58 protein-coding genes (2 of these 58 running past the window's edge) are annotated in these 57,671 nt (G+C 44.7%); 26 read left to right on the top strand and 32 right to left on the bottom strand.

What is annotated here, in order from left to right:
- The 4 genes in view from der to R3D86_01335 are tightly spaced (at most 30 nt apart) and all read left to right on the top strand, a layout consistent with a single transcriptional unit that may run on beyond the window.
- Positions 1-336, top strand: partial view of a ribosome biogenesis GTPase Der gene (der, locus tag R3D86_01350; GenBank protein MEZ5756848.1) — the 3' portion only. The gene continues 1,080 nt to the left of window position 1, outside the view; only the last 336 of its 1,416 coding nucleotides appear in the window; the start codon falls outside the window, past its left edge; it ends in the stop codon at positions 334-336.
- A 30-nt stretch (positions 337-366) separates the two neighbouring features.
- Positions 367-741, top strand: coding sequence for a VOC family protein (locus R3D86_01345; GenBank protein ID MEZ5756847.1), 375 nt, complete (start codon positions 367-369; stop codon positions 739-741).
- A gap of 21 nt (positions 742-762) precedes the next feature.
- A complete protein-coding gene (locus R3D86_01340; GenBank protein ID MEZ5756846.1) occupies positions 763-1,146 on the top strand; it encodes a VOC family protein in 384 nt (127 codons plus the stop codon).
- Between the two features lie 26 nt (positions 1,147-1,172).
- Positions 1,173-1,559 (top strand): VOC family protein, encoded by a 387-nt coding sequence (locus R3D86_01335; GenBank protein MEZ5756845.1) that lies wholly within the window; start codon positions 1,173-1,175, stop codon positions 1,557-1,559.
- 9 nt (positions 1,560-1,568) lie between these two features.
- Here R3D86_01335 and R3D86_01330 read toward each other — a convergent pair whose 3' ends face one another.
- The 12 genes from R3D86_01330 to rpsF all read right to left on the bottom strand — a co-directional run bounded on the left by R3D86_01330 (position 1,569) and on the right by rpsF (position 13,013).
- The gene (locus R3D86_01330; protein ID MEZ5756844.1) at positions 1,569-2,306 is read right to left on the bottom strand and encodes an SDR family NAD(P)-dependent oxidoreductase; all 738 of its coding nucleotides are present in this window, start codon (positions 2,304-2,306) and stop codon (positions 1,569-1,571) included.
- Positions 2,303-3,805, bottom strand: a complete 1,503-nt coding sequence (purF, locus tag R3D86_01325; protein MEZ5756843.1) for an amidophosphoribosyltransferase — start codon at positions 3,803-3,805, stop codon at positions 2,303-2,305. Before purF ends, R3D86_01330 begins: the two co-directional genes overlap by 4 nt.
- 69 nt (positions 3,806-3,874) lie before the next feature.
- Entirely contained in the window at positions 3,875-4,498 is a 624-nt protein-coding gene (locus tag R3D86_01320) for a CvpA family protein (GenBank protein ID MEZ5756842.1), read from the bottom strand.
- Between the two features lie 44 nt (positions 4,499-4,542).
- Positions 4,543-5,913, bottom strand: coding sequence for a DNA repair protein RadA (gene radA / locus R3D86_01315; protein MEZ5756841.1), 1,371 nt, complete (start codon positions 5,911-5,913; stop codon positions 4,543-4,545).
- Entirely contained in the window at positions 5,913-6,692 is a 780-nt protein-coding gene (locus R3D86_01310) for an ATP-binding cassette domain-containing protein (protein ID MEZ5756840.1), read from the bottom strand. Before R3D86_01310 ends, radA begins: the two co-directional genes overlap by 1 nt.
- Positions 6,689-7,465 carry an ABC transporter permease gene (locus tag R3D86_01305; protein MEZ5756839.1) on the bottom strand — a complete coding sequence of 259 codons (777 nt, stop codon included), beginning with the start codon at positions 7,463-7,465 and terminating at the stop codon, positions 6,689-6,691. The genes R3D86_01310 and R3D86_01305 overlap by 4 nt, the downstream gene beginning before the upstream one ends.
- Positions 7,462-8,574: an alanine racemase gene (gene alr, locus R3D86_01300; GenBank protein MEZ5756838.1), complete on the bottom strand. Its 1,113-nt coding sequence runs from the start codon at positions 8,572-8,574 to the stop codon at positions 7,462-7,464. The genes R3D86_01305 and alr overlap by 4 nt, the downstream gene beginning before the upstream one ends.
- Positions 8,575-8,576: 2 nt before the next feature.
- Positions 8,577-10,103 carry a replicative DNA helicase gene (locus R3D86_01295; protein MEZ5756837.1) on the bottom strand — a complete coding sequence of 509 codons (1,527 nt, stop codon included), beginning with the start codon at positions 10,101-10,103 and terminating at the stop codon, positions 8,577-8,579.
- Positions 10,104-10,191: 88 nt separating this feature from the next.
- On the bottom strand, positions 10,192-11,610 hold the full coding sequence (locus tag R3D86_01290; protein MEZ5756836.1) for a serine hydrolase domain-containing protein: 1,419 nt from the start codon (positions 11,608-11,610) through the stop codon (positions 10,192-10,194).
- Positions 11,611-11,716: 106 nt separating this feature from the next.
- The gene (gene rplI / locus R3D86_01285) at positions 11,717-12,355 is read right to left on the bottom strand and encodes a 50S ribosomal protein L9 (protein ID MEZ5756835.1); all 639 of its coding nucleotides are present in this window, start codon (positions 12,353-12,355) and stop codon (positions 11,717-11,719) included.
- An 11-nt stretch (positions 12,356-12,366) separates the two neighbouring features.
- Positions 12,367-12,627, bottom strand: coding sequence for a 30S ribosomal protein S18 (rpsR, locus tag R3D86_01280; GenBank protein ID MEZ5756834.1), 261 nt, complete (start codon positions 12,625-12,627; stop codon positions 12,367-12,369).
- Positions 12,627-13,013, bottom strand: coding sequence for a 30S ribosomal protein S6 (gene rpsF / locus R3D86_01275; protein MEZ5756833.1), 387 nt, complete (start codon positions 13,011-13,013; stop codon positions 12,627-12,629). Before rpsF ends, rpsR begins: the two co-directional genes overlap by 1 nt.
- A gap of 251 nt (positions 13,014-13,264) precedes the next feature.
- Here rpsF and fabD point away from each other — a divergent pair, with 251 nt between their 5' ends.
- From fabD to mltG, 5 genes are all read left to right on the top strand, one after another.
- Complete coding sequence (fabD, locus tag R3D86_01270; GenBank protein ID MEZ5756832.1) at positions 13,265-14,209, top strand: ACP S-malonyltransferase; 945 nt, start codon at positions 13,265-13,267, stop codon at positions 14,207-14,209.
- Positions 14,210-14,225: 16 nt separating this feature from the next.
- Positions 14,226-14,963: a 3-oxoacyl-[acyl-carrier-protein] reductase gene (gene fabG, locus R3D86_01265; GenBank protein MEZ5756831.1), complete on the top strand. Its 738-nt coding sequence runs from the start codon at positions 14,226-14,228 to the stop codon at positions 14,961-14,963.
- Between the two features lie 112 nt (positions 14,964-15,075).
- Complete coding sequence (locus R3D86_01260; GenBank protein MEZ5756830.1) at positions 15,076-15,309, top strand: acyl carrier protein; 234 nt, start codon at positions 15,076-15,078, stop codon at positions 15,307-15,309.
- A gap of 141 nt (positions 15,310-15,450) precedes the next feature.
- Positions 15,451-16,716, top strand: coding sequence for a beta-ketoacyl-ACP synthase II (fabF, locus tag R3D86_01255; protein ID MEZ5756829.1), 1,266 nt, complete (start codon positions 15,451-15,453; stop codon positions 16,714-16,716).
- Between the two features lie 7 nt (positions 16,717-16,723).
- Entirely contained in the window at positions 16,724-17,704 is a 981-nt protein-coding gene (mltG, locus tag R3D86_01250; protein ID MEZ5756828.1) for an endolytic transglycosylase MltG, read from the top strand.
- Here the strand turns inward: mltG and R3D86_01245 are convergent, their stop codons facing one another.
- Together R3D86_01245 and R3D86_01240 are read right to left on the bottom strand one after the other, a co-directional pair.
- Complete coding sequence (locus tag R3D86_01245) at positions 17,705-18,460, bottom strand: hypothetical protein (protein MEZ5756827.1); 756 nt, start codon at positions 18,458-18,460, stop codon at positions 17,705-17,707.
- A gap of 81 nt (positions 18,461-18,541) precedes the next feature.
- Positions 18,542-19,303, bottom strand: coding sequence for an SDR family NAD(P)-dependent oxidoreductase (locus tag R3D86_01240; protein ID MEZ5756826.1), 762 nt, complete (start codon positions 19,301-19,303; stop codon positions 18,542-18,544).
- A gap of 52 nt (positions 19,304-19,355) precedes the next feature.
- On the opposite strand from R3D86_01240, the gene R3D86_01235 reads away from it, so the two are divergent.
- Positions 19,356-20,243 carry a YicC/YloC family endoribonuclease gene (locus R3D86_01235; GenBank protein MEZ5756825.1) on the top strand — a complete coding sequence of 296 codons (888 nt, stop codon included), beginning with the start codon at positions 19,356-19,358 and terminating at the stop codon, positions 20,241-20,243.
- Positions 20,233-20,874 carry a guanylate kinase gene (gene gmk / locus R3D86_01230; GenBank protein MEZ5756824.1) on the top strand — a complete coding sequence of 214 codons (642 nt, stop codon included), beginning with the start codon at positions 20,233-20,235 and terminating at the stop codon, positions 20,872-20,874. The genes R3D86_01235 and gmk overlap by 11 nt, the downstream gene beginning before the upstream one ends.
- Positions 20,875-20,881: 7 nt before the next feature.
- Here gmk and R3D86_01225 read toward each other — a convergent pair whose 3' ends face one another.
- From R3D86_01225 to lptD, 5 genes are all read right to left on the bottom strand, one after another.
- Positions 20,882-21,760: a Dyp-type peroxidase gene (locus R3D86_01225; GenBank protein MEZ5756823.1), complete on the bottom strand. Its 879-nt coding sequence runs from the start codon at positions 21,758-21,760 to the stop codon at positions 20,882-20,884.
- 12 nt (positions 21,761-21,772) lie between these two features.
- Entirely contained in the window at positions 21,773-22,627 is an 855-nt protein-coding gene (gene rsmA, locus R3D86_01220; protein MEZ5756822.1) for a 16S rRNA (adenine(1518)-N(6)/adenine(1519)-N(6))-dimethyltransferase RsmA, read from the bottom strand.
- Positions 22,617-23,669, bottom strand: a complete 1,053-nt coding sequence (gene pdxA, locus R3D86_01215; protein ID MEZ5756821.1) for a 4-hydroxythreonine-4-phosphate dehydrogenase PdxA — start codon at positions 23,667-23,669, stop codon at positions 22,617-22,619. The genes rsmA and pdxA overlap by 11 nt, the downstream gene beginning before the upstream one ends.
- A 13-nt stretch (positions 23,670-23,682) precedes the next feature.
- On the bottom strand, positions 23,683-24,978 hold the full coding sequence (locus R3D86_01210) for a peptidylprolyl isomerase (GenBank protein ID MEZ5756820.1): 1,296 nt from the start codon (positions 24,976-24,978) through the stop codon (positions 23,683-23,685).
- A gap of 129 nt (positions 24,979-25,107) precedes the next feature.
- Positions 25,108-27,297 (bottom strand): LPS assembly protein LptD, encoded by a 2,190-nt coding sequence (lptD, locus tag R3D86_01205; GenBank protein ID MEZ5756819.1) that lies wholly within the window; start codon positions 27,295-27,297, stop codon positions 25,108-25,110.
- A gap of 157 nt (positions 27,298-27,454) precedes the next feature.
- On the opposite strand from lptD, the gene R3D86_01200 reads away from it, so the two are divergent.
- From R3D86_01200 to R3D86_01190, 3 genes are read left to right on the top strand one after another with little or no spacing between them, the layout of a single operon-like run.
- Positions 27,455-28,165 (top strand): M17 family peptidase N-terminal domain-containing protein, encoded by a 711-nt coding sequence (locus tag R3D86_01200; GenBank protein MEZ5756818.1) that lies wholly within the window; start codon positions 27,455-27,457, stop codon positions 28,163-28,165.
- The gene (locus tag R3D86_01195; protein ID MEZ5756817.1) at positions 28,165-28,935 is read left to right on the top strand and encodes a leucyl aminopeptidase; all 771 of its coding nucleotides are present in this window, start codon (positions 28,165-28,167) and stop codon (positions 28,933-28,935) included. Before R3D86_01200 ends, R3D86_01195 begins: the two co-directional genes overlap by 1 nt.
- Positions 28,936-28,938: 3 nt before the next feature.
- Positions 28,939-29,385: a DNA polymerase III subunit chi gene (locus R3D86_01190; protein MEZ5756816.1), complete on the top strand. Its 447-nt coding sequence runs from the start codon at positions 28,939-28,941 to the stop codon at positions 29,383-29,385.
- Between the two features lie 4 nt (positions 29,386-29,389).
- Here the strand turns inward: R3D86_01190 and R3D86_01185 are convergent, their stop codons facing one another.
- The gene (locus tag R3D86_01185; protein MEZ5756815.1) at positions 29,390-31,258 is read right to left on the bottom strand and encodes an ABC-F family ATP-binding cassette domain-containing protein; all 1,869 of its coding nucleotides are present in this window, start codon (positions 31,256-31,258) and stop codon (positions 29,390-29,392) included.
- A gap of 119 nt (positions 31,259-31,377) precedes the next feature.
- On the opposite strand from R3D86_01185, the gene ndk reads away from it, so the two are divergent.
- The gene (gene ndk, locus R3D86_01180) at positions 31,378-31,800 is read left to right on the top strand and encodes a nucleoside-diphosphate kinase (GenBank protein ID MEZ5756814.1); all 423 of its coding nucleotides are present in this window, start codon (positions 31,378-31,380) and stop codon (positions 31,798-31,800) included.
- Between the two features lie 52 nt (positions 31,801-31,852).
- Here the strand turns inward: ndk and purN are convergent, their stop codons facing one another.
- Together purN and purM are read right to left on the bottom strand one after the other, a co-directional pair.
- Positions 31,853-32,500 carry a phosphoribosylglycinamide formyltransferase gene (gene purN, locus R3D86_01175; protein ID MEZ5756813.1) on the bottom strand — a complete coding sequence of 216 codons (648 nt, stop codon included), beginning with the start codon at positions 32,498-32,500 and terminating at the stop codon, positions 31,853-31,855.
- A gap of 15 nt (positions 32,501-32,515) precedes the next feature.
- A complete protein-coding gene (gene purM / locus R3D86_01170; GenBank protein MEZ5756812.1) occupies positions 32,516-33,622 on the bottom strand; it encodes a phosphoribosylformylglycinamidine cyclo-ligase in 1,107 nt (368 codons plus the stop codon).
- A gap of 242 nt (positions 33,623-33,864) precedes the next feature.
- Between purM and R3D86_01165 the strand changes: the two genes are divergently transcribed.
- The 4 genes from R3D86_01165 to R3D86_01150 are packed head-to-tail and all read left to right on the top strand — an operon-like array spanning position 33,865 to position 39,330.
- The gene (locus tag R3D86_01165; GenBank protein ID MEZ5756811.1) at positions 33,865-35,013 is read left to right on the top strand and encodes a DUF2066 domain-containing protein; all 1,149 of its coding nucleotides are present in this window, start codon (positions 33,865-33,867) and stop codon (positions 35,011-35,013) included.
- Positions 35,013-35,726 (top strand): DnaA/Hda family protein, encoded by a 714-nt coding sequence (locus tag R3D86_01160; protein MEZ5756810.1) that lies wholly within the window; start codon positions 35,013-35,015, stop codon positions 35,724-35,726. The genes R3D86_01165 and R3D86_01160 overlap by 1 nt, the downstream gene beginning before the upstream one ends.
- Before the next feature lie 9 nt (positions 35,727-35,735).
- Positions 35,736-37,847 (top strand): RNA degradosome polyphosphate kinase, encoded by a 2,112-nt coding sequence (locus tag R3D86_01155; GenBank protein MEZ5756809.1) that lies wholly within the window; start codon positions 35,736-35,738, stop codon positions 37,845-37,847.
- A 10-nt stretch (positions 37,848-37,857) separates the two neighbouring features.
- On the top strand, positions 37,858-39,330 hold the full coding sequence (locus R3D86_01150) for a Ppx/GppA family phosphatase (GenBank protein ID MEZ5756808.1): 1,473 nt from the start codon (positions 37,858-37,860) through the stop codon (positions 39,328-39,330).
- A gap of 4 nt (positions 39,331-39,334) precedes the next feature.
- Here R3D86_01150 and rnd read toward each other — a convergent pair whose 3' ends face one another.
- A complete protein-coding gene (rnd, locus tag R3D86_01145) occupies positions 39,335-40,495 on the bottom strand; it encodes a ribonuclease D (protein MEZ5756807.1) in 1,161 nt (386 codons plus the stop codon).
- A 105-nt stretch (positions 40,496-40,600) separates the two neighbouring features.
- Between rnd and aspS the strand changes: the two genes are divergently transcribed.
- Positions 40,601-42,406, top strand: a complete 1,806-nt coding sequence (aspS, locus tag R3D86_01140) for an aspartate--tRNA ligase (GenBank protein MEZ5756806.1) — start codon at positions 40,601-40,603, stop codon at positions 42,404-42,406.
- An 82-nt stretch (positions 42,407-42,488) separates the two neighbouring features.
- On the opposite strand, the gene R3D86_01135 is transcribed toward aspS, so the two are convergent.
- Complete coding sequence (locus R3D86_01135; GenBank protein ID MEZ5756805.1) at positions 42,489-42,683, bottom strand: hypothetical protein; 195 nt, start codon at positions 42,681-42,683, stop codon at positions 42,489-42,491.
- A gap of 213 nt (positions 42,684-42,896) precedes the next feature.
- Here R3D86_01135 and R3D86_01130 point away from each other — a divergent pair, with 213 nt between their 5' ends.
- Together R3D86_01130 and R3D86_01125 are read left to right on the top strand one after the other, a co-directional pair.
- Positions 42,897-44,246, top strand: a complete 1,350-nt coding sequence (locus R3D86_01130; GenBank protein MEZ5756804.1) for a tetratricopeptide repeat protein — start codon at positions 42,897-42,899, stop codon at positions 44,244-44,246.
- A gap of 64 nt (positions 44,247-44,310) precedes the next feature.
- The gene (locus tag R3D86_01125) at positions 44,311-44,655 is read left to right on the top strand and encodes a chorismate mutase (GenBank protein MEZ5756803.1); all 345 of its coding nucleotides are present in this window, start codon (positions 44,311-44,313) and stop codon (positions 44,653-44,655) included.
- Here R3D86_01125 and R3D86_01120 read toward each other — a convergent pair.
- Complete coding sequence (locus R3D86_01120) at positions 44,652-44,864, bottom strand: hypothetical protein (GenBank protein ID MEZ5756802.1); 213 nt, start codon at positions 44,862-44,864, stop codon at positions 44,652-44,654. The genes R3D86_01125 and R3D86_01120 overlap by 4 nt on opposite strands.
- Before the next feature lie 175 nt (positions 44,865-45,039).
- On the opposite strand from R3D86_01120, the gene R3D86_01115 reads away from it, so the two are divergent.
- Genes R3D86_01115 through R3D86_01105 form a run of 3 tightly spaced genes read left to right on the top strand, consistent with a single transcriptional unit; the run spans position 45,040 to position 47,315 of the window.
- The gene (locus tag R3D86_01115) at positions 45,040-45,612 is read left to right on the top strand and encodes a hypothetical protein (GenBank protein ID MEZ5756801.1); all 573 of its coding nucleotides are present in this window, start codon (positions 45,040-45,042) and stop codon (positions 45,610-45,612) included.
- 33 nt (positions 45,613-45,645) lie between these two features.
- On the top strand, positions 45,646-46,236 hold the full coding sequence (locus tag R3D86_01110; protein MEZ5756800.1) for a hypothetical protein: 591 nt from the start codon (positions 45,646-45,648) through the stop codon (positions 46,234-46,236).
- Positions 46,237-46,259: 23 nt separating this feature from the next.
- Positions 46,260-47,315, top strand: coding sequence for a dual specificity protein phosphatase family protein (locus R3D86_01105; GenBank protein ID MEZ5756799.1), 1,056 nt, complete (start codon positions 46,260-46,262; stop codon positions 47,313-47,315).
- A gap of 74 nt (positions 47,316-47,389) precedes the next feature.
- On the opposite strand, the gene R3D86_01100 is transcribed toward R3D86_01105, so the two are convergent.
- The 4 genes from R3D86_01100 to parE form a co-directional block, all read right to left on the bottom strand.
- Entirely contained in the window at positions 47,390-48,466 is a 1,077-nt protein-coding gene (locus R3D86_01100) for a GGDEF domain-containing protein (GenBank protein ID MEZ5756798.1), read from the bottom strand.
- A gap of 241 nt (positions 48,467-48,707) precedes the next feature.
- Positions 48,708-50,015 carry a DEAD/DEAH box helicase gene (locus tag R3D86_01095; protein MEZ5756797.1) on the bottom strand — a complete coding sequence of 436 codons (1,308 nt, stop codon included), beginning with the start codon at positions 50,013-50,015 and terminating at the stop codon, positions 48,708-48,710.
- Positions 50,016-50,142: 127 nt separating this feature from the next.
- On the bottom strand, positions 50,143-51,039 hold the full coding sequence (locus R3D86_01090) for a hypothetical protein (GenBank protein ID MEZ5756796.1): 897 nt from the start codon (positions 51,037-51,039) through the stop codon (positions 50,143-50,145).
- Positions 51,040-51,259: 220 nt separating this feature from the next.
- Positions 51,260-53,239, bottom strand: coding sequence for a DNA topoisomerase IV subunit B (gene parE / locus R3D86_01085; GenBank protein MEZ5756795.1), 1,980 nt, complete (start codon positions 53,237-53,239; stop codon positions 51,260-51,262).
- A 243-nt stretch (positions 53,240-53,482) separates the two neighbouring features.
- On the opposite strand from parE, the gene R3D86_01080 reads away from it, so the two are divergent.
- The gene (locus tag R3D86_01080; GenBank protein MEZ5756794.1) at positions 53,483-54,427 is read left to right on the top strand and encodes a divergent polysaccharide deacetylase family protein; all 945 of its coding nucleotides are present in this window, start codon (positions 53,483-53,485) and stop codon (positions 54,425-54,427) included.
- Here the strand turns inward: R3D86_01080 and gnd are convergent.
- The 3 genes in view from gnd to R3D86_01065 are tightly spaced (at most 26 nt apart) and all read right to left on the bottom strand, a layout consistent with a single transcriptional unit that may run on beyond the window.
- Positions 54,424-55,323, bottom strand: coding sequence for a decarboxylating 6-phosphogluconate dehydrogenase (gnd, locus tag R3D86_01075; GenBank protein ID MEZ5756793.1), 900 nt, complete (start codon positions 55,321-55,323; stop codon positions 54,424-54,426). The genes R3D86_01080 and gnd overlap by 4 nt on opposite strands.
- 26 nt (positions 55,324-55,349) lie before the next feature.
- Positions 55,350-56,873, bottom strand: a complete 1,524-nt coding sequence (gene trpE, locus R3D86_01070) for an anthranilate synthase component I (GenBank protein ID MEZ5756792.1) — start codon at positions 56,871-56,873, stop codon at positions 55,350-55,352.
- Positions 56,873-57,671, bottom strand: the 3' portion of a protein-coding gene (locus R3D86_01065) for a SurA N-terminal domain-containing protein (GenBank protein ID MEZ5756791.1). Its footprint extends 1,130 nt past the window's final position; 799 of the gene's 1,929 nt are visible here — the last part of the coding sequence; its start codon lies beyond the right edge, outside the window; it ends in the stop codon at positions 56,873-56,875. Before R3D86_01065 ends, trpE begins: the two co-directional genes overlap by 1 nt.

Raw genomic sequence — 57,671 nt, 5'->3', positions numbered from 1 at the left:
ACCGGGCGAGGGCTCGATAAATTGATGGAACAGATATTTACCACCTATAAGCTTTGGAACCGCCGGATCAGTACAGCAAAGCTGAATAAATGGCTGACACAGACATTACAGTATCATCCCGCGCCATCGGTAAAAGGCAGACGAACCAAAATGCGCTATATTACGCAGGTTAAAACCCGGCCGCCTACTTTTGCTATTTTTACCAACCGTCCGGCGGATGTGGCAGACAGTTATGTCAGGTATCTTTTAAATGAACTCAGGTGGGATTTTGATATGCCGGGTGTGCCCGTTCGTATCATGTTACGAAAAGGGGATAACCCATATAAAAAAAATTAAACTCATATAAACATTCAGGAGATAATAAAAATGATAAGTTATGCAATGGTCGGTACCAAAGATTTAAAAAAAGCAGGTGATTTTTTTGATAAAGTTCTGGGCGTTGTCGGCGCGAGCCGGATGATGGAAAGTGACAGGTCAATCATGTGGTCGGATGGAAATCCTGGCAGACCATTATTTGCAGCATGTCTGCCATATGATGGCAATGCCGCCACTGTCGGAAATGGAACCATGATCTCCTTTGGCGCCAAATCACAGGAAGATGTTGATAATATGTATAAAGTCGCTCTTGAGAACGGCGGAAGCTGTGAAGGCAAGCCCGGTCTTCGTGGGGAAAGCTATTATCTTGCCTATTTCCGCGATATGGATGGGAACAAATTTTCTGCCTTTTGTCCGGTGGGATAATTTTAAGAAGGGCAAATAACAATGATCGGTTATATCATGGTCGGCGTTAAGGACATGAAGCGTGCCGCAGCATTTTATGATGAAGTGCTCGGCATGCTGGGGGCTTCGCGAAAAATGGACTATGAAAAATTTATTCTATGGAATGATGCCGCCGACAAGCCGTCTTTTTCAATTTGTATTCCATATGATGGTAACCCGGCAACGGTAGGGAACGGTTCAATGATTGCCTTTCCTGTTGCGGGTGCTGAAGAAGTCCATAAAGTTTATGACTGTGCCATTAAAAATGGCGCATCGGATGAGGGGGCGCCGGGAATGCGCGATGGTGGTTATTATATCGGTTATTTCCGCGATCTTGATGGTAACAAGCTTGCCGTTTATCATTATGATAGCGATGAGCATCTTTAAAACAAATTATTTGGGAGAAATAAGTCATGATCGGTTATACAATGGTTGGGACAAAAGATATAAAAAATTCGGGGAGCTTTTTTGACAAGGTTCTGGGAATTCTTGGGGCAAAGCGAACTATGGATTATGAAAATTTTATCGTCTGGAATATTACACCGGATCAGCCGTCTTTTTCAGTGTGTCTGCCCTATGACGGTAAGGACGCCAGTGTGGGAAATGGTGTTATGACAGCATTTAATGCCATGTCCCCGGACCAGGTAAATGACGTTTATAATTGCGCCCTTGAAAATGGTGGCACCGACGAGGGGGCACCTGGCGAGCGTACTACACCTGGTTTTTATATCGCTTATTTCCGTGATCCGGACGGAAATAAATTTGCGGTTTTTAACTATAGCGGTAATTTTGAAAGTTAATTTTAGAAATTAAACAAAAATATTATCGTCGCCATTTTTAAATTTTCTGAAATCGGCAATTTTGCCATTCTCATCAAAATCAGGCGAGCAAAGTTTCAACATTAATGGCATCAGCGCTTCCGGTGGATCAACTAGACTTGGATCTTCACCCGGCATGGCGCGTGCCCTCATGGCTGTCCTGATCGGACCGGGATTTAAAATATTAACACGCAGATTTGATTTTTCAATTTCCGCAGCATAGGTTCTCACCATACATTCAAGAGCAGCTTTGCTGATAGCGTATCCGCCCCAGAACGGGCGAGGTTCCCTTACCAAAGTGGCAGAGCCGACAAAAACGGCACGCCCATATTCCGCAGCCCGCAGAAGCGGGTCTAGAGATCTGATCAGTCGGTAATTCGCGGTCACATTGACGTCCATTATCTGTTGCCAGACTTTCGGCTTTAAATGGCTTATCGGGGTAATATCACCAAGGGTACCGGCGTTGCCGACCAGAATATCAAGCTTTCCGTATTTTTTGGCAATAATCCCACCCATCCTGTCCAGCGCGTCATAATCTGTAATATCTAGTGGTACCAGTGTAGTTTCGCCGCCAAGCTTTTTGATGTCATCATCAAGGGCTTCCAGTGAACCAACAGTGCGGGCAATGGCAAATATATGCGCGCCTTCTTTGGCGAGTGCTTTTGCCGTGGCATAGCCGATCCCGCGTGAAGCGCCGGTCACGACAGCAATTTTATCTTTTAATATCATTTTCGGTAATCCGTCAGCAGCGAGAATTGTTTGTCATCATCTGAAGCGTTATTATCGGTCAGCGGTGTTGGATATTCACCACTGAAACAGGCATCACAATATTGCGGTTTATTATTATTTCTTTTTGCTTCACCGACGGCCCGGTAAAGACCGTCAATTGAAATGAATTTCAGACTGTCGGCACCGATATACCCGGCCATTTCCTCGATCGACATTCTGGACGCCAGCAATTTGTCCTTGTCCGGGGTATCCACCCCGTAAAAACAGGGATCGGTTGTTGGCGGGCTGGCAATATAAAGGTGAACTTCCTTTGCCCCGGCCTGTCTGACCATATCAACAATTTTAACTGATGTTGTACCACGGACAATACTGTCATCAACCAGCACAACAATTTTTCCGTCCAGCTCACCACGGTTTGCGTTATGTTTCAGCTTTACGCCAAGATGGCGAATATTGTCGGATGGCTCAATGAATGTGCGCCCGACATAATGATTTCGGATGATGCCAAGCTCAAATGGAATGCCCGCTTCCTGGGCATAGCCGATTGCGGCTGGAACACCGCTGTCAGGAACAGGAACCACAAGATCGGCATTGAGCTTACATTCTTTTGCCAGTTCCTTGCCTATATTTTTGCGGACCTTATAAATACTGGTGCCGTTGGTAAGGCTGTCGGGTCGTGAAAAATAAACATGTTCAAATATACAGGGGCGTGGGTGCGATACTGGGAAGGGTTTAATACTTGTCATGCCATTTTTATTGACGGTAATGACTTCGCCCGGTTCCACATCACGGATAAAATCGGCTCCGATAATATCCAGCGCGCAGGTTTCCGACGCGAAAATATAACCATCATTGGGTAACTTCCCAAGTACCAGCGGGCGCACCCCAAGCGGGTCACGCGCGCCGATCAGGCAGTCTTCACTTAGGGCCACAAAAGCAAATGCGCCTTCTATCCGGCGCATTGCATCAATAAATTTATCCTGTAGTGTTAAGTATGTACTGGTGGCAATAAGATGAATGACCACTTCAGAATCGGATGTCGACTGGAAAATCGCTCCCTTATCAACCAGATGCTTTCTAAGGGTGAGGGCATTGGTCAGATTGCCGTTATGAGCAACCGCAAAACCGCCACTGGCAAGATCAGCAAACAGCGGCTGGATATTTCGAAGACCTGATCCGCCGGCAGTTGAATAACGCACATGGCCGATAGCGCTGTTGCCGGGCAGCGACTCGATCACTGATTTTGTGTTAAAATTATCCGCTACATGGCCTGTTGATTTATGGGCATAAAACTGCCCGTCATAATAGCTTACAATACCAGCCGCTTCCTGACCGCGATGCTGCAATGAATGAAGTCCGAGCACTGTATGAGTTGACGCCTCCGGTGTATCAAAAACGCCAAAAACACCACACTCATCATGGAACTTGTCATCTTCAGTAAATGGAGTCGTGGTAAGGGGTGAGGGCGAAAAATTCGAGGAATTTATATGATCCGTCATTAATCCAACTCATTAGGGGTCTATTTGCACTTCTATATATTGTGGTTTGGCGTTTTTGTGAACCTTTTTTTACGATTTTGTCCCCTCGCGGATCAAATTATCCATTTCTTCTCTGGATTTATCGTCATATTGGGTTTCACTGTCCTTTTTTTTATCACTGGAAGGGAAGGAAGGGGCCACATTTTTAAGAATACCGAACCATTCAGTGCCAAAACGGCCTTCTTCAAATAGGGGCTCGTCCCTGTACGGGTTCATGGAATTAAGCATGCTGGCGCCATATTCAATCAGTGGTCTTGATTTTGCTTCCATAAACATTTCAGGATATTCATCGGCCGAGAAAAAAGGCGTGGTCAGAAGATAAGCAAAGCTGATCAGCAGCATGCCGCGCGCTATACCAAACAGAATGCCTAATCCACGGTCAAGTGCACCGATATGGCTTTCCTTTATTGCTCTGCCGATCATGCCGCCTATGAATTTAAAAATGATCAGGCTGAGTATACCTAAAACCGCATAGGTAATCATGCTGGCCATAAAATCGGGTTGTACAAAATTAACAATATGAGGAAAAAGGATTGGATGGCCCTGAAGGGTTACGAAAAGAGCCAACACCCATGCCACCAGACTCAGGGCTTCCGTGGTGAATCCCCTTGTAATTGCAATTAAAACGGACGCGCCGATAATCAGCAGGACTATAATATCAATTGCGTTAATGGCTTTATCCTTCCATAAAGAAAATATTATTCCAGATTTGGGGCTATAATATCAACAAGTTTTATCAGTTGATTGAGTTCCGCTCTTTTCATTTTTGCATTTTTATACTTCATTTTTGACGGAATAAAGGCTTTCGTAAAGCCGAGCTTCTCAGCTTCCTTAAGGCGGGCATCGGCCTGCCCGACGGGTCTTATTTCGCCGGAAAGGGCAATTTCACCGAAAATAATGGTTTCCCCGGCGATGGGATCCCCGGAAAGGGAGGAAATCAGAGCCGCAGCCACGGCTAGATCGGCAGCAGGCTCGGATATTTTAAGCCCACCGGCAACATTAAGGTAAATATCATAGGCCCCCAGTCCAAGGCCACAGCGTGCATCAAGCACAGCGATTACCATGGCAAGGCGGGCACTGTCCCAACCGACTACGGCCCGGCGCGGCGTGCCAAGCGAGGATGGCGCAACCAAAGCCTGTATCTCAACCAGCATGGGCCTTGATCCTTCCATTCCGGCAAAGACCGCAGAGCCGACAACATCCCCGTCACGATCGCCAAGAAACAGGGCAGACGGGTTTGGAACTTCTCTAAGACCAAGATCCGACATTTCAAAAACGCCAATTTCATCGGTGCCGCCGAAGCGGTTTTTCACGGCCCGGAGTATTCGAAACTGATGTCCGCGGTCCCCTTCGAAATAAAGCACCGTATCAACCATATGCTCAAGCACGCGTGGTCCGGCAATCTGGCCGTCTTTCGTGACATGCCCGACCAACAGCACGCAGACATTTCTTTTTTTTGCAAAACGGATCAGCTCCTGTGCGCTGGTTCTGACCTGGGAGACGGTGCCTGGCGCGCTTTCAATGGTGTCGGCATACATGGTCTGGATACTGTCTATGACCACCACATCGGGGCATTTTCCCTTGCTTAGGGTGGCAAGGATATCCCGCAGATTTGTTTCAGAAGCGAGCGAGACCGGGCTATCCGCCAGATCAAGCCGTTCAGCACGCATGCGGACCTGTGCCACCGATTCTTCTCCTGAAATATAAACTGTGCTGATCCCGTTACGGGCCAGATTGCTGACCGCCTGCAAAAGCAAGGTTGACTTTCCGATCCCGGGGTCGCCGCCGATCAATATGGCTGACCCTGGAACCAGCCCGCCACCGGTGACACGGTCAAATTCACCAATTTTTGATCCCATTCTGGGCAGGGGTTCATCTTCCCCTTTTAACGATGAAAGTTCAATAATTGCGCCCTTGGCAGAAGCCGATTTGCCAAGGCCGGTTGGCATATTTTCTGACGCTTCCTCGCTCAGGCTGTTCCATTCGCCGCAGGCTTCACACTGGCCCATCCATTTGCCATATGTGGTACCACAACTGTTACAGACATATATGCGTTTCTGCTTTGCCATTATCCTTTAAGGATTTCCATTTTAATCGGACCTTCGGCCTTACCGTTGATAAACTGATCAATATAGTCACTGCCACTATGGTCAATTTTATCCTTGGGGCCGGTCCAGATGATATTACCGTGATAAATCATCGCCACATTATCCGCTATTTTTCGCACACTCGACATATCATGGGTAATGGTGACGGCAGTGGCTCCCACGTCCTTCACGCATTCGACGATCAGTTCATTGATAACATCGGACATTATCGGGTCGAGCCCGGTGGTCGGTTCATCAAAAAAGATGATATCGGGGTTGGCGGCAATGGCGCGGGCCAGGCCGACACGCTTCTGCATTCCTCCTGAAAGCTCCGCTGGGCTTAAGCTGCCGACATCAGGGCTAAGGCCGACACGGCGCAATTTTTCAATGGCAATTTCCTTGGCATCTGCCCGGTTATAAAGCCGCTGTGCAAGAAGCCCGAAAGCCACATTTTCCCAGACGGGGAGACTGTCGAACAGGGCACCACCCTGAAAAAGCATACCGAATTTGGTCAGGATTTCCTTGCGGTCAGAATTTGATATGCCGATCATTTCCTGTCCGTCGATTTTAATGCTGCCGCCATCAGCAATAAGCAGGCCGAGAATACATTTAAGGGTTACTGATTTGCCGGAACCGGAACCGCCGATGATTACCATGCTTTCACCGGGCATAACTTCCAAATCAACGCTGTCCAGTACGACTTTGGGACCGAATGTTTTACGAAGGCCTTTCAGGCTTATTTTGGGAACTATATTTGTCATGACGAAAAGAACATCTCCGTTACAACATAGTTAGAAAGCAGGATCATAATGCAGGCGGAAACGACTGCATTTGTTGTTGAAATGCCAACTCCTTGAGCCCCGCCACGGGTGTTAAAGCCATGATAACAGCCCATCAGCGCGATGAAGAACCCAAAGACGGTGGCTTTGGTGAGGGATGCCATAACATCAATGGTTTCCAGAAAATCAATGGTTGATTTCATATAATTTCCACTGTTAAAACCAAGCTTGCTAGTGGCCAGAAGATAACCACCCAGTACACCGATGGTATCAGCAACCACCACCAGCATCAGCGGCATCATGATCAGGGTTGCCAGAATGCGCGGGGCAATCAGATATTTAAAAGGATCCGTAGAAAGCGTCACAAGCGCATCAATCTGCTCGGTAACCCGCATGGTCCCAAGCTCCGCCGCCATGGAGGCGCTGACCCGTCCCGCAACAATCAGCCCGCAGAGGGTGGGGCCCAGCTCTCGGACGATACCGATGACCACGATGGTCGGTAAGGTGCTTTCCGCATTAAAACGGGAGCTTCCCTCATAAATATTTACGGCAAGGGCGGCACCGGTAAATAATGTCGTCAGGCCGACAACAGGCAGCGAATAATAGCCTATATTGATCATCTGCCTTAAAAGTTCACGTGGATAATAGGGTGGGGTCAGCATATGGGTAATGCCACTAACAGCAAATAAGCCAATCCTTCCGGCAGCCTGTAAAAAGGAGATCGCAACCCGTCCGATAACGGCCAAAAAATTCATAAATTTTCCGCCCCTAATTTATTGTTTTTATCATACCGCCGCTGGTATCTGTGGCCAATGCCGGTCAAAAGTTCATATTGTCCTAAAGTAGACACTTCGCTCGCCATTTCAAGTGTTATATTTGGCCCGAGAATTTCGGCAAAGTCGGATACCTTTACTTTATCAAACTCAGGGGCAGAAATATTTACAGCAATCATATCCATTGAGACTTTGCCGATTACCGGTGCCAGATGACCATGAATGCTGACATGGCTTTTACGGTCGCTTACCTTTAATGTGCCATCGGCATAACCCACATTCAACAGCGCGACTCTCGTGGGTTCCTCCGCTGTCCAGGTTGCATTATAGCCCACCGACATACCGGGAAGGACGTCCCTGATCTGCAAAATCCTGGCTTTGATTTCGAAAGTGGGTTTAAGGCCGGCGGGAAGGGGCTTAAGCCCCGGATTGCCGCCATAAAGCATAATGCCCGGCCGAACCAGGTCAAAATGATACTCATGCCCAAGATAAATCCCACCGGAATTGGCCAGACTCGCAGGCACATCACCAAGTGCCTCAACAATTTTCTTGAATTTCCCGAGCTGAATTTCGTTGGTCTGGTGATCCTTTTCTTCTGATCTGACGAGATGGCTTATAACCAGTTCAAGATAAAGATTATGGCGGGAATTTAAAAATTTATCAGCCTCATGTTCACTAAGGCCAAGCCGGTTTATGCCGGTGTCAAAATGCATGGCGCAGGGCTCCTGGCTTCCCGACCATAATAGTACCTGCGACAGATCATTCAGGATCGGGCGGATATTATATTCTTTATAGGTTTCTACCTGGTCGCTGAAGAGACCATTAAAAACATAAATAACCGCATTGGGCAGGGCGGTCCTTAAATTGACAGCCTCAACCAGATTGGCAACAAAAAAAGTGGTGCATCTGGTATTATGGAATATTGCCGGTGCGACGTCTGTCATGCCAAGGCCGTAGGCATTTGCCTTTACCACAGCAGCACAAACTGCCGTTTTGGCCTGTCCGGCAAGGGTTTCATAATTGTTGATGATTGCACCAAGGTCAACATTGAGCAAAGCTGACGAATTTTTCAGTGCCTTTTCCACGCTCATATTTAATGTTTTTCCGCGTGATATTCGGGGCTTAGGGGGCGGTCACTGAATTTGGTGATCTCCGCCTCAAACTGAAGCTCGATGATCCCTGTCGGGCCATGACGCTGTTTACCGATAATGAATTCTGCAAGGCCCAGAAGTTTTTCCCCTTCTTCAAGCCACTGCATATGTTCCGGGGTTCCGGCGTCCGGTTCCTGCTGGTTATGGTAATATTCGGGTCGGTAAACAAAGGTTACCATATCCGCATCCTGTTCAATGGTGCCTGATTCACGAAGATCAGAAAGCAATGGGCGCTTATTATCGCGGCTTTCGATGGTCCTGCTCAGCTGGGAAAGGGCAATAACGGGAATATTAAGTTCTTTTGCCAGTCCTTTTAAGCCCCGGGTGATTTCGGAAATTTCCTGAACCCGGTTTTCAATACCTTTTCCTTTGATGCCGGTGCCTCTAAGCAATTGAAGATAATCAACAATGACCAGTCCAAGACCATGCTGGCGCTGTAGCCTTCGGGCGCGGGTGCGAAGTGCGCCGATGGTCAGGCCCGGTGTATCATCAATGAAAAGGGGCAATTCCTCCAGTTCGATCGCAACGCGGGAAAGCTGGTTAAATTGTGCCTGGGTCAGTTTACCCTGACGCATATCCTGTGATGACAATCCGGCCTGTTCCGCCAGAATACGGCTGGCGAGCTGATCCGATGACATTTCGAGAGAGAAGAAACCAACCACGGCCCCCTTGTTCTGGTCATCCGGAACACCAAGGTCGCGGTCGTGCTTCCATGCTTTGGCCGCATTAAAGGCGATATTGGTTGCAAGGGCCGTTTTCCCCATGGCCGGGCGTCCGGCGATAATCAGCAAGTCCGATTTATGGAGCCCGCCGATTTTGCGGTTAATACTTTCAAAACCAGTGGTGACCCCGGCAAGGTCACCTTTTCGCTGAAGAGCATTACCAATTACATTGACGGCGGCAATGGCTGAATCCCTGAAATTTTTAAACCCGCCGTCTGTCGTTCCATTTTCCGCCATTGAATAAAGCTGCTTTTCGGCTTCTTCAATCTGCTCTTTCGAAGTTTCCTCAACCTGAAATGAATAGGCTTTATTGACGATTTCCGTACCCAGATCAATGAGATTGCGACGGATCGCAAGATCATAAATCAGCAGTCCATAATCAAGGGCATTAATGATTGTAATGGCGGAGGCAGCCAGTTTGGAAAGATATATTCCGCCGCCAACATCCGCGAGCATATGATCTTTTTCGAAAAAAGGCTTTAAAGTAACCGGCGTGACCAGCTGGCCTTTTTCAATCATGGTTTGACATGCCTGATAGATTTTTTTGTGAGCGCCATTGGCAAAATGCTCAGGCTTTAAAAAATCCTGTACTTTTTCCAGCACATCATTATTCACCAGAATAGCCCCGAGCAGTGCCTGCTCAGCTTCAAGGTTATGGGGAATTTCCTTATAGGAAATATCCTCATTTTCTTCTGATTCTGAACGATCATTATCCTGAATAATCGGAATTTCGGAATAGTCTGACATTAAATTGCTCGAAAATTTTGTTCAGGCAGCAGTATATTTACAAAGCCACCTTTAAACAATTAAAATATAGAAAAATACCAATCTCCATTTATTTTCGCGTCAGGTAATCACTTTGATTTGTTAGTTTGATTACCTTGCCATTATCATCCCTCAAGAATGTTGTGACATCTGCTTCGCCGCCATCATCACGCAGCGCGATAAAATTATCTCTTTCCAGATGTCGGTATCTGGTGATGGAATCAAGCGGATGACCGGATTTAAGCGAGAAGGAAATAAGCTCATCCCCCCATTGCATGATATAAAGTTCATCAGCCCAGGGCTGCTGATCATAACTGCCTTCATATTCTGAAAAGTCTTCAGCCGGTTTTGGATTATTGGCCTTTAACACGGAGCCAAGTATATCCATCATATTATTGACAATCTGCAACGGAGGGGTTGATGAATGGGTATTCATCAAGGCAACAGCCCCGATTTTCTGGTTTGGTTCTATCATGGTTTGCGATGTATGACCGGCATAAACCCCGCCATGCCCGATATAGGAAATACCATTGCGGTAAATTGTTCGAAACCCATATCCCACATCCATATTTTCGGCGGCATGGACGGCGTGTGGTCTCATCATCTCACGTAAACTATTCTGGTTCAGGACTTTATCCCCGGCACCATTATAGGTTCTGATCTGCCACATCAGGAATTTTGCCAGATCATTGGCGCTTGAGGATACTCCCGCCGCGGAAGTTGTCGCCTTGGCGTCAATGAAGGGGACTTCCATACGTTCTCTTTTCCGGTCAAGCGCCCCGTAACCGATAGCCAGGTCTTTGCCATGTTTTTTGGGGTCAACATTGGTATAGGTGTTGTTCAGGCCCATTGGTTTTATTATGTGATCATGAACATATTTTTCATAGCTCATACCGGATGCGTTTTCGACAACCTGACCCAGCAGAATAAAACCAAGGTTGGAATATTGGTAATGCTCCCATGCACGGTAAAGTGTCTCAAGATTTGCGGTACCCTTTTTAAGCTCCTCAAGATCGGGAAACGGATAGCCATCCCGATAGGACCAGTAGCCCAGGTTCGGTTCATAAGGAAGGCCACTTGAATGAGTAAGAAGACTTTCAATACTGATCACATCTGAAAGCGGGTATTTCTGTTTTATAGTGAGCCAGGGAATATATTTTTGTACCGGCTCTCTTAAATCAAGCTTTCCCGCATCCCTTAACTGCATAATCGCGAGACTGGTAAAAAGTTTTGAATTTGAAGCAATTCGGTAAAGAGTGTCCGGTGTTGCTTCAAGTTTTGTATGGGGATTGGCATATCCAAATGATTTGGCATAGATCATTTTCTGATCATCAACAAATGAAACTGAAACGCTCGGCCAGTCATTATAATCGCGCTGCGCCTCAAGCCATACGCTTACCAGATGTTCTGCCTGTTCTATCGTCTGGGCGGATGCCAGTGGCGCATTATAACCAAAACAAATTAGCAAACATAAAAGAATTTTTTTCATTTGATAGTCCCCTGTATTTTGCTTTAACTTAATGGAGTGTCAGACTATCGGCAACAAAAAAGGCGGGTATAAAACCCGCCTTTTTCAGAATTATTTTTCGAAAAGCTTACTCGGCTTTTTCTTCCTCTGCGTCATCTGCTGTTTCAGCGTCTTCAGCAGGAGCAGCTTCTTCTTCCTCAGCGTCAGCATTGACGGCGGCTTCAGCATCTTCTTCTTTTTCGAAGTAATCTTCTACTGCAAATTCTTCTTCATTAAGATCTGCAGAAACGTCACCGCCAGCAGCCTGAATTTCAGCTTCAGCAGCTGAACGGGCAACATTCACAGTCACATTTACGTCGACTTCTGCATGAAGGCGAAGGGCAACATCATAAAGTCCAAGAGTTTTAAGAGCCCGGTTAAGAATAACCTGGCTTTTATCAACTTTATAACCGGCTTCTTCAAGTTCAATGGCAATGTCGCGCGCTGAAACAGATCCAAAAAGCTGTCCGCTTTCACCGGCCTGACGGATCAGAACAACTGAAACTTTATCCATTTTAGCAGCAATTGCTTCTGCTTCCGATTTTGCCTTAAGGTTATTGGCTTCGATTTCTTTGCGCTGAGCTTCAAAATGAGCAATATTGGCTTTGGTTGCACGAAGTGCTTTCTTCTGTGGTAATAGAAAGTTGCGGGCATAGCCGTTTTTCACTTTTACCACATCACCGATTTTACCAAGATTAGTTACGCGCTCAAGTAGGATAATATCCATGATGGTTCTCCTTATTGATTTACGTATGAAATAAGAGCCAGGTTACGGGCGCGTTTAATGGCTTTTGCCAATTCGCGCTGCTTTTTGGCTGATACGGCTGTAATGCGGCTTGGCACAATTTTTCCACGCTCGGAAATATAACGTGTAAGCAGGCGTACATCCTTATAATCAATTTTCTGGGCGTGTGAACCTGAAAACGGGCAGGTTTTACGACGACGGAAAAAAGGACGGCGTGCGCCGCCGCCTTGTGATGATTGGCGATCAGTACTCATTATTCTTCCTCCTCCGAATAATCGTCATTTGATGAGAAATCATCGCGAGAACGACTGTCACGGTCTTTTGAACGAAGTACGACACTGTCGCCGTTCTCAAATTCATCAACGCGGATAGTCATATAACGGATGACATCTTCATGAAGACGGGCGTTCCGCTCAAGTTCAGCAATAGCGGCATGTGGGGCATCAATATTCAGATGAACATAATGGCCTTTTTTGTATTTTTTAATTCGGTAAGCAAGAGTACGAAGACCCCAAGACTCAGTCTTGGCAATTTTTCCGCCATTATCTGTCACGATTTTGGCAAACTGGTCTGTTATCGCATCAACCTGTTGGGGTTGGATATCCTGCCTAGCGATATATGTATATTCATATAAAGACATTTAGCAATTTCCTTTAGTTTTTTTACATCGGGGTGGCAACGAATATCAAATAGCCACATTACTTCATTAACCGATTATCCTCATGATATTCACGGGAAGGGCGCAATATACATGAAACCTAAGGTAACGCAAGGGGTTTATGGGTATTTTTTTGTTTTTTTAAATAATTTAAACGCTAACTTTTCTTGACAGATAGAGGCTATTTGATAAGAGTTTATAAATACAGGATAAAAAATAAGGACATATTTCATATGACAAGAGCATTTGTTTTTCCCGGTCAGGGAAGCCAAGCCGTTGGAATGGGGAAGGATTTGGCAGCAAGCTCTGCGCATGCCCGAGCTGTATTTGAAGAAGTGGATGATGCGCTTGGGCAGAATTTATCTGCCCTTATGTTTGAAGGCCCGATTGAAGATCTAACTCTGACTTATAATGCTCAGCCGGCATTAATGGCGTCCAGCATTGCCGTGGTCCGGGTAATGGAAAATGAATTTGGATTAAAAATTGATGATCTGGCATCCTATGTTGCCGGTCATTCACTAGGTGAATATTCGGCACATGCGGCAGTCGGGACAATCAGCCTTTCTGATACTGCAAAACTTTTAAAACTTCGCGGTGAAGCCATGCAGCGCGCCGTTCCGGTTGGGATCGGGGCTATGGCCGCCGTCATGGGGGCTGAATTTGCCGATATTGAGAAAATTGCCGCTGAGGCATCACAGGGGCAGGTGTGTACAGCAGCAAATGACAATGCTGACGGTCAGGTGGTGATTAGTGGTCATAAAGAAGCGGTTGAAAGAGCTATGGAAATTGCAAAGGAACGCGGTATAAAAAGGGCAATCTTACTGCCTGTAAGCGCACCATTCCATTGTCCACTTATGCAACCGGCCGCCGATGAAATGGCCGTGGCCCTAAATACAACACCGTTTAACGTGCCTTCTGTTCCTGTTATAACTAATGTAAGTGCCAAGCCACAGAATGATCCCGCTATTTTGCGGGAACAGCTGATTGATCAGATTACCGGGCGCGTACGCTGGCGGGAAAGTGTTCTTGAAATGGGGACGCTCGGCGTTAGTGAAATAGTTGAACTTGGGACAGGAAAAGTGTTAAGTGGACTGGTACGCCGGATCAATAAGGATATTACTGCATCCAGCCTTCAGACACTTGAAGAAATAGAAGCGTTCGCAAAAGAAATAAAATAACTGGAGAGTATAATAAATGTTTGATTTAACAGGAAAATGCGCGCTTATCACCGGTGCTTCAGGCGGACTTGGCAGCGCCATTGCCAGAGCACTGTATGCGGCCGGTGCAAAAGTTGCCCTTTCCGGAACGCGTGAAGAGCCGTTAAAAGCGCTGGCCGCTGAACTTGGTGAAGGAGCATATGTCGTCCCCGCCAATCTTTCTGACCCGGAAAGTGTCGCGGCGCTGCCAGCGGCAGCAACGGCAGCAATGGGGGCAATTGATATCCTTGTTAATAATGCCGGTATTACCCGCGATAATATTTCAATGCGACTTAAAGATTCAGACTGGGATGATGTGATGCAAGTCAATTTGAAAGCGGCTTTTAACCTTACCCAGGGGGTCATGCGGGGCATGATGAAAAAAAGGGCCGGGCGCATTATCAATATAACATCCATTGTCGGTGTTACGGGTAATCCGGGACAGGTCAACTATGCCGCCTCAAAGGCAGGAATGATCGGTATGTCAAAAAGTTTTGCCCATGAATTGGCCTCAAGAAATATAACAGTAAACTGCATCGCACCCGGTTTTATCGAAAGCCCGATGACAGATGAACTAAGTGATGACCAAAAATCTTCACTGCTTGCAAATGTACCGGCAGGTCGTTTGGGAAGAGCAGATGAGGTTGCTGCGGGGGTTTTATACCTTGCCAGTGACGAAGCAGACTATGTCACCGGACAGACTTTACATATAAATGGTGGCATGGCGATGATTTAGGGCTTTGCATTTCCTGATTAATTGTGTTAGGAAGCCCCAAACTCTCGTTTTAGAGATATAATGAATGTTTAACTCAGGCTTTAATGAAAGTCTTTAATTTAAGGAATATGAAATGAGCAATGTAGCTGAACGCGTTAAAAACATCGTTGTTGAACACCTTGGTGTTGATGAAGATAAAGTTACAGATTCTGCAAGCTTTATCGACGATCTTGGCGCAGATAGCCTTGATACTGTTGAGCTGGTAATGGCATTTGAAGAAGAGTTCGGATGCGAAATTCCTGATGATGCAGCAGAAAAAATTCTTACTGTTCAAGACGCTATTAACTTCATTGAAGCCAATGGCTAATTCCAGAGCATTGCTCTGAAATTATTGAGACCGCGAATCATATTATCTATTTATTTGGATAAAATGATGCTCGCGGTCTTGTTATGTCTGCCGTTTTTAGGTAGCATCAAATTCCATTAGTAAACAAAAAAGGGTTAGCGAATGAGACGAGTTGTTGTAACCGGATTGGGGCTGGTGACGCCATTGGCGACTGGTGTAGAGGAAACCTGGAAGCGTCTTATTGCCGGAGAAAGCGGCGCGGGGCCAATTACCAGATTCGATTCTGAAGGACTCACAGCACAAGTTGCCTGCGAAGTCCCGCTCGGGGATGGAACAAACGGAACATTTAATGCCGATGACTGGATGGATCCAAAAAACCGTAAACGGGTTGATGATTTTATCCTGTACGGCATGGCAGCGGCTGATATGGCTTTTGCAGACAGCGGGTATGTTGCCGAAACCATGGAACAAAAATGGCGTACCGGTGCATTGATCGGTTCCGGTATTGGCGGACTTCCCGGAATTCAGGATGAGAGCATCAATATGTTTGAGCGCGGTGTGCGACGCGTAAGTCCGCATTTTATTCCGCGTTGTCTTATTAATCTTGTGTCTGGTAACGTCTCAATTAAACATGGCCTTATGGGACCAAACCATGCCGTCGTAACAGCCTGTGCAACGGGAACACATGCCATTGGTGATGCGGCCCGCTTGATTGCGTTTGATGATGCGGATGTCATGATTGCCGGTGGTGCGGAAGCGGCCATCTGCCGGGTTGGCGTTGCCGGATTTAATCAGGCGCGTGCCTTAAGTACCCATTTCAATGATACGCCGACCAAAGCTTCGCGGCCATATGATAAGGACCGCGATGGATTTGTGATCGGTGAGGGTGCCGGAATGGTGATTTTGGAAGAATATGAGCATGCCAAAGCACGCGGTGCCAAAATTTATGGTGAAGTCGTCGGATACGGGCTTAGCGGCGATGCGTACCATGTGACGGCACCGTCGCCGGATGGCAGCGGTGGTTACCGCGCAATGGAAGCTGCGTTTAAACGTGCACAGATGGACCCGTCGGAAATTGGTTATGTCAATGCGCATGGGACGTCAACACCACTGGGTGATGAAATTGAATTTTCGGCTGTTAAGCGCCTGTTTGGCGATGCGGCATCATCCATTGCCATGTCATCGACAAAGTCAGCTATTGGACATTTGCTTGGGGCTGCCGGTGCGGTTGAGGCGGTTTTCAGTATTCTTGCTATGAACCGAGGTGAAATACCACCAACACTTAACCTGGACAATCCATCAGAAGGGATTGAAGGTATAAATCTGGTTCCTCATGAAGCGCAACAAAAATCAGGGATCAAAGCCGTGCTTTCAAACAGCTTCGGTTTTGGTGGAACAAACGCTTCAGTTATTATTAAGGCGGTCTAGCACCCTGATGCAGGGGTTTAGAAAATATATTATACTTTTAATCGTTGGCAGCGTTGCATTTGCAGCGCTGTTTTCGTTTCTGACCTATCGTGCCTTTATGGCCCCTAATGACGTTAAAACCAATAGTGTGTTTCTGGTGCCATCAGGCCAGGGTCTGATCCGCACCGCCCGATTGCTTAATGAAGCGGAACTAATATCAAACAAGGATATTTTCAGGGTTGGAGTGATGTTCAAGGGTCAGGAAAGGAATTTGAAAGCTGGGGAATTTTTAATTCCGCCAGGGGTGTCCATGAATGACATTATGAATATTCTGGTTAAGGGGGAGGTCATTCAGCACCAGCTTACCATTGTTGAAGGATGGACCAGCTGGCAGATTGAACAGTATTTAAACGGCCTTGATAATCTTGTTGATCCGATTGAAGCCCCGCCAATTGAGGGGAGTATATTACCGGAAAGCTATCATTATACCTATGGCACCAGCCGGTTTGATCTGCTTTCAAGAATGCAGGAACAACAGCTTCTTCTGCTTGATCAGCTATGGGATAATCGGGATCCAAATCTTCCTTTCACAAGTGTTGAGGAAGCGATCATCCTTGCTTCAATCGTAGAAAAGGAAACAGGCGTAGCAGGGGAAAGAAGCCATATTGCAGGTGTGTTCATAAACCGGCTTAATCGCAATATGCGGCTTCAGTCTGACCCGACGATAATATATGGCATTGATCCAAAAGGATTTCTGGATCGGGGATTGAGAAAAAGTGAAATTGAAAATAAGGAAAATCCTTATAACACTTATCAGATTGATGGTCTGCCACCGACGCCTATCTGCCATCCGGGAAGGGCGGCGATTGAGGCGGTCCTTCATCCAATGCAGACAGACGACATATATTTTGTGGCAGATGGCACCGGCGGCCACGTTTTTTCCAAAACTCTGGAAGAGCATCAGAAAAACGTGACCAAATGGCGCCAGATTGAAGGCAGCCGGAAATAATTATTCAATATTCAGCATACCTGATGTTTCTAATTTTGACATTGGTACAGCACATTCCATAACAATTTTAACCGCTACTTCAGGGTCGATTATATCTTTAGCATCGTTCATAAGCTGTTGAATAGCGAGACCAATTAAAATTGGAAATTCAATTGGGTTTTTTGTGAATTTCATTATGACTGGGATTAAAATTGGATGAAATTCCTTGATCAAATCTGTTGGGTGTTTCTTTAAACTGTGTTTTTTTTCCAATCGTAGGACACCAAACTCATTTTGGCCAATTGTTCCTGCCGTATGACTTGCCAGTTCATTTATGTCAGGAAAATTTGAAGCTCCCAGTTTCTGTGCCATACCGCCAGCAAGTCCCCAAACGGAATATTGATCAGTAAAAAGGGGTTTATTTATGAGTTCTCCCATAAAATAGGTTTTGCCATCGGAGGCATCAACCCTGCTTATTCTACCGGTTTTCCCTTCATTGATTTGTTGGGTAGCAACACCACTGATTAAGCAATAGTTTCCAGCAAGAGATCCTAAAATCCCTAGTGCGGTTTCTATATGGACACCATTTTCATCTTTAGCAAATTTCAAGAGGGCATCCTTGACCTCCATCGCACCGATCTTTAATGCAATAAGTGGATCATCTTTCTTTTTTTCTTCAATAGTTTGAATTAACGCCCGTTCAGCTGCACTTTTTTGCAACTGCGGTTCAATACGCTCTGACTTTTGATTTTTCTTTTTTTTGAAAATACCAAACATGGAACCCCCAATTATTAATTATAATTGTAACAAAAAAATTGATATCACATTCAACTTTCGTTGGCAAATTTACGCAGTGAATTATTTTTTGGGAAGTTTCCGAAATATCCGCTCAAGCATAAATTCCGGAATAATCCGCCGCACAGCAAAAGTAATCAGGCGCATCTGCCAGGGGAAGGTGATATTGGCCTTGTTTTTCTCAAGACCCTTGCTGATAATTTTGGCGGCCTTGTCCGCTTCCATGAAAAAAGGCATTTTGAAATTATTCTCATCCGTCATTCTGCTTCTGACAAAGCCCGGACAGATGACATTAATTTCCAGTCCGTAATCATAATAATATCCGCGCAGGGCTTCGCCGTAGGCTTTTACAGCAACCTTACTGGTTGAATAGGCCGGTGATGAGGGCAGACCACGCATTCCCGCAACAGATGAGACAATGGCAATCTGGCCGTGACGGCGTTTTTTCATAAGCTCTATTGCAGGATGAATTGTATTAAAAACCCCGCCGACATTGATATCAAACACCGTTTCAGTATGGGCAGAGATATCATCATCTGCACTAAAACTGGTTGAAATGCCGGCATTGGCAATCACCAGATCAAGGGGGGTGATCCGGTCACAGTCCGTAATCCACTCATTCATTTTTTGTTTGTTGCGGCAGTCTATGATTTCCGCAAAGACTTTGGCGCCTATTTCCTGACAATACCGAGCCGTTTCATCAAGCCGTTCCTCGGATTGTCCGCTGATAAACAGTGTAACGTCCGGTGCCGCATATTCGATGGCCAGTGCCCGTCCGATTCCGGAACTGGCACCGGTAATCATTATGGATTTAGGGTTTTTCAATTCACGACTTCCTGCTATATATTTAAAACCAAAAACAACAATACAGTGCAAAATGACAATTTCAAGCATGACTGGGTTTGGCCGCGCGGAAGGCCATTTTGAAAATTACAGCTGGGTCTGGGAAATCAGAAGCGTAAATGGCAAGACTATTGATATCCGTTATCGCATTCCGCCGGGGCTTGATGATCTGGACCAGTATATCAAAACTACTCTAAAAAATGCGCTTTCACGGGGCAGTCTTAATATATCATTGCAATTGCAAAAAGATGTTAGCAATCCGGAAGTAAGGGTGAATGAGGAGGCCTTGGATAAACTTGTCACCGTTGCCAAGTCCGCCGCAAAAAAACATGACCTTGCCATGCCGTCCATCGACCGGCTTTTATCGATCCGTGATATTGTTGAAATTGCCGATCTGGAAGAGGATGAAGAACTGCTCAACGCACGGGATGAGCAGCTGAAAGCAACATTTATTTTAGCTCTGGATGGGCTCAAAAAGTCACGCCTGCATGAAGGGGAAGCAACATTTAAAATGCTGTCAGCAACCCTTGATGAAATAGAAATATTGCTCCAAAAAGCGATAGATGTTGCGGCCACTCAACCAAAATCGATTAAAGAAAAGCTTGAAGAAAAGGTGAGCGCATTATTCGATAATAATCAGGGAATTGATCCTGATCGGCTGGCTCAGGAAATTATCCTATTGGTCACAAAGGCCGATGTAAAAGAGGAAACAGACCGACTAAACGCGCATATAGCAAGCGCAAGAAAACTCATAAAAGAGCAGGGAGCTGTTGGGCGAAATCTTGAATTTCTTTCTCAGGAATTTAATAGAGAAACCAATACATTATGCTCAAAATCCTCAGATATTACTTTAACAAATATTGGGTTAGCATTAAAAGCTGCAATTGACCAATTCAGGGAACAGGTTCTCAATGTTGAATAATAAAAATGAAATAAAAAGAAGAGGGCTGCTACTGGTCCTGTCAAGCCCTTCCGGTGCCGGAAAATCCACATTGTCAAAATTGCTTCTCGAAAAAGATGATGAGATCAGCCTTTCTGTTTCAGCAACGACCCGTCCGCCGCGCCCAGGTGAAATTGATGGTAAAGATTATCATTTTGTCAGCCAAGAGGAATTTGATCAATTGATCGACGAGGATGGTTTTCTGGAACATGCGACTGTTTTTGACCATTCTTATGGGACTCCGGCGGCAGCCGTTGAGCAAATGATCAGAAACGGTAAGGATGTCATGTTTGATATTGACTGGCAGGGAACACAACAGCTTCATGAAAAGGTAGGTTCCGATCTTGTACGTGTCTTCATTCTGCCGCCAAGCAAGGCGGAGCTGGAGAAGCGCTTAAAAACCCGGGCGCAGGATACGGATGAAGTGGTGGCAAAACGTATGGCGAAAGCCAATGCAGAAATCAGCCACTGGGCGGAATATGATTATGTGATCATTAATGATGATCTGGAAAAAGCGGAAGCCGAATTATTCACGATCCTGAGGGCAGAGCGAATGAAAAGGGTTCGGCAATCTGGCCTTGCTTCCTTTGTCAGTGTCCTGACAAAGGAATAAGTTATCTTCAAAGGCCGAGGGCAGTGAAATTCAGCTTTCCATCCTTGATAGGCGGGCACCAATAATAGGCGCCATTAATAGGGCGGGTAAAATCAAATAGTGCGTCAATAATGCCATCATCTTTACCGATCATCCGGTTCATAATTGCCTCAAATTTATCCAGATTATTGGCAAATGAAACAAAGACCAATCCGCTGTCCATTCCATCTGCCCACGGCATTGATCGGCGGATCATAAAAGCTTCCGGCTCAAAGTCTTCCTGTGCTGTTCTTTTTGCATGGGCGGATGAGGGGGCATCAAATTCCTCATTACTTTCAGCGTGGCGGCCAAAGGTGTTATCCTGTCGTTCCTTATTCATTTGTTCAAAAATATCGAGATCATGGAGCCATTGTTGTACGGCAACAAAACTTCCGCCGTTAAAAGCTGCATTTTCCGTATTATCAATTGCTGCTTCTATGGCGTCATCCCCTTCGGGATTTTCCGTACCATCCTCATAGCCACTTAAATCGCGGTTTTTATCATATTGAAAGCTGTCAATCACGCTGGTAATGGAGAAGGCATCCGCAAGAATAGCTTCTATATTCCGTGACCTATGCAAAATTTCACCGCGATCTATTCCTCTTAACCAAATCCATAAAGATTGCGGTGTAGACGGAATTTCAAGACCGCCAACTGTCTGCGCTGGCATAGTCCTAAGACCGGGAATTTCTTTTCCGAGTGCTGTTATCAGGGACATGCCTAAGCCAACCACTGTAAATTGAGTATCAATATTTTCTTTTAGACTATTCAGAGAAGCAGCAATATTGGGGATTGAGTGTATTGAGAATGTCATATATCGGCCCAGTTTGGTTTCGCCGTCAAGAATGCCAATTTGATAGTTTTTCATAATGACTTACCGTTATTTGTTTTTTTGATATTCTAATGCCAATTGGCAGAAGTCTTCAACCGATAATTCTTCCGCCCTTGCCGTTTCTTTAATGTTTGCAGATGCAAGAATTATCATGGGATCGATACCAAGCCCCTTCAGACTTGCTCTAAGCATTTTGCGTCGTTGATTAAAGGCTGCTGAAACAACACGTTCCAGTATTTTTTGATCCGGTGCATTGGCCGGTTGCTCTTTGGGGGTAATTTGTACAATACAGGACGTAACTTTTGGCGGGGGAATAAAAGCCTGCCTTGGTATATCAAATAAAATTTTCGGATTAGCGCGATACTGACAAAGCACTGAAAGGCGGCCGTAAGCTTTGCTTTTTGGTTTTGCGATAATCCTTTCCCCAACTTCTTTTTGAAACATAAGGGTGAGCGATTTAAACCATGGCAACCATTTTTCAGACGTCATCCATTTAACCAGCAGTGCAGTGCCGACATTATAGGGCAGATTGGCCACAACATGGATATCTTTGCCTTTTGTATCGCCGATCAATGCCAATTCTTCAACATCAAGGGCATCCCCTTCAATGATCTCAACTTTATTGTCATAAGCGGCTGAAATCTCATTTAAAGCCTCAATGCAGCGGTGATCCATCTCAACGACAATTATTCTTTGTGCGCCCTGCATTAATAGACCGCGTGTCAGTGCACCGGGACCAGGACCAACTTCATATATAATGGAATCTTTAAGATTTCCGGCAGCGCGGGCAATTTTTTGCGTCAGATTTAAATCAGTCAGAAAATTCTGTCCCAGTGATTTTTTGGCTCGCAGCTCATAACGATCAATAACGTCCCGAAGTGGAGGAAGTCCGTCACTGTTCATCTTGTTCAGCATCAATCATCGGTAAATATTTTGACATGCGATCAGCAAGCTTCAGGGAGTTAATCATACTTGTTGGGTTAGCAAGCCCCTGACCGGCAATATTGAGGGCTGTTCCATGATCGGGGGATGTTCTGACAATCGGCAGGCCAAGTGTCACATTTACACCGGCGTCAAAATCAATTGTTTTAATCGGGATTAATGCCTGATCATGATACATACATAAGGCAACGTCATATTTAGCCCGTGCCGATTTATGAAACATTGTATCCGCCGGCATTGGACCATTAAGCCTAATTCCTTGCTTCTTAAGCGCGTTTATGGCTGGCCCGATAATTTCCCGCTCTTCAATGCCCATTGTTCCGTCTTCTCCTGCATGGGGATTTAACCCGCTGACTGCAATAGCCGGATAATCAAGGTTGAAAAATTTTTTCATTCCCTCATGGATGGTCCGGATCGTTCTGACCAAAAGCTGATGAGTAATAAGGGCAGGGACATCCTTAAGCGCGACATGGATGGTTAGTGGTACAACACATAACTGTTCGGAAGCGAGCATCATAACCGGGTGATACTCTTCACCCGTGTGGCTTGTTGAAAGTTTGGCCAGATATTCAGTATGTCCCGGACACTCAAAGCCCGCACTATAAAGGGCTGCTTTATGAATTGGCGCCGTTGCCATAGCGCGTGCCTGTCCGGAAATAATTAGCTCAACCGCTTTGTCAATTGAGGCAATAACCATTTCGGCCGTGTCATGGTGCGGATGACCAAATTGATAATCACTTCTGAAATTCAGGTCTAACACAGGTAGAGAATTGCTGAAAATATGGACAGCCTGTCGCGGTGAAGAAATAGGGGTTATAGGGATATTTAAATTTAATGCTGACGCCTGCTTTTTAAGAAGCTCAGCGCTGCCTATTACAAAAAATGGTGCTATTGAAAATTCCTGTCTTTTATACCAGGATTTCAGTATGACTTCAGGGCCAATCCCTGAAGGTTCGCCAATAGAAACAGCAATGGGGAGATTGTTTTCTTCCTGTTCTTCCATTGCCTACTACCTATTACCGATAATCAACAATGGCATCACGCCTAAGATCGCGCAAGTGGCGTCTGGCAACCAGCTGGAGCCTGGATTGGGTCATATTCTCAAGCACTGTATCAAACTCAGGTAGCGTTACTTCAGGAATATCTTTCGCGCATAAAATAAAGCTTCTATAACCTGCTTCTTCCTCGTAAAGTCTGGTTCCTTGACCCACTTCCAGATTAAGAATTTCTTCTTTTGCTTCTTGGGGTAAATTTCCGACTATTATAGTCCCAATATCACCATCCCCTGTAGCCTTTAATGAAACTGCATTTTCTTTGTTTGCTTCACAGGCATTGGTATTTTTGACTTTTGGTAAAACCAATTTATTCAGATCATCAATTGACATACCTGGAAAATCATTTTTCATGAAATAAAGGAATTTAAGTGTTACGGCAATGTCATCATCATTCAGGGTCAGAATTTTTCTTTTATTTGTAAGTTTGAGAATATAAACGCCATCCTCTGTAATAATTGGATCAGAAATTTCCCCTACCTTCATATTGGGCAGTTGACTACTGACCTCTTTTGGCAGTTCATTTTCCATAACCCATCCCATATCACCACCAACAGATGCCGTAGAGGACTGGGAGAATTGTTGAGCAACACCTGAAAATGGCGTGCCGTCAACAAGCTGTTTATGGATCAGATTGGCAGATGAAACCACTTCGTCACGCTGTGCATTATTTGTCAAAAGCAGAAAAATTTCACTGACATTATATTCAAACTTGCCTTTATCACGCTCAAGTCTTTCCAGAAAATTCATTACTTCATCATCCGTTATATTGACAAGCGGTTGCAAAAGACCACCGACAACTCTTTGCCAGGCAAGGGTGCCACTGATCTGATTAATGAGGGTCTGCTTCTCAATGCCGGCATCTTTTAAAGCCTTTTCAAGTTGTTCAGAAGAAAGATTAAATTGTCGGGCGTAATTTTTAAAAGCGTCCTCTAGCTCATTCTTAGTGGCAATAGCTTCAAATTTTTTCGCTTCCTGAAGTTTCAGTTTATCGTCAATCAGTCCGTTCATGGCTTGATTCTGTAAATTTTGCTCTTGTTCAGGAGTTACATTTCTTGATGGGTTAGATAGAAAAAGCAATCTCGTACGCTGCTTTAGGTCATAAAGAGAAATAACCTCATCATTTACAATGGCAACAATTTCTTGAAGATCCTGCAGATCTTGCGGCGATTGCTGTGCTTTTATTGAGTTTGTGGAAAACGCGATTATCGGAACGCATAACAAAAGTAATTTTAAAATAGGCTTTATTTTAATTTTCATAACCATCTTCTATCGGAACCTAACCTTACGCATATATTTCTTATTAAAAAGTCTTTATATAACGAAATAATCATGTGTTCTATAATTATGTTGAAATAATATGGTCATTTTGTGCCAAAGGCTTAAACATTAACCAAGATTTTTCAGGATAATACGGAAATGAACGGTACTTGAAGGAGCAATATCGCGGTCAGTTGTGAAACGTCTTTCGTAACTTAGACCAAATTCAAGGCAGTCATCATGATAGACGAGCCCGGCATCATAGGAAATGGTTTTGCTATTTAATATGTCTTTGATCCAGCTTCCTTGTAAGGCCCATTTCTTGTCAAAATTGATTTTCATTCCTGTCCCGATTTCACGGCGGTTTTCAAGTTCTGTTCCGATCAGTCTGCTGTCGTCATTAAGATCAAGATCAAGATAACGGACGGAAAGTTTCAACCAATCAGGCCCGGTTGATAGAATAAGTTCGTTTCTTCTGAGTTGAAGTGAGCGTTTATCAAGTCTGAATCTGTGTACATAATCAATCCAGTTACCAAATGTTACATCAATACGCCCAACAAAGTCAGACGCTTTCCCCTCATACCCGGAGCCGACTGGAAAGGTTTCCGTGTTGTTAAGCCGGACCGACTGGCCAATTGTGGCGACCATATTGATATTATCGGTATATAAATTATAACGGAGACCAAAATTTACCCGTGTTCCGCCTTCCCATCGGTCATATCCGTTGAACCGGTTGTGACTGAACAGGTTGTTTTCATCAAATTCAAAATTGCGGCTGTCCTCATTTGCAAAATTGATGACATTTTCAGGCAAATTGGGTTTTGTCGGTGCCACTATGATCGAAAACATTGGCTCAATGACCTGACTGGTTTTGCCAGACGACTTTAAAAATGGCATACGCCAGTCAAGGGCCAGCTTTGGCAGTAGTCTTGAATGGGTTCCGTCAACCCCGGCATATTGACTCTGGTCAGGCATGATTGAGTTGCTGTTGTTATAAAGGTCACTACGCACGGAAGCAGTAAGGGTATAAAAATCCCCTAAACCTGACTGGAAAGGAACTGCCCATGTTGCTTTCGTACTCAACCGGCGGCTTCGCATACCATCAATCCGATAGATCTGGACACCGCTGGCATCAAATTTAAACGAACTGTTTATAAAGCCGGTATCTTTGTTCACATTAATATCAAAAGACGGCAAGGCCTGTCCGGTCAGTCCAAAATTGTCTTCTTCATCGAGCCCCTGAAAGACATATGATCCGACAGTAGCATAACTTTGATCCCAGAAGCGTTCAAGCCTGACATGACTTTCAAGAACGTCTGATCTGTCATCATAATAGCGTCTGAGATAAGTATCATCACTGACCCAGTTTAAAGCATAATCCCATTGCCAGTCACCACCAAGACTATCAAGACTGTTTAATTCAAATTCACCTTTTGAGAATATATGACCGCGAAGTTCATGGTCACCTGTTTTCTGGAAGTTGTTATCCCGTTCATTGACGTTGGCAATGGATGCCTGTGTGGTGAACAGTCCATTGCTGGTGCGTTGCCGATAGTTTCCGGCAAAAACGACACCTTCTCGGCTGGTAATGATCGGCTCGAATGTAAAATCCTGATGGGGACTGATGTTAAAATAATAGGGAATTTGGACAAAAGCACCCAGCTCGGTTGATCTTCCCAGCTTTGAAGGGGGCAATATTCCTGTTCTCGCCCTGACGGTCGGATCAGGGTGGGCAAAATAAGGTGAATAAAGAATGGGGATACCGGCAATTTCAAGCCTGACATTTTTATATTTTATGGTTTTATCATCTGAATCGTGGGTAATTTGATCAGCCCTGATCTGCCAGGTCGGCTTTTCATTGCCGTCCTCCATACACATTTCACAGGGTGTATAGATAGCGTTTTGTAGAATAGTAAGCTGGCCTTCACGTTCACCACTTCTCGCGATCAGCTTTGAACCATCAGTAAAAATGACCCTTGTATGATTTATAAAACCCTGTTTTAAGTCACCATTCAGGGTAGCATCCTGCATGTATAAAATATTGCCTGATGGTTCTTTGATGGTAATGCCACCTGCTGCTTTTACTTCACCGGTATTAACATCATAGGTAATTGTTTCTGCCGTCAGGCTATTGCCATTCTGGTTCAAAATGACATTGCCGCTGGCAGTGATGATATTGGTTTTCTGATCGTAAACCACCTTATCAGCGGCAAAATTAATTTGTTGCGAGCTGCCCGCAGAACTTTGGGCCTGAGAATAAGAAAGGCCCATCAGGAATAACACTATAGCGATACTGATTATATGGTTCGTTTTATTCATGCGGCTCTATTACATAATTTGTTTTGATGGTATAGTGAATTAAACGAAAATCCACAATATTATTATCTATTTCCCTTGATAACATCCTATCCTATCTTTATCTCTTGAAGTAGTGAATTCCTATATTGGCCAAGCAAGACTAAATTGAGGCATAAAAATGAAAATAAAGTTTATAGAAACTACAGATGACAATAGCAACATTGAAGGCGCTCTGGCTGTCTTTGCTTATAGTGAAGATAAAAGCTTTGTCTTTTCACCAGCGACAGAAACACTTGATAAACAAACATCAGGGGCGATAACACGTGCAGCAAACTCGAGCAATTTTAAAGGCAAGTTTGGCGAAATGGTTGAAATTCTTGCACCGTCCGGTATTAAAGCAAGCCGTATTTTGCTGGTTGGGCTTGCGGACCGTGAAAAATTTGATGGCCAGCAGGCCGAAAAAATCGGTGGCAAAATAATTGTCAAATTAATGTATTCAGGTGAAAAAAATCTCACCGTTCTCGCTAAAACCAATGCCGCTTCAGGAGCATTCGGGGCCATACTGCGCGCTTATAAATTTGATAAATATTATACAACCGAAAAAAATATTAAAAAACCGTCGCTTGAACAGCTTACGCTGGCCACCGATGGGGCGGCAGCAGCCAAAAAAGAATTTAAAATCCTTGAAAAAATTGCAGACGGGGTCATTTTTGCCCGAAATCTGGTTACTGAACCGGGTAACGTCATTTATCCGGAAAGCTATGCGGAGCAGATTAAAGAGCTGACAAAACTTGGGGTGGACGTAAAAGTTCTGGATGAAAAAGCCATGGATGCGCTCGGGATGGAAGCCCTTCTTGGTGTTGGTCAAGGAGTGCCAGCCAAAGCCTGATGGTGATCATGAAATGGAACGGTTCAAAGAATAAAAAGGAAAAACCAGTCGCGCTGATCGGAAAAGGGGTTACCTTTGATACCGGCGGTATTTCACTTAAACCCGGTCCCGGGATGGAGGATATGAAATTTGATATGGGGGGTAGTGCCGCCGTTGTTGGTGCAATGAAGGCATTGGCGGGCCGAAAGGCAAAAGCAAATGTGATCGGGGTTGTAGGATTGGTCGAAAATATGCCATCCAGCACGGCACAGCGCCCAGGCGATGTGGTCAGCTCAATGTCAGGGCAGACCATTGAAGTGATCAATACGGATGCGGAAGGTCGGTTGGTGCTTGCTGATTGTCTATGGTACACACAGGAAAAATTCAAACCAAAATTTATGATTGATCTTGCGACACTGACCGGCGCAATGATGATCGCCTTGGGGCAGGATTATGCAGGTATTTTTTCAAATAATGATGAACTTTGCGAACAGCTGACAACGGCGGGAAAAGCTGTTGATGAACCCGTCTGGCGTATGCCGATTGGCGACTGTTATGATGCACTGATTAATTCCGATATAGCGGATATGAAAAATGTTGGCGGTAAATATGCGGGCAGTATTACGGCTGCTCAGTTTTTGCAGCGTTTTGTCAATAATACGCCATGGGTTCATATTGATATTGCCGGAACCGCCTGGCGGCAGAAACCATCGGATGTCGCGGAAAAAGGCGCAACTGGCTATGGTGTCCGGCTGCTGGACAGGCTGATCAGGGATTATTACGAAGATTAATTTATGGAAATCAGTTTTTATCATCTGACACGACAACCGCTGATGGTTGCATTGCCAAAACTGCTTAGCAAAGTTGTGGAAGCAAAGATGAAGGCAGTGGTGAAGGTGTCCGGTCCGATTGAAATGGATGACCTGGATCAGGCACTTTGGACCTTTGACAAGGATAGCTTTCTTGCCCACGGAACAGAAAAAAGCAAATTTCCGGAAGATCAACCCATCTATATCACCACGGCGGATGATAATCCCGCATCCGCCGAAGTACTGGTGTTAACAGATGGAACAACCACTTCTATCCTGGAAGGTTATAAAAGGGTTCTGGAAATTTTTGATGGCAACAACCCAACCGTGGTTGAGCAGGCGAGGGCGCGTTGGACTACTTATAAAAATGACGGGTATACCCTTAACTATTATCAGCAGACAGATGCAGGTGGTTGGACAAAGAAAGCCTGATTTTCTAACGATTAAGCATATCTTCCAGCTGAAGCCATTTTTCTTCAGCGTCTTTCAGTTTATGGTCAAGTTCACTTTTTTCCCGAGTGAACTGTTTTAATGCTCTTCCGGCAGCGGGGTCTTTTTTATCGTAAAGTTTTGGATTGCTAAGTGCTTTATTATATTTTTCAATTTCACGGCTCAGGTATTCAACCCGTCTTTCCGCTTCGGCAATCTGGTCTTTTAGAGCGCGTTGGTCAATTTGTGGCTCATTTTTTTTGATCTTTTTCTTGATTGCCGGTTTTGGAGGTTCTTTTTTATCCACACCGGTTTTTTTGCCAATCACCAGATTTTTATAATCATTGATGTCGCCATCGAATTCATGAACGCCACCATTTTCAACAACCATGATACGGTCAGCACAGGCTTCAACCAGATAGCTGTCATGGCTGATAATGATAACGGCGCCTTCATAGTCGTTAATCGCGTGAATAAGCGATTGGCGGCTATCCATATCCAGATGGTTGGTTGGTTCGTCAAGGATAATCATTTGCGGCGCATTAAAGCTCATCAAGGCAAATAAAAGACGCGCTTTTTCACCGCCGGACATGGTGGAAATTTTATTGGCGGCCTTATCAACACCAAATCCGAAACCGCCCAGTCGGGCCCGTACCTGTGTTTCGGTAGATCCTTTCATCAGGCGGGCGAGATGGGAAATGGGGGTACCATTCGGGTCCAACTCATCCTGTTGATGCTGGGCAAAATATCCAATACCAAGCTTGCGGGAGCGGTTTATGGTCCCTTCCATCGGTTGAAGTCTGTCTGAAAGCAGTTTGGCAAATGTCGATTTGCCGTTGCCGTTCTGACCAAGCAGGGCGATACGATCTTCCATATCAATCCGTAAGGATAAGTTTCTTAAAATCGGTTTGCCTGTCTCATAACCAACGGCAAGATTTTCCATGGAAATCAGCGGTGGTGCCAGTTCAACAGGATTCGGAAAATTAAACTGAACCGTATGTTCTTCAGCAAGGGCGGCAAGCGGCTCCATTCGCTCCAGCATTTTTATGCGGCTTTGGGCCTGTTTGGCTTTGCTGGCTTTATAGCGGAAACGGTCAATATATTTCTGGATATGGGCGCGTTCAAGTTCCTGTTTTTTAATTGCCGCACGCTGAAGTTCGCGCTGCTCGCGGTAGGTTTTTTCAAACTTGTCAAAATTGCCGCCATAATAGGTCAGATTGCGGGCTTCCAGGTGAACAATGGCATTTGCCGAACTGTTCAGAAGGTCGCGGTCATGGCTGATGATCAGAACAGTGTACGGGTAGTTTTTAATGAAATTTTCAAGCCATAAAACCCCTTCCAGATCAAGATAGTTTGTCGGCTCGTCAAGCAGCAGCAGGTCCGGCTGGGTAAAAAGGGTACAAGCAAGCGCAACGCGCATACGCCAGCCCCCTGAAAACTCGCTGCAGGGACGGCGCTGTTCAGCATCATTAAAGCCAAGGCCTGATAAAATGCTGGCGGCACGGGCTTCGGCTTCATAGGCGCCAATATCCTGCAGTCTTTCGTGAATTTCGGCAATGCGGTGCGGATCTTTGCAGGTTTCCGCCTCATGGTGAAGTTCCACCAGTTCCGGATGTGCCGCGAGCACCGTATCAAGCAGGCTATCCGGGCCACCGGGTGCTTCCTGTGCGACCTGGCCGACGGACGCCGACTTTCGAATACTGATCTGGCCGTCATCGGCTTCCAGTTCACCAAGGATCAGTTTATAAAGCGTGGTTTTTCCCGCACCGTTTTTTCCAACGATGCCGACTTTATGTCCGGCCGGTACGGTGACACTGGCTTTTTCCAGTAACAACTTTCCGGCAATGCGATATGTGAGGTCCGTAATATGTAACATGCATGGGGTTTTATCAGGTAAACGGAAAAGATCAATGGCAAATAATTATTGAAGTTTTGCAAAATAACCACTATAAGGCGCGCCAACAGATTAAATTTCAAATACCAAGGATAAAAATTATGGCTTTACAGCGTACATTTTCAATTATTAAGCCGGATGCGACAAAACGCAATCTTACAGGTGCTATCATCAAAAAACTGGAAGACGGTGGTCTTCGCGTTATTGCATCCAAACGGATCCGTATGAGCCGCGAAAAAGCAGAAGGGTTTTATGCCGTTCATAAAGACCGTCCATTTTTCGGTGAACTAGTTGATTTTATGATCTCTGAACCAGTTGTGGTTCAGGTGCTTGAAGGTGAGAATGCCGTTGCGCTTAACCGTGAAATTATGGGTGCAACAAACCCTGCTGAAGCCGCTGATGGCACAATCCGTAAAGAATTTGCTCTTTCCATCGGTGAAAATTCCGTTCATGGTTCAGACAGCCTTGAAAATGCGAAAATTGAAATTGAATATTTTTTCAATGATAAAGAGATCGTTGGTTAATACGATCAGATAATAAAAAATCTGAACCGCGTACCAATGGTGCGCGGTTTTTTTATTCCGGAATGGGGTTTATTATTTTTTGGGTGGAATAGTTTGCATCATTGATAATAACTCTGCTGCCATCAACCTGTGTTCTGCCTTCCGCGACGAGCCTTAAGGCCTGCGGATAAATAATATGTTCCTGTGTCAGCACTTTTGCGGCCAGGGTATCGGCATCGTCACCCGGATTAATGGCAACTGCCGCCTGTATGATGATCGGGCCGTCATCCAGTTCCGGATTGACAAAATGGACGGTACAGCCACTAAAGCGTACCCCGGCTTCCAGCGCGCGTTCCTGCGTATGAAGCCCTTTAAAGCTTGGAAGCAGGGAAGGGTGAATATTAAGAATTTTATTTTTCCAGCGATTGACAAAACGTGCATCAAGAATACGCATAAAACCGGCCAGACAAATAAGCTCAGCACCGCTTTCAACCAGGGCTTCATGAAGCTTATCATCAAACTCTTCACGGCTTTTATAGTCGCGATGATTAATGACTTTGGTGGGGATGCCTGCCTTTTCGGCTCGCACCAGTCCTTTAACACCAGGATTATTGGATATGACCAGAGCGATGCGGGCCGGGAAGCTGTCCTCAGCGCATGCATCAATCAGGGCCTGTAGATTGGTGCCGCCTCCCGAAATTAAAACCGCTACATTGATCATTCAAAGCCCTTAAAATTAATGTGCTGATTTGGCGATCCAGGCATCAGTATATCCCCAACTGCCCGGTTTGCCAGTGACGGTGGTTGAGGGTTCCCCCTCATTCTTGGCGCGGACAGTGCCAATGTTATAAACTTTTTCACCATTTTCTTCGAATATTTTGCTGGCCAGATCAGCTTTATCAGCAGGAACGATAACCGCCATGCCGATGCCACAGTTAAAGGTTTTTGCCATTTCCTGCGGGCTGATATTTCCGGTTGTCCTAAGCCAGTCGAAGACCGGGGGGAGGATCCAGAGGCTGGCATCAACATCGACGGTAACGCCTTTTGGAAGAATGCGGGGAATATTTTCAACAAACCCGCCACCGGTTATATGGCTAAGAGCTTTTATACAATCGGCTTTCAAAACTTCAAGACAGCTTTTTACATATATTTTTGTTGGGCAAAGCAGTGCTTCGCCATATGTTTTCCCGGCTTCAAATGAACAGGGATCATTATAGGATACGCCGGAAACTTCCACCAGTTTGCGAACCAGAGAAAAGCCGTTTGAATGAACCCCGCTTGATGCGAGGCCGAGAACGACATCACCTTCACCAACAGATTTCCCATCAATCACTCGGTCCCGTTCAACGGCACCAACACAAAAACCGGCCAGATCATAATCACCATCAGAATACATGCCCGGCATTTCGGCAGTTTCACCACCTATAAGCGCGGCGCCCCCCTGACGGCATCCTTCCGCAATTCCTTCAATAATCGCTTTACCAACTTCGACAGAAAGATGTCCGGTTGCGTAATAATCTAGGAAAAACAGTGGCTCCGCCCCCTGAACAATCAGATCATTCACACACATCGCAACAAGATCAATGCCGACTGTATCATGCTTGCCGCTTTCAATGGCGACTTTTAATTTTGTGCCGACACCATCTGTCCCTGAAACAAGGATCGGGTCTTTAAACCCTGCTGCTTTTAAGTCAAACAGGGCGCCAAAGCCGCCTAGTCCGGCATCGCATCCGGGTCGTTTTGTGGAGGCAGCAGCCGGTTTAATCGCATCTACAAGGGCATTGCCGGCATCAATATCCACGCCAGCATCTTTATAACTGTATGATTTATTCTGGTCAGACAATTTTATGTACTTTCAATAGTATAATTTAATAAAACAGATATAAGGCCCCTTGGCAAAAAAGGCTATAGAAATATGACCAAAAATAAATTCTGTTTGTTGCAATGATTATGTAACATAAGATATTTATGCTATATGCCATAGTCATGACATGATAGGGTATTATAGTAAGCTGATTTCAACAGAAAATGAGAAATGTTTTGAATTTTAAATATTATGTTACAGAAAGATACAAGATTTTCTTAATGTTGTTTATTAGCATTTTGGTGCCTGCTGCCAACCCCGTATTTGCTCAGAGTGAGATAAACAGCGAGGATCGGGAAGCCAGCATTTATACAATTTATAACGTTGATGTTGATGAAACGGCCCGAAATGTGACTTTGGCCCGTGAGCAGGCATTAAATAAAGGGCAACGGTTGGCATTGGAACGCTTGTTTCGAAGGATCATATTAATATCAGACCGTAAAAAATTACCGAATTTCTCAGACCAGGACGTGGTGGACTTTATCAGCGGGTTTGAAATTAATGACGAGAAACGGTCCGACGTTCGCTATATTGCGTCATTGGTGGTCCATTTTAACCGTGATAAAGTAAACGAAATTCTGAGCAGTTATGAAATTCCCTTTGCTGAAACACTGGGGACGGCAGTTAGTGTTTTGCCAGTACTTGAAGAAGGCGGCGCTCTTATGCTTTGGGAAAAAAGTAATAAATGGCGCGAAGCATGGCAGAATTATGATGTTATCAATAATCTGGTGCCGATAAATACCCCTGAACCCACATTGATGAACCGAATGTATATCAGTGCATTACAGGCAAAAAATGACGATCAGGATGTTATCCGGGCCTTCATTCAAAAAAATACCCTGAATGAACTGATTGTTGTGACGGCAAATGTCATAAAGGATACTGCTGCAAATCAATTAGTTCTTGATATGGCTTTGCGCCGAAATGATATTCTCGATGAAGGGACGGAAAATCCCATACAGAATATCAGTGTGTCAGTTCCGGCTTATGATGAACGGGGGCTTTTAAATGAAGAAGCCCTGTTTAAAGCAGGTGTTGATGCGGCGACAGACTGGGTTGATGATCTTTGGAAATCCAAAGTACTGGTCAATTATGGATCAAAAGCGTCAATTTTGGCCCACGGCCAATTAAAAAGGATTGATGACTGGGTAATAATTCAGCAGCAGCTTAAAAAAGTTAATCTGGTCAGAAAAGTCAATTTAAAAGGGATCACCATCAACAATGTGGATCTTGAAATCGAATTTGCCGGCGATGAAGAGCAGCTAGCCCTTTCTTTAGCACAACAAGGTCTAGCCCTTTCCCAAAATCAGGACACCATGGAATGGGATATTGCATTGACCGACCTTGCGACCAACATGAGTAGAAATTAGTGGCAGAGCAGGGGAAAAATATACCGGAACAATTGCTGCTTAACTGGCCCGTCAATGAAAAATTTGCTCAAGGTAATTTTCTGGCCTCCTATTCCAACGAAAAAGCAGTTAACTGGATCGATTGCTGGCCGGACTGGCAGCGCGGCGGCGAGCATTTTCACTGCCTGATCATTTATGGTCCGAAAGGGTGTGGCAAGACGCACCTTTGCCACGTCTGGCGGGAGATATCAAATGCGCAGATATTAAACGCCGATGATGTTGATAAAATTGATTTTTTGTCTTCAGACAATTTGGTTTATGTGCTTGAGGATATTGACCAGATTATAGATAATATTGATACGCAGCATAGTCTTCTGCATCTTTATAACTGGGTCCGTGAACAGGGGGGATATCTGCTGTTGACGGCAAATGCCCGCCCAAAAAACTGGCCCGTATCGTTAAAGGACTTATCATCACGACTGTTGGCCACGGAAACCGTTGAAATAAAAGCGCCGGATGACGAACTGCTCAAGGCAATCATTAATAAACAATTTTCTGACCGACAGATCGTTATTAGGACTGACGTCATAAATTATCTTGTTGCGCGAACAGAAAGATCATTTGAAGCGGTTCGTCAGCTTGTGCAGAAAATTGATGATCTATCGCGCATGGAAAAAAAGAAAATAACCGTTGCTACAGCAAGAAAAGCAATGGAAAACTGGGATGAGGTTTAACATATAATAATGGCTTTAGAGGGAAATTTTACAGTTTCTGAGAGACTGATCAATCGTGAATTATCCTGGCTTTCATTCAATATCAGGGTGATGGAACAATCCTGTAACAAGAATTATCCGCTACTCGAACGGCTAAGATTTCTGTCGATTTCAGGAAGCAATCTTGACGAGTTTATAATGGTCAGGGTCGCGGGACTGCGCAATCTCATGAAAACGGAAACTGATGTGATCAGCGATGATGGCATGACCCCAAAGGAACAGCTGGAGAGAATAAATGCTCTTGCCGCCGAGCTTGTCGAAAAACAGCAAAAAGAATGCCGTGAACTGTTAAGCGAGCTTCGCAAAAATAATCTTGATCTACTTGAAGCATCAGAGCTGACGGATGCTGAAAAAGAATGGCTTCAGATTTATTTTCTTGAAAATGTTTTTCCAATTCTGACACCGCTGGCGATTGATCTGGCCCATCCGTTTCCTTTTATTCCCAATCTGGGTTTTTCATTAATCATTGAGCTTCAAAGGCAGATTGACGGCGAAACGTTGCTGGCCTTGTTGCCGATCCCGACGCAGACAAAACGTTTTATCAGACTGCCGGACCAGGATGGACAGATAAGATTTATTTCACTTGAAAATGTTCTTCGTCTTTTTATCGACTTTATTTTTCCAAATTATCAAATGGTCAGTGAGGGCATATTCAGGATCATTCGGGATAGTGAACTTGAGGTAGAGGAAAAAGCCGAAGATCTGGTCCTTGTTTTCGAAAGCGCCTTAAAAAGAAGACGACGCGGTAATGTTGTAAGGCTTGAAGTCAACAGCAGCATGCCAAGACGGCTGAGACGCATTGTTCGTAAAGAACTCGGCGTGGTCAGAGAGGAAATCATTAATATTGATGGGATGCTTGGTCTATCGGAATTGTCTGAATTAATTGTTGAAGACCGCAAGGATCTTACATTTGAGCCCTTTAGCCCAAGATATCCAAGCCGGGTAAAGGAATTTGGCGGGGATATATTTGCCGCCATCAGTCAGAAAGATTTTGTTGTTCATCATCCTTTTGAAAGTTTTGATGTGGTGGTCAGTTTTCTTAAACAGGCTGCCGGTGATGAAAATGTTCTGGCCATTAAACAGACCCTCTATCGCACAGGCGATAATAGCCCGATAGTCGCGGCACTAATAAAAGCGGCAGAAGCCGGAAAGTCGGTGACGGCCCTCGTCGAGCTGAAAGCGCGCTTTGATGAAGCACGCAATATCAAATGGGCGCAGGATATGGAACGGGCAGGGGTTCAGGTGGTATTCGGCTTTTTAGAGCTTAAAACCCATGCAAAAATTTCAGTGGTCATTCGCCGTGAGGACGGCAAACTGAAATCATATGTCCATTTTGGCACTGGTAACTATCATCCGCAAACGGCAAAAGTATATACCGATATTTCATTCTTTACGGATAACAGGGCGCTGGGTCGTGACGCCGTTCATATATTTAATTATCTGACTGGAAATACGGTACCTACGTCGCTGGAGAAAGTGAAAATTTCACCAATTAATATACGCTCGACTTTAATGGAGCTGATTGATCAGGAAATTGAATATGCAAAGGCTGGAAAACCCGCCAATATGTGGGTTAAGCTAAATGCGCTTGTTGACCCGATCATTATTGATAAACTTTACGAGGCATCACAAAATGGTGTGTCTATAGATATGGTTGTCAGGGGGATTTGCTGCCTTAGACCAGGGGTTCAGGGACTTTCCGAAAATATCAGAGTAAAAAGTATTGTTGGCCGCTTTTTGGAACATGGACGTATTGTCTGTTTTGGGAACGGTGAGAAATTACCGTCAAAAAATGCAAAAGTATTTATGTCGTCTGCTGACTGGATGCCAAGAAACTTTGACCGTCGTGTTGAGATACTCGTGCCACTAGAAAATCCAACAGTTCACTCACAGGTACTTGACCAGATCATGGTTGCCAATATAAATGATACAGCACAAAGCTGGATTTTGGGTGAAAATGATCGTTATACAAAAGTGGCAGCAGGAGAAGATGCGTTTTCCGCCCACCAGTATTTCATGACAAATCCAAGTTTGTCAGGTGTTGGTGCCGCTATATTTGAGGATACGGAAAAAGACGAATAAGGAAATAGGTTTGGGAAGATTTGCTGTAATTGACATTGGTTCAAACACGGTGCGTTTGGTTGTTTATGAGAATCGTGAGCGGGCACCTTATGTAATCTTTAACGAAAAAGTTTTTTGTGGCCTGGGACTCGGGGTTGCAGAAAGCGGTAAAATGATCAGAAGATCAATTGTAAAAGCGACAAAGACCTTGAGTCGTTTTTCAATCCTCATAAAAAAGATGGAAGTGAAGGATTATCGTGCAATTGCAACATCAGCGGTGAGGGATGCCCTGAATGGGCGCCAGTTTGTTGCTGATGTTAAACGGGAAACGGGGCTCGATATTAAAATTGTCAGTGGTCCCGAAGAAGCAAAACTTTCAGGTAACGGGGTAATCTGCGCCGTGCCACGGGCGACCGGAATCATCGGTGACTTGGGAGGCGGTAGTCTTGAACTGGCACTTGTTCATGAAAAAAATGTGTCCCGAGAGACCACATTACCCATTGGTCCGCTGCAGTTTCAGGATAAAAGAGGCAATCGGATCCCATCTGCAAAATCGAAGATTGATGAATATCTGAAAGGTGTCGGCTGGATTACGGAAGAACAGGGCCGTAAATTTTATGCCGTCGGGGGATCATGGCGGGCGCTGGCCCATATACATATGATCGAAACTAAATATCCCCTGATCAATATGCATAATTATGTCATTCCGGTTGATGAGATTATTGATCTGGCCAAACGTGTCTCAAGAATGACTGAGCAGGATCTTAAAAAATACCGGGCCCACATCAGTACCAAACGTCGAAAAAACCTTCCTCTTGCCGCTCTTGTTCTTTGGCGACTTTTAAAAATTCTCAATCCCTGTAAATATGTCGTTTCGGCATTCGGTGTCCGTGAAGGCATCCTTTATAATGAAATGGAACCTGAAGTCAGGAAACAGGACAGCCTGATTATCAGCTGTCATCAGGTCGCAAAAATGACCGGTCGATTCCCGGATCATGGTGAAAGACTTTATAAATGGATTGATGGCCTGTTCGAGAATGAGTCTGAAGACCATAAAAGACTGCGACTGGCAATTTGTATTTTATGTGATGTTGGCTGGCGCGGTCATCCTGAATACCGTGCTGAAAAAGTGGTGGCCGAAGTGCTCTATGGCCGATTGGGCGGGGTAAACCATACAGATGCGTCCTTGATTGCCATGGCTCTTTATGTCTGTTACGGCGGCACAACCAGCAGGGTTAAACAGGTAAAAACGGCGAGATCGCTGATCAGTTCAGAAGATATGCTTTATGCCAGAAGAATTGGTCTTTCACTTAGGCTGGCACAAAGAATTTCTGCGGGCACGTCAGAAGGTCTAAAACTTGTCAAACTGGTAAAATCAGATAAATTCCTGATTTTAAGTGTTAAGCCGGGAATGGAAGACATGGTTAATGAACTTGTCGGCCAAAGGCTGAATAGTCTCTCCAAATTTCTCAATCTTGACTATAAACTTACAACGGGCCATTAGTGATTTAAATATGGTCCTTAATGGTAAAGAGTATAATTTCGCTATTTTTAATGGCGAACGCTTTTTTACCGTTTTTAAGGGCTATGGCATCTTTGCCGAAAATATCATACCGCCAACCGTGTAAGGCTTTAACATCCGCCTTGTCCTCTTCGGCAATTTTTTCAAGATCCTCAACATTGGCCAGCAGTTTCGGGGCCACATCCTCACGTTTGCAGACAAGCTTGAGAAGGACTTTTAAAAGTTCAACAATAGGGTCGGTATTCTGTGAAGGTGGCGGCTTTCTTGAAATCTTTGGTAACTGATCTTCGGGTAGGTCCATGGCATCCTGAATGGCAGCAATAACATTGTCCCCACCTTTACTGGACGCAAAATTAGCGCCAAGACCACGAATACTGGATAAGGCATTTTTATGGGTTGGCCGCACGGCACAAAGCTCAAGCAGCACTTCATCACGCATAACACGGTTTCTTGGAATATTGCGCCTTTGTGCTTCTGCTTCGCGCCAGGCAGCAACATTCTGGACAATAGCATTAAACCGTCGGTTACTGTTTCTGATTTTTATCCGTTTCCACGCATTCTCCGGCTTGATGATGTAACTTTCCTTATCCATCAGTTCATCAAGTTCTTCAGCCAGCCAGACTTCGCGTCCGTTTTTTTCGATTTTTAATTTTAAATGCTTATAAATCTCCCTTAAATGGGTGACATCCCCCAGCGCATAGTCGATTTGCCGTTCGGTAAGGGGGCGGCGGGACCAGTCAGTGAACCGGGTGCTTTTATCAAGGGGCTTATTGCAGATGGACATAACCAGCTTTTCGTAGCCGATACTATCGCCATAACCACAAACCATAGCGGCTATCTGGCTGTCAAAAAGGGGCTTTGGTACGACATTAGCCATATTGACAAAAATTTCTATATCCTGCCTCGCCGCATGGAAAACTTTTACAACATTTTCATTTTCCATCAGATCATAAAATGGCTTAAGATCAAGCCCTGTGGCCAATGTGTCAATCGCATGATATTCACTGTCATCGGCAATCTGGATCAGGCATAATTTTGAATAATAGGTTTTATCCCTCAGAAATTCAGTATCAACCGTTACATAGTCGGATTTTGAAAGACGCTGACACAGGGCTTCCAAATCCTTGTTTGTTGTTATTACACTCATAAAGTCCCTTAATTCTTTGGTTAAGACTCAAGATTAACTTGACAAAGCGACAATAAAGCACAAAAAGACACTGAATTGAACTTGAAATATTTAAAAAATAGAAGAATGGATATGCACGAATACAGATCTCATACTTGTAATGAACTAAGAAGCGATGATGTGGGCCAAACTGCACGTCTTTCCGGATGGGTACACCGCAAGCGGGACCATGGCGGGCTGTTGTTTATTGATTTAAGAGATCATTATGGAATCACCCAGTGTGTGTTCGACAGTGATTTTAAGGATATTTTTGAAGTTGCTGAAAATGTCCGTGCTGAAAGCGTTATCCGGGTTGAAGGCGAAGTGATCAAACGCGCTGCAGAGGTGATAAACCCTGAACTGCCGACTGGTGAGATTGAAATTCTGGTTAAAAAAGTTGACGTGCTTAATGCAGCGGCGGAACTTCCATTACCGGTGTTCGGGGAACAGGAATATCCTGAAGATATCAGGCTTAAATACCGGTTCCTTGATCTAAGACGCGAAAGAATTCATAAAAATATTGTGCTGCGTTCCGATATTATCTCTAGCATACGCCGCAGAATGGTTGATCAGGGCTTTAAGGAGTTCCAGACACCGATCCTGACCGCGTCATCACCGGAAGGGGCCAGAGACTTTCTGGTGCCATCACGGCTGCATCCGGGTAAATTCTATGCCCTGCCACAGGCACCGCAGCAATTTAAACAGCTTCTGATGATTGCGGGTTTTGACCGTTATTTCCAGATTGCCCCTTGTTTTCGCGATGAAGACGCACGGGCCGATCGCAGTCCCGGTGAGTTTTATCAGCTTGATATGGAAATGTCCTATGTAACACAGGACGATGTTTTTGGCGCCATCGAACCGGTTATGCAGGGTGTTTTTGAGGAATTTTCAGATAAAAAAGTGACACAGGCACCGTTTCCGCGCATCACATATAAGGATGCAATGCTGAAATACGGCTCTGATAAACCGGACCTAAGAAACCCGATCGTAATTTCTGATGTTACTGAGGTATTTGACGGTTCTGGCTTTGGCATTTTTGCCGGTGCCATTAAAAACGGCTCAGTTGTCCGCGCTGTTCCGGCCCCGGGGGCCGGTGCCGATCAGCCAAGATCATTTTTTGATAAAATGAACGACTGGGCCCGCTCAGAAGGGTTTGCAGGACTAGGCTATGTTCGCTTCAAGGATGGTGAGGCCATGGGCCCGATCGCCAAAAACCTAGATGAAGGGCGGATCGCCAAACTTATGGAAATAGCTGGGCTTACTGAAAATGACGGGGTTTTCTTTGCCTGTGCAAAGGCGGATGAAGCCGCCAAGCTTGCCGGGCATGCCAGAACAAAAGTCGGTAATGAACTGGGTCTGATCAAGGATGACGAATTTAAATTCTGCTGGATTGTTGATTTCCCAATGTATGAATATGACGAAATCGAAAAGAAACTTGATTTCAGCCATAATCCGTTCTCTATGCCGCAGGGGGGGCTGGAAGCCCTTAATAATCAAAACCCTGAAGATATTCTGGGCTACCAGTATGACATTGTCTGTAACGGTATTGAGCTATCCTCTGGCGCCATCAGAAACCATGTACCTGAAATTATGTACCGCGCTTTTGAAATTGCCGGTTATGGCCCGGAAGTTGTCGAGAAGCGTTTTGCCGGGATGCTGAATGCCCTTAAATACGGCGCGCCTCCCCATGGTGGCATAGCCCCTGGTGTTGACCGTATTGTGATGCTTCTGGCGGATGAGCCGAATATTCGTGAAGTGATTGTTTTCCCGATGAACCAGAAGGCTGAGGATCTGATGATGAATGCGCCGAGTGAGGTGGAAATGAAACAGTTACGGGAACTTCACCTGAGGACTGTCTTGCCTGAGGTTAAGGAAGTGACAAAAAAGGGATAATAAAATTCCTGAAGCAATAAAATAAAAAAGGCATGACCATACATACGGATCATGCCTTTTTTTGTTGTCTGAATTAAGCCCGTCAGGCTCTTATATCGATTTTTTCACCCACACCCGGTTCGGTGCCGGATTCAACCGTGCTGCGACCATTGACGGAATTTTCAATCTTTTCTTCCTGGGCCTTAACTTCAATAGCGGCATTTTCCTGCGTGCTACTGTGTCCTGCATCAATCTGTATTTGTGAAGATGCGGCACTTGCTGCTGCTATATCAACCATTTTTAATCCTTTACTATTAAACTCAAGCTTAAAGTAACAACTATATTTTAACAACTTATTAATTAATTGATTGCTTTTTATCCAATTTAGTTTCCTGTATAGTCCATAGACGTTATAGTTAATAAACACGTTTTCAACATTACCCTAATAGGTGCAATACGGCAAATGCCCATTAAATCCAGCAAGTTACCTCACATAATATTCGGTCTGTTTTTGGCAGGTTTATTATCTGCCTGTGGCGGTGGCGATAGCTTTAGACCAAATTATGATGAAAATAATATGCCGCCGGAAAGGCGCGTCAATGGTGAGCTTGCTTTTTCCAGTCCGTCGCTTATGAAAATGGCGGAAAGCTTTCGTATAGCAGGGGATTATACAAGCGCAATCAGGCTATATCAGCGCGCAGCAAATGAAAGCCCAGAGCATGTGCCATCCCGGCTTGCTCTTGGTCAGATTTATCAGCGCCTTGGCGCCACGGATGGGGCCATTACCTACTACCGACAGGTTCTTGATCTTGATCCTGATAATACAGATGCCCAGCTTGGCCTTGGTCAGATGATGGTGCAGAATAACCAGCCGGCAGAAGCGATAGATTTTCTGGAAAAAGCGGCATCAAAGTCACCTGATAATTATCGGATTTATAACAGTATCGGTCTTGCCTATGATCTTCAGGGGCTTCATGATCAGGCCCAGCAGGCCTATGGTCGTGGATTAAGCAAAATGCCGGATAATATTTCGCTATTAAATAACCTGGCCTTATCACTGGCTTTTCAGGATGAATTTGCCCCTTCCATCAAGCTGCTGAGTAAAGCGGTAAATCTGGATTACAGCCAGACAACGGCACAACAGAACCTGATTATGGTCTATGCCCTTTCCGGTGAAGAAGAGGCCGCAAGAACCATGGCTAAAAGTTTCATGACACCGGAAGAAATTGAAACCAATATGTACCGATATAACTGGCTTCGCGGACTGTCAAGTAAACGCAGAGCTCAGGCGATTTTCCTGAACCTGAATTCATTTCCGGATGAAGATGAGGACACATCAGCAGCAGAACTAACCGAACCGGAGCCAACAATGAGCCAGCCAGTCGTTTCCATTGATCCGAAGCGGAAAATGCTGGAAGATATACTGAATTCAGAAAATCAGGGCGGTGATGCCGCCCCGGCATTGACAACTGAACCAGCACTCCCAGAAAATGAGTCTCAAGCAGCTGAAGTGAACAATGCTTTGGAGACATCTTCTGTTCCGGAAAATGATCCTGAAGAAATGGCGCCGGTTCAGAATATGGCACCTGTCAACGCATCATTTTATCATCTTCAATTGGGGTCATATCCGACTGAAAATGCCGCAACTATTGATTGGCGCCGATTACAAATTCTGGCACCGGAAATGCTGAAAGACCAGAATATAGACATAAAACCCATCATGACAGCAGAGAATAAACAGCGTTTCAGGCTTTATTTTGGACATTATGATAATTTCAGCGCCGCGCAAGAAAATTGCCAGATGCTTCAAAACCAACAGGTGCCCTGTCTGGTGATGAAAGTGGCTAATGCTTCCAATTAAACTTTAAAAAATAAGTAAAATAAAATATGTAATGTACATATTTTTTGATGAAAGATAATTAATAGTGCTAAAAGACCTTAAAAATAAGCTCGACCTTGACCCTAACCAATGTCAGGACATGAATGAACTGAGGGGACAAATTGACCGCCTGGACAGAGAGATTGTCGAACTTCTTGCGCTACGTAAAACATATATGAACCGCGCTGCAGAGCTTAAAAAGCACAGAAATCTTGTCAGAGATGATAAACGCGTCGTCGATGTCATAAAAAAAGTTTCAGAACATGCTTCAAAAAATGGCGCCGACCCGAAACTTGTTGCTGACCTATACCGGACCATGATTGAATGGTCGATCAATTATGAATTTGATCAGTTTGATAAAATTAACAGTGAAATTGGTGAAAGTGCCTAGTTACGGCACAATTTGGGTTGAATCCGTCCAACTCTGACTTTTTCATAAAGATTATAAAAATAATTTGCGACTGAGAATGAGGGAAATTTAATTCCGCTCAGTTCCATATGTTCCTTTAATCCGTGAATAATGTCACGAAGCCCGCCTATGACAAGAATTGCAAGCAGGGGAATAAAGCAATAAGAAAGCAGCTGTAGCAGAATATCCATTTTAAATTCCTTTTTCATTATGTTCTATTATTGTTCTAATTTAATTCGCTGAAACAGTCAAGAACAAAAGAGAACAAAAAGTGAATATTTCGCATTTTTATATGAATTATGATGTTGTATGAATAGATCAGAGTAAGTATAATTTTCAGAATTTTAACAAACAGGAACCACAATTATGGTTATTTATCAAATTTCTAAAAGACGCGTACTGGTCAGTTTATATTCGTTAATTACGGCAATGTTTTTATTGAGTGCCGCACAGGCGCAGAATTCGCCACTGGCTGTGGAAGGGTCGCTGGAACCATTTGGTAATCACACTGTATTACACCAGTTCGGCAATGTTATTTTTGCCGATCAGCCTGACAAAAATACTGTTGAAATGTATAAGGATCAGGATGTTAAAATGGTTATCAGCATCCGCGGTGAAAATGAAAATGCCGGATATGATGAACGCAAGGCTGTGGAAAAGGCCGGGATGGCTTTTGTGCAGATTCCTTATATGAAAGGACGTGCCATTGATGCTGATAATGTTGATCAGCTCATTTCTCTTCTGGATATGTCAGAAGCAAATGATACCAAAATTGTATTGCATTGTACCCATTCCCAACGTGCCGGCTCATTGCTTGGGGTGGCCCTTTATAAAAAAGGTTACTCACGCGAAGAGGCAAACAGGCTGGCAAAGGAAGCAGGCATGACAAGTGAAATGATCACCAAAATACATAATGAGTATCTTGATAATCTTAAATAAAATTCACTAATTGACAGCCCTTTAGGAAAGATCATGACAAAATTCATTTCACAGTTTGCAAGCCGGATTTTTTATTCCCTCCTTGTATGCGGTTTTTTATACGCATCTGCCCAGGCGCAATCGGTTGATCTTACAACTGAGAAAACGCAGGCCCCTTTTGGTAATCTTGATAAGACACCACAATTGGGCAATGTTGTCTATTCCCGCCAGCCTGATGAGGCAACAATCCCCATGCTTAAGGATCAGGGAATTAAAATGGTCTTAAGTGTGCGCTATGAGGATGAACCTGTTGGGTTTGATGCCCGGAAACTGATCGAAAAAAACGGTATCGCGTTCCAGCAGATATCTTTTTATAAGGGAAGCATTAATGATCAGCCGCGTGCCATTGACCCACAGGCGATTGAAGAAATAAGCAAACTTCTTGATGCAACATCGGCAAGCGGGTCAAAAGTATTGCTCCACTGTGAATCGGGGCAACGGGCGGCCGGAGCATTGGCAGCGGTCCTTTACAAGGATCACGGCTATTCAAAGGAACAATCCATTGATTATGCAAAAAAGGCCGGTATGACCAGTCAGAATGTGCTGAAGGCACTTGAAGACTATATGTCTGATTTAAAACGTTAATTTTGAAATTAAAGGAACAACCAATGAGAAGAATAATATCATTTACTGTAAAGTCATTGGGTATTTTTATTTTGTTTTTTACACTGGCCAATGCCCAGACCGCATCATTAACGGCAGAGCAGCGGACAGAAAAGAAAACGCAAGTTCCTTTTGGCAATCTTAAAAACACACCATATTTCGGCAATGTGGTTTATGCCGCACAGCCGGATGCTGACACGGTTAAAATGCTTAAAAGCGAAGGGTTTGATCTGGTCATTAATATCCGTGAACTAAATGAAGATCTGGGATTTGATGAAAAAGGTCTGATAGAAGGTCAGGGGATTACCTATATGCAAATTCCTTATCTTACCGCCTCAACTTTTGAGGCGGAATTTTCAGATGAAGCCTTAAGCAAGATAAAGTCCGTTATAGATGAGGCGACAAACAAGGGGAAGAAGGTTCTGCTTCATTGCAGTCATGGGCAACGTGCTGGATCAAGTCTGGGTATGATCCTATACCGTGATTATGGCTATTCAAAAGAAGAGGCGCTTGCCGCCGCAACAGCCGCAGGAATGAACAGTGAATGGGCGGTTCCCCGCTTTCATCGTTATATTGATCATTCAATTCAGGTTATCAAGCCTTTCGGCGGCATTCATAATATCGTCAAATATAAAAACTTCTATATCAGCAGCCAGCCTCCGGCAGAGGCATTTGCCATGATGAAAGAGCTGGGGATCACGACAGTTATCACCAATCGGGCCGCTATTGAAAATAATGGTTTTGAAGAAGAAAAATATGCAGAAGAGGCAGGGTTAAAATTTTACAGAGCCCGGATTTATAATGACCAGTATGGCGACATAAATGATGGCAAATTAAATGTAGCGGAACTGGAAAAAGCCCTTGGCATTATTGCATCGACAACTGATGGTGACGTACTTGTCCATTGTGGTTCGGGCGACCGGGCATCAATGGTTCTGGCGACGCATTTATATTCGGTTGATAAGGAAAAACCGGAAGAAGCCCTGAGCAAAGCACGTATTGCCGGGCTAAAACATCCCGGTATTACCGAGCAGCTAGAAAAATATATGGGTTTGAAATAATCAGATAGATCGTAATTAATAAAAAAGCCGATCCGGTAGTATCGGATCGGCATTTTCAATATTCTCAATATTTTTTAAGCTGAAATACTATTCTGTCCAGAGACAATCTGATCAAGTTCCAATTCACTATGAACCATATTGCGTCCGCTTGATTTTGAAAGATAGAGGGCGGAATCAGCTCTTTGGATCAGATCTTCGACCTTAAGACCGCGTTGAATACTGGATACACCAAATGACATGGTAATTCGGCCGAAATTGGCCCCGGTATTTTTGTTTCTGATGATGCGCTGTGAAATAATGCTGCGGATATTTTCAGCCAGTTCAATACCATCGGCAAGTTTGGCCTTTGGCAGTAATATAGCGAATTCTTCACCACCATAGCGGGCGGCAGAGCCCATAAGACCGAGTTCTTTTTTAATAACATGTGCCACAACTTTAAGCACCTGGTCACCAATCTGATGGCCATAATTATCATTAAACTTTTTAAAGAAATCAATGTCACAGAGTATAAGGCACAGATCATGTCCCATTTTCTCAAAATTGCTCATATATTCTGCAATTTTTTCCTCAAAGAATTTCCGGTTCCCAATATTAGTGAGGGCATCCGTGCGGCTTTCCAGACGGGCATTATTGAGGTTTGTTTGTAACCCTTCAATTTTTAGGGTGCTTTCTTCCAGTTTTTCTTCAAGCTTTACGCTTTGTTCTTTAATTTTGTCTGTATCTGAAATAACAAGTCGAATAATGTCTTTAAGTTCATCGGAACCCTTAAAGTCTGATAACTTGTCCATATGGTCCAACAGTGCTTTTGTATGTTCACTTGTATCATTCCCGGCATCTTTTAAAACTGAAATGATCTTGGCCAGTTCTTTTTGAAAAGTTGCCCCGGTTTCAACGATTGTTTTTAATTCTTTTTCAGCGGCAAAGAATTTTTCATATAATTTTTCATTGAGCTCTTCGTTAAAGGACATTTTCTTTTCGACCAGACTGTCGATAACTTTCGAAAGATTAAGGTCAGACTTGGCCGAATAAGTATACCAAAGATGATAATTTTTTGGAGTAGGGATGACTTCATACTCAGTCATCATGCTTATTGTACTGCCTGAATTTGTCCAGATGAAATCTTTGTCACTGTCGGATAGAAACTTTGTCATTTTCTCTTTATCTCTTGTTTTTTATACATTTGCTTCTTCCCCCCAGTTACTCAAATACTTATAATAAATTACTAATATACGCTTTGATTCTGTGATTGATAGTAGTTTTATAATTTTAAAAATTAGTTAAAGCTGAATTAAAAATATATTATTAAAAACAAGCCGTTATTAGGAAAAATTTTCCAGAATTTTAAGAAAAAATTAACCATAAATTATCCCTGGGGATATTTTAGATATTTATCTAGCGGGTGAGGAAGTCGGGAATATGATCGCCCATTCCAATGACAGGCTTGTTGCTTTTATTGCTTTTATTGCTGTTATTGGTCGCGGTCTCGTCCTGTTTTTTCTCAATCCGGGTTTCTTTTTCTTCAGATTTCTGCTGTTTTGAACTGTCAGCTTTCTTTTTATTTTTTTCAGAGAGTAATTCGTCCGGAACTTTGAAAAGCGGAATTTCTTTACCCAGGAATTTTAAAAGGCTGTCCAGATATTTTTTGTCGGCCTGCGTGCTTAGGGTAAAGGCAACACCTTTTTTACCGGCACGACCTGTGCGGCCGATCCGGTGAATATAATCTTCCGGGTTTGACGGGACATCAAAATTAAAGACATGACCCACATCCGGGATATCAAGGCCTCTTGCCGCCACATCGCTGGCCACGAGAATTTTTGTCTCGCCCTTTTTAAAGGAATCGAGGACTTCCATTCTAGTACTCTGGTGGAGGTCACCATGCAGTTCAGCAGCGCTGAATTTATGGACATTCAGGGATTTATTGACGATTTTCACATCTTTTTTTCGGTTACAGAAAATAATGGCATTATCCACGTTATTTTCTTTTATCAGGTATCTGAGCACCTGGCGTTTTTCCTTATCTGTCCCTTTAAATTTGACCAGATGTTCTGAAATGGTAACGGCCGTCTGGGTCGGGGCGGAAACCTCAAATTCTTTTGGGTCTTTTAAGAAACTGTCAGTCAGTTTCTTAACTTCAGGCGGCATGGTCGCAGAAAAGAAAAGAGACTGAACCTTCTTTGGCAGCATTTTACAGATTTTTTCAATATCGGGAATAAATCCCATATCAAGCATACGGTCAGCTTCATCAACCACCAGCAGTTCAACGCCTGTCAACATAACGTTGCCCCGTTCCATATGGTCAAGAAGGCGGCCCGGTGTCGCAATCAATACATCAACACCTTTATCCAGTTTTTTGACCTGTCCGGCAAAATCGGTGCCGCCGATCAACAGGGCACAGGTCAGCTTGGAATTTTTTCCGTATTTATCAAAACTTTCCTCAACCTGCGCGGCAAGCTCGCGGGTCGGCTCGAGGATTAATGAACGTGGCATGCGGGCCCGTGCCCTACCTTGAGAGAGAATATCAATCATCGGCAAAGTAAATGACGCTGTCTTTCCGGTACCGGTCTGGGCAATGCCGAGAATATCTCTGCCCTGCAGAATGCTGGGGATTGCCTTTTTCTGAATAGGGGTTGGCTCCGTATATCCGGCATCTTTAATGGCAGAGAGAAGCTCGTCGCTTAAACCTAGATAATCAAAACTCATATGGTAATTGGATTCCTTTAACGTCATCTTTCCCGCGCACAATAGGGATTAAGCGCAAAAAGTCAATATCCATCACCGTTCATTGGCAAAATACATGACATAACGTCGGATTAATAAGTTAGGCCTTCTACTTAGGAACACCTGTAGAAGTATTTGCCACCTTGCCATTTTTCTCTCGCCTTCGCTTTCTGCTGCGTTCCAGGATTTCTTCCTGCCATTGAAACAGATTGAGTTCGATGAAGACGAAAGCGAGGATCCAGAGCATAGCATCCCAGAATTCAAGGAAAGACCCGTCAATACCCCAGTAAACGGCACAAGCGAACATGGTGATGTAAATTATGGTTTTGATAAACAGAAATGTTTTGATCAATGGTTTATAGACGATCTGCTTTAGCTGATACCAGACTTCGATTTCCAGAATAGCAACAATCAAAAGCCATGAAAAACAGTTTATTACATCGGCCCATGCCAATTGCTGCGTCTTCTTAATTGTCGCCGCGTCGGCAAATAAAGTATAATGGTTAAGCGCAAAGAGCGCCTTTCCCTGAAAGGCCTGGCAATTCTCAGCCGTCAGGGAAGTATATCCATTAACACGGTCGATATAGGACCAACCTTGACCGGCAAGAGAGCATATATCGCCAATGTCCAAAGGCGAGGTATCATAAAACATCAAAAGTCTTAGGGCATAGTTGTAACAGACTATAATGAGGGCGATGTAGCAAAGGCTTCGGATAGTCAGAAGCGAATTTTTCAGCAGATTGTTTTTTAAGGTTTCATCGGAAAGTAACCAGGTTTCCAATTCAAAAAGGGTTAATAAAATGGTCCAGACCAGCGTGTCTATGGTTGTGTTAAAGGTTTTCAATATTTCTTCAAGCGGAATTCTGCCCACAAATAAATGCGATGACGCAAGCCACTCGTCTCTGAAGAATAAAAGAATATTTGAAAGAAGCAGTAAATATATAGAATATTTGAAGAGGCCGTAAAGAAACGATCTTTTATCAAGCTGATCAGAAATGAAACCCATTGTCTTTACTCACAAATAAAAAAGCGAAAAATGCTTTTCAGACAAAAATTAAATGCAAAGTTTCAATCAAACATTATTAATTTGATAGATGAGCAGGTACCGCCATTTTACTTAAAATGCAAAAAGAAAATGAATTTTAGAAGTTTTTTTATGAAAATTAGGGATGTGGATTTGTTGGATTGCTAAAAAAGTAAAGTGGCGACAATTATGTGCCACTTTATTAAATATCAAGCTCTTCGACTTTTTCCGCATTTTCCTGAATAAACTGGAAACGTAGTTCCGGTTTCTTACCCATCAGTTGATCAACCTTTTCCGCCGTTTCAAGCCGGGTGCCTTCTTCAATAACCACCCGAAGCAATGTTCGCTTTCCCCGGACCATGGTTGTTTCCTTAAGCTGTGATGCTGGCATTTCACCCAGTCCCTTAAAGCGGCTGACTTCAATTTTGCCGCGTCCGGTAAATTCGGTTGCCATAAGCTCGTCCTTATGATCATCATCGCGGGCATAATGCACATTGCCGCCCTGGGCGATACGGTATAGAGGCGGCTGTGCCAGATAAAGATGCCCGCCTTTGATAAGTTCAGGCATTTCCTGATAGAACATGGTAATCAGCAGTGTCGCGATATGGGCACCATCGACATCAGCATCAGTCATGATGATGACCCGTTCGTACCTTAAGTCTTCTTCCTTATATTTGTCACCAATACCGCAGCCAAGGGCCTGATTAATATCGGCAATTTCCTGATTGGCACGAATTTTATCCCGGGTGGCGCTAGCCACGTTGAGGATTTTTCCGCGGATCGGCAAAATAGCCTGTGTTTTCCTGTCTCTGGCCTGTTTGGCGGACCCGCCGGCACTGTCGCCTTCCACGATATATATTTCTGTGCCTGCTGCATCGCCGTTACTGCAATCGGCCAGTTTACCCGGCAGGCGCAATTTTCTTTTGCTGGTGGCGCTGACCCTTTTGACTTCTTTTTCCGCACGGCGGCGAAGACGTTCATCCATGCGCTCAAGCGCCCAGCCCAGCAGGTCATTGGCCATTGCGGGCGAGCCGCTCAACCAATGGTCAAAATGGTCTCGCAGAGCATTTTCAGTCAGCCTTAACGCTTCCGGGTTGGTCAGTTTGTCTTTGGTTTGGCCCTGAAACTGCGGATTTTTAATAAAGAGGGATATCAAAACGCAGGCACCGTTAAAAATATCATCCCCGGTGAGCCCGGCGGCCTTTTTATTACCGATCAGCTCGCCATAGGCTTTTATCCCTTTGAGAAGCGCGGCACGTACGCCGCTTTCATGGGTGCCGCCCTGCGGTGTCGGAACTGTATTTGTATAGGATGAAATGCTGCCTTCACCATATTCGGGCCAGGTGATGGCCCATTCAATCTGTCCTGCTTCATCGGCAAGCGGCACTTTACCGTAAAAATTTTCCGCCGTTACCAGACTTCTTTTTTCAGTAAGGGACGTCAGATAATCATTAAGCCCGCCGGGAAAGTGCAGGGTTTCCCGCTCAGGAATGGTGTCTTTTTCTTTTTCACCAATGAGCGATGGATCGCATTGCCAGCGAATTTCAATCCCCTTAAACAGATAGGCTTTTGAGCGGGCCAGCTTATAAAGAATGGAAGGTTTGAAGCCAGTTTTGCCCATTCCGAATATTTCATGGTCAGGCAGGAATGTAATCTTGGTTCCCCGCCGGTTATTGGTCGGACCGAGATTGGTGATTTTTGTCTGCGGCTTTCCACGTGAAAAACTCTGGGTCCAAATCTGTTTGTCCTGCGCCACTTCAACATCGACCCATTCCGAAAGGGCATTGACCACCGATATACCAACCCCGTGAAGGCCGCCTGATGTTTCATATACCTTACTGTTAAATTTACCGCCCGAATGCAGGGTGGTAAAAATGACTTCCAGCGCTGATTTATCTTTAAATTTGGGGTGGGGATCAACCGGAATGCCGCGTCCGTTATCGGTAATGGTCACGGAACCATCACCATTCATTGTAAGTTCTATACGCGTGGCAAATCCCGCCACGGCTTCGTCCATACTGTTATCAAGCACTTCAGAGACAAGATGATGCAGGGCCCGCTCGTCCGTGCCACCCACATACATTCCCGGGCGCAGGCGCACCGGTTCAAGCCCTTCTAGGACTTCGATATCTTTTGCAGAATAATCGGCCGTAACAGTTGCCGTTTCAAACAGGTCAGTCATGTTTTTTTAAAGCTCTTATTAAATCACTTTTAATATATTTGGTTACACTATAGAGTATGAATTCAAATTCACAACACCCAGATATTGATTTATTTTGTTTTTTTGACGTAAAAATATTGAAACATGATAATCCGACAAAAATAAGGTAGCATGAGCCACACTCCCCCGAAAAGAAAAAGACAAAAAAACACTATTATCAGATATCTGATGATGTGTTTTTACTTTGTTTTTATAGGGTTCTGCATGGTAGGTATCTGGCTGAAATGGGATGCGTCCAACGGTCCTGATAATTATATAACCCATGTTTATGAAGAGGGACTGGAAGCGGTAACGGTTGCTGTGCCGCTGCCGGATGAGGGCAAAAAGGAAAGCTTTCTTGAACGTCTGACCCGACGTACGGCGAAAAAGCCCGCCCCGGTAATTCAGCCGGAAAGAGATGATCGTGCTGAACAGACATGGCAGAAATTTGCCGCCCGTCCTGTAAACGTCCCTGCGGGAAATGCTGAAATTATTCTGGTAATAGATGACCTGGGGATCGTCAAGGGCACGACAAAACAGATGATAGAAATGAATGTGCCACTGACACTGTCATTTCTGCCTTATGCAACCGAAATTGCGGCACAGGTTAATGAAGCCTACAAAAAAGGCCATGATATCCTTGTCCATATTCCGATGGAGCCAAAGGGCAAAGCGGACCCTGGCCCACATGCACTGCTTTCTTCCACATCTGCGGGTAAGCAGATGGAAAGCATTAATTATAATCTGGGGCAATTTTCAAATTATATTGGAATCAACAATCATATGGGCAGCCGCTTTACCGAGGATGAAGAAGCGGTAAACCGTTTTCTTGATGTGATAAAGGATAAAGGGCTTCTGGTGTTGGACAGCAAGACCACATCAAACAGCCAGCTGGAAAAACTGGCAATTGAAAAAAATATACCGGTCACCGAGCGTGATGTGTTTCTGGATAATGAACAGGATATCAATTATATACTGGGGCAGCTTGGAAAACTGGAACGGATTGCCAAACGTGACGGTTCTGCCCTGGCGATCGGCCATCCTTATGCCCAAACGGTGGCCGCTCTTAAAGAATGGATCCCGACACTGGCCGATAAGGGCATCACTATTATCCCCATTTCACAAAAGGTCAGGGAAAAATACGCCAGTACCAGCCTAGCTGCAGATTAATCTTTCTTTTTAACGCTGTGGCCGCCAAACTGGTTCCTTAAGGCGGAGACCATCTGTCCGGTATAGCTTGGATTACCAGTTGAATTGATCCGAAATTGCAGCGAGGCTTCAATAACCGGGGCAGGGACGCCCTCATTTTTTGCGGCCTCAACGGTCCAGAGCCCTTCACCGCTATGGGATACTTCTCCTGAAATGGCGGAAAGCTCAACGCCTTCCTCCCGGTAGGCTTTCTCAAGCCAGCCGACAAGCCGGCTTTCAATAACACTGCCGTTATTATAAATGCGGGAAACTTCTGCAAGATCCAGATCAAAAGGGCTTTTCTGCAATATCTCAAACCCTTCGCCAATTGCCTGCATCATGCCATATTCAATGCCGTTATGAACCATTTTGACAAAATGTCCAGCGCCGGTTTTTCCCATATAGGCGTAGCCATTTTCGACACTTAAATCTTTAAAAAGCTGTTCGTATTTTTGAAATTTTTCATGGTCGCCGCCGATCATCATACAGGCGCCATTTCGTGCTCCCGATGGACCGCCACTGGTGCCGACATCCATAAAGACCAGTCCTTTTTGTCGAAGCTCGTTTCCGCGTCTGACGGTTTCCTGATAATTTGAATTGCCACCATCCATAATAACATCACCGGGTTTTAAAATACCGGAAAGGTCCGATAAGACCTGATCAACCACATTATGGGGAACCATCATCCAGATGAATTTTTCGCCCGGCAATGTCTCGGCAAATTCAGATAAATTTTCGACTATTTCGGCGCCAGCGGCCAGCGCTTCCTGACGGGCCATTTCGTTGGGGTCGGTTGCGACCACCTCGTGACCATGATCAAGCAGGCGCTTGACCATTGCCAGTCCCATTTTCCCAAGGCCGATATATCCGATTTTCATCTTAATTTCCTTATTTTAAGCCGCGTTTATTGAATGGCTTTATCCGTTCCTGCAAAATGAACCGCTTCCTCGGCAGCTCTGACCAGGGCGCGGGCTTTTGCCTCGCACTCGGCATATTCAGATTGCCATGTGCTGTCGGCAACAACACCGGCTCCAGCCTGAATATACATCATACCATCTTTTACAATGGCTGTCCGCAAGGTAATACAGGTATCCATACTGCCATCCGCAGAGAAATAACCGACGGCACCGGCATAAATACCGCGCTTTTCAGGTTCAAGTTCATCAATGATTTCCATTGCCCGCACTTTGGGAGCGCCGCTGACCGTGCCGGCTGGAAAACCGGCGGACAGTGCCTTTAATGCATCAAATTCTTCGCGGATTTCCCCGCGCACGTTCGAAACAATATGCATGACATGGGAATAATATTCGATAATCATTTTTTCTGTAAGCTCAACAGTCCCCACTTTTGATACACGTCCAACATCATTGCGGCCAAGATCAAGCAACATAAGATGCTCTGCACATTCTTTCGGGTCAGCCAGCAAATCTTTGGCGTTTTCCCTGTCTTCGGTCGCGTTTTTACCACGTGGCCTTGTTCCGGCGATGGGACGGATGGTTACTTCATCATCACGTAGCCTGACCAGAATTTCAGGACTTGACCCGACGATGGAAAAATCCCCCATATTAAGATAAAAAAGAAACGGTGACGGGTTCGTGCGCCTCAGCGCGCGGTAAAGGGAGAAGGGTGGCAGTTCAAAGGGCAGCGAGAAACGCTGGGATAACACCACCTGAAAAATATCTCCGGCCTTGATATAGTCCTGGGCGCGGGCAACCATCTCGGCATATTGTTCTTTTGATGTGTTTGATTTTGGCTCGGCGGGATGATCTGCCGCATCCAGATTATGGCGGCTGATTTCAAGCGGCCTGGAAAGGGCGCTGATAATATCATTGAGCCGTTCTTCCGCGCGTATGTAGGCGGTATCGGCACTGACAGAGCCCGAAGGGCGCACCGGTGTTACGATTGTGATCAGGTCTGTGATGCTGTCAAATACGATCATGATGGTCGGACGCATGAATATACTGTCCGGGGTGCCCAGGATATTTTCCTTGGCTTCGGGCAGCTTTTCCATCAGCCTGACCATGTCATAGCCCATATATCCGATAAGGCCGGCGGCACTAGGTGGCATATTTTCCGGTAAATCAATCAGGCTTTCATCAAACAGATCGCGAAGACTGTCGAGGGACGGTTTTATTTCGTCGGTAAAATCCTCTTCACGCACACCGCCAAGCGTTTTCCGGTTTATCTGTGCGTGGTCACCCGTGCAGCGCCAGACCACATCCGGCTTTAATCCGATAAAAGTATATCGGCCACGGATCGCTCCGCCCTCAACTGATTCTAGTAGGCTGGTATATTCTTCATTACGGGCAAGTTTCAGGTAAGCACTGACCGATGTTTCAAGATCAGCGACCAGTGTCGTCCAAAGCACCTGAGCTTTCCCGGCATTATATGACTTTATAAAGTCAGACTGTTCCGGTAAGACTGACATTATTGCTGTTCAGGGCCTGCGATCTGCTGCAACGTTGCCTGAATATTTCTGTTATTCATTTCCACAGGCAGGGTATCATATAGTCTTGAAATATATGCCCCCATCAGATCATTTTCATAAGAAGTTTTGATCTGATTTTTGGTTTCGTCAATCGCGGCCTGATCAATATTTTCAGGAAAATCGCGACTTTTTACCCTGACCACAACATATCCGTCATTATTTGAAGCTGGAATCATTTTCACGGTTCCGATTTTCTGATCAAATATGCTTGAATGAATTTCTGCCGAAACCGAATTATCATCATTCGATCTGCCAACAGTTACTTCATTAACACTGAGCTGGCTTAACAGGCCCGGATATTCGGAAAGGGCCATGCCGGCATTTTCAGGCTTGCTGAATTCATCAACAATTTTTGTCGCATATTCTGATGCCAGAGTTTCACGGCGATCCTGGGCCCAGTCTTCGCCAACTTTTTCCTGTACTTCCTCAAAAGCACGTAATTTGCTTGGCATAATATTATCAATTTTGATCATATAAAATTTATTTGAAATTCCTTCATAGAGTTCAAGATCAGAATCCATGGATAATTTGAATGAATTATCAAGAAAATCGACAATCAATGGCAAATCAGTAGAGGCTTTCCCGTCCGGAGTCATGCCTTCAAGGCTGACATTGGACACTTTTTTAAGGGGGACATTAATGACATTGGCAATGGTATCAATGGCCGATCCGGCGGCAAGTTCATCATCAATTCTGTTTCTGACATCATATAGGGCGTCCGTTGCTCTGTTCATTTTA

The sequence above is a fragment of the Emcibacteraceae bacterium genome, assembly GCA_041396985.1.
Classification (GTDB): domain Bacteria; phylum Pseudomonadota; class Alphaproteobacteria; order Sphingomonadales; family Emcibacteraceae; genus Pseudemcibacter.
The sequence above is the reverse complement of the archived record's forward strand: the minus strand, read 5'-3'. Positions and strand labels throughout refer to the sequence as shown.

Excerpts from the sequence above, each read along its gene's own strand:
- R3D86_01345 (MEZ5756847.1), top strand. The coding sequence starts at position 367 with ATGATAAGTTATGCAATGGTCGGTACCAAAGATTTAAAAAAAGCAGGT.
- R3D86_01340 (MEZ5756846.1), top strand. The coding sequence starts at position 763 with ATGATCGGTTATATCATGGTCGGCGTTAAGGACATGAAGCGTGCCGCA.
- R3D86_01335 (MEZ5756845.1), top strand. The coding sequence starts at position 1,173 with ATGATCGGTTATACAATGGTTGGGACAAAAGATATAAAAAATTCGGGG.
- R3D86_01330 (MEZ5756844.1), bottom strand. The coding sequence starts at position 2,306 with ATGATATTAAAAGATAAAATTGCTGTCGTGACCGGCGCTTCACGCGGG.
- purF (MEZ5756843.1), bottom strand. The coding sequence starts at position 3,805 with ATGACGGATCATATAAATTCCTCGAATTTTTCGCCCTCACCCCTTACC.
- radA (MEZ5756841.1), bottom strand. The coding sequence starts at position 5,913 with ATGGCAAAGCAGAAACGCATATATGTCTGTAACAGTTGTGGTACCACA.
- R3D86_01310 (MEZ5756840.1), bottom strand. The coding sequence starts at position 6,692 with ATGACAAATATAGTTCCCAAAATAAGCCTGAAAGGCCTTCGTAAAACA.
- R3D86_01305 (MEZ5756839.1), bottom strand. The coding sequence starts at position 7,465 with ATGAATTTTTTGGCCGTTATCGGACGGGTTGCGATCTCCTTTTTACAG.
- alr (MEZ5756838.1), bottom strand. The coding sequence starts at position 8,574 with ATGAGCGTGGAAAAGGCACTGAAAAATTCGTCAGCTTTGCTCAATGTT.
- R3D86_01295 (MEZ5756837.1), bottom strand. The coding sequence starts at position 10,103 with ATGTCAGACTATTCCGAAATTCCGATTATTCAGGATAATGATCGTTCA.
- R3D86_01290 (MEZ5756836.1), bottom strand. The coding sequence starts at position 11,610 with ATGAAAAAAATTCTTTTATGTTTGCTAATTTGTTTTGGTTATAATGCG.
- rplI (MEZ5756835.1), bottom strand. The coding sequence starts at position 12,355 with ATGGATATTATCCTACTTGAGCGCGTAACTAATCTTGGTAAAATCGGT.
- rpsR (MEZ5756834.1), bottom strand. The coding sequence starts at position 12,627 with ATGAGTACTGATCGCCAATCATCACAAGGCGGCGGCGCACGCCGTCCT.
- rpsF (MEZ5756833.1), bottom strand. The coding sequence starts at position 13,013 with ATGTCTTTATATGAATATACATATATCGCTAGGCAGGATATCCAACCC.
- fabD (MEZ5756832.1), top strand. The coding sequence starts at position 13,265 with ATGACAAGAGCATTTGTTTTTCCCGGTCAGGGAAGCCAAGCCGTTGGA.
- fabG (MEZ5756831.1), top strand. The coding sequence starts at position 14,226 with ATGTTTGATTTAACAGGAAAATGCGCGCTTATCACCGGTGCTTCAGGC.
- R3D86_01260 (MEZ5756830.1), top strand. The coding sequence starts at position 15,076 with ATGAGCAATGTAGCTGAACGCGTTAAAAACATCGTTGTTGAACACCTT.
- fabF (MEZ5756829.1), top strand. The coding sequence starts at position 15,451 with ATGAGACGAGTTGTTGTAACCGGATTGGGGCTGGTGACGCCATTGGCG.
- mltG (MEZ5756828.1), top strand. The coding sequence starts at position 16,724 with ATGCAGGGGTTTAGAAAATATATTATACTTTTAATCGTTGGCAGCGTT.
- R3D86_01245 (MEZ5756827.1), bottom strand. The coding sequence starts at position 18,460 with ATGTTTGGTATTTTCAAAAAAAAGAAAAATCAAAAGTCAGAGCGTATT.
- R3D86_01235 (MEZ5756825.1), top strand. The coding sequence starts at position 19,356 with ATGACAATTTCAAGCATGACTGGGTTTGGCCGCGCGGAAGGCCATTTT.
- gmk (MEZ5756824.1), top strand. The coding sequence starts at position 20,233 with ATGTTGAATAATAAAAATGAAATAAAAAGAAGAGGGCTGCTACTGGTC.
- R3D86_01225 (MEZ5756823.1), bottom strand. The coding sequence starts at position 21,760 with ATGAAAAACTATCAAATTGGCATTCTTGACGGCGAAACCAAACTGGGC.
- rsmA (MEZ5756822.1), bottom strand. The coding sequence starts at position 22,627 with ATGAACAGTGACGGACTTCCTCCACTTCGGGACGTTATTGATCGTTAT.
- pdxA (MEZ5756821.1), bottom strand. The coding sequence starts at position 23,669 with ATGGAAGAACAGGAAGAAAACAATCTCCCCATTGCTGTTTCTATTGGC.
- R3D86_01210 (MEZ5756820.1), bottom strand. The coding sequence starts at position 24,978 with ATGAAAATTAAAATAAAGCCTATTTTAAAATTACTTTTGTTATGCGTT.
- lptD (MEZ5756819.1), bottom strand. The coding sequence starts at position 27,297 with ATGAATAAAACGAACCATATAATCAGTATCGCTATAGTGTTATTCCTG.
- R3D86_01200 (MEZ5756818.1), top strand. The coding sequence starts at position 27,455 with ATGAAAATAAAGTTTATAGAAACTACAGATGACAATAGCAACATTGAA.
- R3D86_01195 (MEZ5756817.1), top strand. The coding sequence starts at position 28,165 with ATGGTGATCATGAAATGGAACGGTTCAAAGAATAAAAAGGAAAAACCA.
- R3D86_01190 (MEZ5756816.1), top strand. The coding sequence starts at position 28,939 with ATGGAAATCAGTTTTTATCATCTGACACGACAACCGCTGATGGTTGCA.
- R3D86_01185 (MEZ5756815.1), bottom strand. The coding sequence starts at position 31,258 with ATGTTACATATTACGGACCTCACATATCGCATTGCCGGAAAGTTGTTA.
- ndk (MEZ5756814.1), top strand. The coding sequence starts at position 31,378 with ATGGCTTTACAGCGTACATTTTCAATTATTAAGCCGGATGCGACAAAA.
- purN (MEZ5756813.1), bottom strand. The coding sequence starts at position 32,500 with ATGATCAATGTAGCGGTTTTAATTTCGGGAGGCGGCACCAATCTACAG.
- R3D86_01165 (MEZ5756811.1), top strand. The coding sequence starts at position 33,865 with ATGTTGTTTATTAGCATTTTGGTGCCTGCTGCCAACCCCGTATTTGCT.
- R3D86_01155 (MEZ5756809.1), top strand. The coding sequence starts at position 35,736 with ATGGCTTTAGAGGGAAATTTTACAGTTTCTGAGAGACTGATCAATCGT.
- rnd (MEZ5756807.1), bottom strand. The coding sequence starts at position 40,495 with ATGAGTGTAATAACAACAAACAAGGATTTGGAAGCCCTGTGTCAGCGT.
- aspS (MEZ5756806.1), top strand. The coding sequence starts at position 40,601 with ATGGATATGCACGAATACAGATCTCATACTTGTAATGAACTAAGAAGC.
- R3D86_01135 (MEZ5756805.1), bottom strand. The coding sequence starts at position 42,683 with ATGGTTGATATAGCAGCAGCAAGTGCCGCATCTTCACAAATACAGATT.
- R3D86_01120 (MEZ5756802.1), bottom strand. The coding sequence starts at position 44,864 with ATGGATATTCTGCTACAGCTGCTTTCTTATTGCTTTATTCCCCTGCTT.
- R3D86_01115 (MEZ5756801.1), top strand. The coding sequence starts at position 45,040 with ATGGTTATTTATCAAATTTCTAAAAGACGCGTACTGGTCAGTTTATAT.
- R3D86_01110 (MEZ5756800.1), top strand. The coding sequence starts at position 45,646 with ATGACAAAATTCATTTCACAGTTTGCAAGCCGGATTTTTTATTCCCTC.
- R3D86_01105 (MEZ5756799.1), top strand. The coding sequence starts at position 46,260 with ATGAGAAGAATAATATCATTTACTGTAAAGTCATTGGGTATTTTTATT.
- R3D86_01100 (MEZ5756798.1), bottom strand. The coding sequence starts at position 48,466 with ATGACAAAGTTTCTATCCGACAGTGACAAAGATTTCATCTGGACAAAT.
- R3D86_01095 (MEZ5756797.1), bottom strand. The coding sequence starts at position 50,015 with ATGAGTTTTGATTATCTAGGTTTAAGCGACGAGCTTCTCTCTGCCATT.
- R3D86_01090 (MEZ5756796.1), bottom strand. The coding sequence starts at position 51,039 with ATGGGTTTCATTTCTGATCAGCTTGATAAAAGATCGTTTCTTTACGGC.
- parE (MEZ5756795.1), bottom strand. The coding sequence starts at position 53,239 with ATGACTGACCTGTTTGAAACGGCAACTGTTACGGCCGATTATTCTGCA.
- R3D86_01080 (MEZ5756794.1), top strand. The coding sequence starts at position 53,483 with ATGGTAGGTATCTGGCTGAAATGGGATGCGTCCAACGGTCCTGATAAT.
- gnd (MEZ5756793.1), bottom strand. The coding sequence starts at position 55,323 with ATGAAAATCGGATATATCGGCCTTGGGAAAATGGGACTGGCAATGGTC.
- trpE (MEZ5756792.1), bottom strand. The coding sequence starts at position 56,873 with ATGTCAGTCTTACCGGAACAGTCTGACTTTATAAAGTCATATAATGCC.